Here is a 56,215-nt window from a genome sequence, read left to right on the forward strand (position 1 = left end):
ATACTTATGACTAGGAAGGGTAGCGAAGAGGCTAAACGCGGCGGACTGTAAATCCGCTCCTTCGGGTTCGGGGGTTCGAATCCCTCCCCTTCCATTCCTTTAGTTACGGGCATAGTTTAAAGGTAGAACTAAGGTCTCCAAAACCTTCAGTGTGGGTTCAATTCCTACTGCCCGTGTTTATAGAATTATGGCGGGTGTGGTGAAGTGGTTAACACACCAGATTGTGGCTCTGGCATGCGTGGGTTCGATCCCCATCACTCGCCTATTTTATATTATTGGGGTATAGCCAAGCGGTAAGGCAAGGGACTTTGACTCCCTCATGCGTTGGTTCGAATCCAGCTACCCCAGTTGCTATTTGCCGGCGTGGCGGAATTGGCAGACGCGCTGGACTCAAAATCCAGTGTCCGCAAGGACGTGCCGGTTCGACCCCGGCCGCCGGTATAGTAATAAAGACAAGGTTTATAAGCCTTGTCTTTTTTTGTCTGAGTTACTAGAAATTACTATTGTTTGTGCCTATAGTTTTATTTTCATGAAATTTTATTTTTTCTATAGGAAATTCAGATATATATTAATTAAATTTCATGTTATATATTTAGTTTCATTTAAATAAAAAATTTACTAATAAAGCTTTGTGGTCGGAAAAATTATTTTCGATAGTTTCGAAGTTAGAAATTTCAGTATGATTAGAGAGAAAAATATGGTCTAGTTTTCTGTTTGCTTCTTTGTAAGTAATTTCTTCATCACTTGCATCTATCATATATTTTAAGATTTCTTCAATTTTGTGAGATAAAGTGGTTCCCTTAATATTTTTTGTTTTATTTTCTATACTTTCGTTAAAGTCACCAGCTAAAATAAGATGGTCGTAAAGTTCATTCTGCTTAGAAGAAGCAAGTTGAATATAATGATTCCACATCTCTTTTTTATCAACTGGGTCTTTTTCATAGAGTGGAAAGTGTAGTGAAAATATTGCAAGCCTTTTACTATTTATTGTAAATAATCCTCCAGCTTGTCTACAAAAATAATCACTGTAAATAGGTTGTAATTCTTCAATGGTTTCGATGGATTCTTTTAAATAGAATAGTCTTGTATTAACTGGTTGTATCCCATCTTGAAGAGGACGTATGACTCCGTATCCTTTATCATTTAGTATTTCTTCAATTTTCTCTATGGTCACACTTTTATCAGTTTTAAAATTGTTATCTATAAGACGATTACCTACCTCTTGTAGTGCTATAAATGTGGGTTTGGGTCGATTTTCTGACAGTAAAAATTTTACAATGTTTTTAGGATTTTTGTCTGTATTATTTTTACTCTTATAAAAGTTGAGGTTTGCACTTAAAATAGTCAATGCAGTTTTTTTAGTCATAATGAACTCCTTTTTTTGTGAAATTTTTATGTAAGTTAAATTTATTATATTTTGTTAGACTCTATTTTTGATGAAAGATGTAAAGAATAAATTTAATTTTATATCAATCATTATCGTAGGCATTCTATAGTTTTTAGTCCGATTGTATACCATTCCAATTTTTTAACTGTTTGACTATAGTACTAATCTGTTTTTCTAAATCTAAAACATTTGTATCTTCTAGGAGCATTTCTTTAACAATTGAAATAGATTCAGATACTTTATGAGTAACATAATAGTTACCCATATTTTTCTTTCTGCTATTTTTATTTAAAAAATCATCTATTTTTTCATATTGACCTATTTGTTTATCAACATTATAAGTTTTTTTAAATATATTTCTTGATAGATAATTTTCAATTTCTTTACCTTGTGTTATCCAAACGATAGCTTGATTTTTATTAAATTCTTTCCTGATTCTTTGCTTAGTTTTATTTATCTTTTTATTTGGATTAGTCTTATCACTATCAATAACAATAATTGAATGAACATTAGCTTTAAATAACTGTATTAATTCATTTGAATCATCAAGTTTTCCAGTTAGATGCGAAAGCAACTTTCCGCCATAGAATAAAATCTGATAGTGAATATTTTCTTTTAAATTTCCGTTTGAATATAGTTCAATCCACTTATTTATATAAATTCTATCAGATGGTCCTTCAACCCAAATTACTGCATTGGATTGCAGTATATCACTAGCTCGTACACCTAAGTTCATTAAGATATTTTTATTTTCTATAAATGATAGTGCAGAATTAGTCATAATTCTATCATCTTCTTTTTTAATATGAGTTAAAGTTACGTTATCTCTACCACTAAACATATTTATTGGAACAGTAGAATGAGTTGTTAAAAAGATTTGAGAATTATATTTCTGAACCCATTGGTATAAAAACTCAAATAAATTTCTTTGAATTTCTGGATGTAAATTATTTTCTAATTCCTCAAATATAAAGATTGAATTTTCCAAAGATTGTTCAAAATTATAACTTGATTTTTCTCTTGTTTCTAGAAAGAGTTTTATTAATACTAACAAGACAGTTTTTAAACCACTGCCCGAACTTGAAATCGGAATTTTCCCATTTCCATTGACTAATAAAATTTCCCATTTAGAATTAGAATCATCAGTAGTTTCGATTTCCTGACACATTATTCTTTCAAAATAGTTTTCTGGCTTCATAATTTGATTTAGCGCATTTAGAATATCGTTTTCTACAACCTCATTAGGAAGATTAGCCACATTCAGGTATTGCCTTAATAAATTCGTAGCACCTGTCCCGTCTTCGGATACAATTCGATTACTATTTTGTATTTCGGGGACTAAATTTCTATCAGCAGATAATTTAATTAGTTTTAAATGTTTAATATGGTTAGATATATATATATCAGCTAAATCTATAAATTGTTCTATTTTCCTATTTTGAGCCAATGTTTCTATAGAGATTCCTTTAATATTTGATAATACAATTCGTTTGTCTCCGACCGTTTTGACAGGCTGAAATTCAAAAGACATGTACTTATCAATGTATCGTTTTCCATATTTAAAATTAGAACAGTAAGGATTTATACTATACGAACTTATAGAAAATACATTTTGGATTTCGTTTTCAGTTGGACAAAAGCCGAATTCCAATTTGGTATCAGTTGATATTTCCCGTCTATCTACATTCCCAAAAATTAGCATTTCTATTGATTGTAATAATGTCGATTTACCTATATTATTTTGCCCAACTAGGATATTGAGGTTTTCAATCTTATCAAATCCTATATAAGAATCTCCAATATGTTTATAATTCTTTATTTTCAACGATTTAAGACGGCTCATTAGTACTCCTTTGTTGTGTCTGTTGAATTCTAGCTTTATAACCTTGTTAGAATACATAGATATTATTTTTATGATTTGATATGTTTGAGCAAGCCAATAACATTGCTAACTAATATTATTATACCATTAAATAAACTGTTTATAAGTTATTTAAAGTGTCAGAGAACATCAAATTGAGACTTCTCTTCAGTTACCAAAAAGTTACTAAAATTTGAAAAAAGAGTCTATTTTATAAAATTTAAAAGCGTTAAAACATTGTTAAATCAAGGATTTAAGTTTCAAATAATGTAGGAATTGAACTCAAAATCCAGTGTCCGCAAGGACGTGCCGGTTCGACCCCGGCCGCCGGTATAGTAATGAAGACAAGGTTTTCGGACCTTTTTTTTGATTTAGTGAAGATTTTGATATTTTTTCTTTAAGTACAGATAACTGATGAATCATCTTTTTCTTCTTATTCTAATCATTTTTAGTGTATTTTTGGTATAATATTACTTATTCACAATTTATTTTGATTATGAAAGAGTTTGGTGATTAATGTCTCGGTCTGTTGAATTACTAAAAAAACGTTACTTAAAGAATATAAAAGAGAACTCAGATTTATTTATTGGGATTGAGTTAGAATATCCTATTGTAAACTTAGAGGGTAAAGCTACAGATGGTGAAGTTGTTAAGGATCTCTTTCGGTATTTACCATCAGTACTGGGCTTTACTATCGAAAAAGTTGATGATTTTGGTAATCCAATTCAGTTACTAGATCCGGTCAGTCAGGATACAATCTTATTTGAAGTTGCTTATACGACCGTTGAGTTTGCCTTTGGTAGGGCTAAATCCATCCAAGAGGTTGAAGAGCGTTTTAGAGATTACATGGATCTGATTCAGAAAAAGTTGGGTGAAACAAATCATGCCATAGTTGGTTCTGGAATCCATCCCTACTGGGAGAAGAATGAGAATCAACCAGTTGCTTCTGCACGCTATCAGATGTTGATGAACTATTTGAAGTTGAGCAGAACCGTTCCAAGAACGGATTTGCACGATTACCTGCAATATGGTGCTTTTATCTGTGGGAGCCAAGTTCAACTGGATGTTTCAAAGTCTAACTTTCTGCGGGTCATTAACGCTTTTACTCAGATTGAAGCAGCCAAAGCTTATTTGTTTGCCAATTCAGAGTTTTCAGGGGAAGATTGGAATACCAAGATTTCTAGGGATATTTTTTGGGAAGAGTCTATGCATGGGATTTATCCTGAAAATGTAGGTGTTAATGCCAGACTCTTCAAAGATGAGAATGATTTTTTTGATTATCTGGATCACTCTGCGATTTTTACTGCGGAACGGGATGGTGAAACCTATTATTTTTATCCAATTCGAGCAAAAGATTACTTAGGAACCCCGGAAATTCATGCCTTCGCTCTTGATGGGGAAGAGATTCTTCTTTATCCTCAGGAGGAGGATTTCCAAACTCATCGTAGTTACCAGTACCAAGACTTAACGACTCGAGGGACTATCGAGTTTCGTAGTGTGTGTACGCAACCTCTAAATAGAACCTTTGCTTCAGCAACTTTTCACTTGGGATTGTTGGTTCATTTAGACAAGCTTGAAGCTTACTTGCGAACTGCTCCATTTTTTACCACAGCTGGTCGTGATTACAAGTCTTTGAGACGACAATTTTCTAAAAAACAACTCACAGATGAGGAAGAAGCTGCGATTCGAGAATTTTCTAAAGAATTACTCCTTCTAGCCGAGGAAGGACTGGAGAAGAGAGGCAAGCAAGAAATGACCTATTTACAGCCTTTGAAAGAAGAATTGAGCCTATAATTTCCCTTATAAAGGGAGAATTTTCTGAAAAATCATGATATAATGGAAGAGACTATAGATAAAGGATAGAGATTCATGACATTAGTTTATCAATCAACGCGCGATGCGAATAATACAGTAACTGCCAGCCAAGCTATTTTGCAAGGTTTGGCGACGGACGGTGGTTTGTTTACACCGCTTACTTATCCAAAGGTCGATTTGGACTTTGACAAATTAAAAGATGCTTCTTACCAAGAAGTGGCTAAGTTAGTTTTGTCAGCATTTTTAGATGACTTTACAGCTGAGGAGTTGGATTACTGCATCAACAATGCCTACGATAGCAAGTTTGATACTCCAGCTATTGCACCTTTGGTGAAACTAGATGGGCAATACAACTTGGAACTCTTCCATGGTTCTACGATTGCCTTTAAGGATATGGCTTTGTCTATCTTACCATACTTTATGACGACAGCCGCTAAAAAGCATGGTTTGGAGAACAGAATCGTCATTTTGACAGCGACATCTGGTGATACTGGGAAAGCAGCTATGGCTGGATTTGCGGATGTTCCTGGAACTGAAATCATCGTCTTTTATCCAAAGGATGGTGTCAGCAAGGTACAAGAGTTGCAAATGACTACTCAGACTGGCGACAATACTCATGTTATCGCTATTGATGGAAACTTTGATGATGCGCAAACAAATGTGAAGCACATGTTCAACGATGTAGCTCTTCGTGAAAAGTTGGCTGCCAATAAACTGCAATTTTCATCAGCTAATTCTATGAACATCGGTCGTTTGGTACCACAGATTGTCTACTATGTTTATGCTTATGCTCAGTTGATCAAGTCTGGTGAGATTGTGGCTGGTGAAAAGGTCAATTTCACAGTACCAACTGGAAACTTCGGCAATATCTTGGCTGCCTTTTATGCTAAGCAAATTGGTCTGCCGATTGGTAAATTGATCTGTGCTTCAAATGACAATAATGTTTTGACCGACTTCTTCAAGACACGTGTTTACGACAAGAAACGTGAGTTTAAGGTAACAACTAGCCCATCCATGGATATTCTAGTGTCTTCAAACTTGGAGCGTTTGATTTTCCATCTTTTGGGGAATGATGCGGTTAAGACAGCTGAACTCATGAACGCCTTGAGTACACAAGGACAATATGAATTGACAGACTTTGATGCAGCGATTCTGGAACTCTTTGCAGCTGAATATGCGACTGAGGAAGAAACTGCGGCAGAAATTAAGCGTGTTTATGATGCAGATGCCTACATCGAGGATCCACATACGGCGGTTGCCTCAGCTGTTTATAGAAAATACCAAGCGGCTACTGGCGATGCGACTAAGACAGTGATTGCTTCAACAGCTAGTCCATACAAGTTCCCAGTGGTTGCAGTAGAAGCTGTAACAGGAAAAGCAGGCTTAACTGACTTTGAAGCCTTGGCTCAATTACATGACATTTCAGGAGTGGCAGTGCCACCAGCAGTTGACGGCCTTGAAACCGCGCCAGTTCGTCACAAGACAACAGTGGCAGCTGCTGACATGCAAGCAGCGGTTGAGGCTTATCTAGGACTTTAAGACAGAGGAAGTAAACTCGGTTGGGAAATCAACTGAGTTTCTTTTCATCAGGAGGAAGGATTGTTTAAGAAAAATAAAGACATTCTTAATATTGCATTGCCAGCTATGGGGGAAAACTTTTTGCAGATGCTCATGGGAATGGTGGACAGTTACTTGGTCGCTCACTTGGGCTTAATCGCTATTTCAGGTGTTTCAGTGGCTGGCAATATTATCACGATTTACCAGGCGATTTTTATTGCTCTAGGTGCTGCTATTTCCAGTGTTATTTCAAAAAGTATGGGGCAGAAAGACCAGTCGAAGCTAGCTTATCATGTGACTGAAGCGCTGAAGATTACCTTGCTGTTGAGTTTGCTTTTAGGGGCCTTGTCCATCTTTGCTGGTCAAGAGATGATAGAATTTTTGGGGACTGATCAGGCTGTGGCCGAAAGTGGTGGGCTCTACCTATCTTTGGTGGGTGGATCGATTGTTCTTTTGGGATTAATGACCAGTTTAGGAGCCTTGATTCGTGCAACGCATAATCCGCGTCTGCCCCTCTATGTTAGTCTTTTATCCAATGCCTTGAATATTCTCTTTTCAAGTCTAGCTATTTTTGTTCTTGACATGGGGATAGTTGGTGTTGCATGGGGGACTATTCTGTCTCGCTTGGTTGGTCTGGTGATTTTATGGTCGCAATTAAAACTGCCTTATGAGAAGCCATCTTTTGGTCTAGATAAGGATTTGTTGACTTTGGCTATACCGGCGGCAGGAGAACGTCTCATGATGAGAGCTGGAGATGTCGTCATCATTGCCTTAGTTGTTTCTTTTGGGACGGAGGCAGTAGCGGGAAATGCAATCGGGGAGGTTTTGACCCAGTTTAACTATATGCCTGCCTTTGGCGTCGCTACGGCAACAGTCATGCAGGTAGCTCGAGCAGTTGGAGAGGATAACTGGGAAAGAGTAGATGATTTGAGCAAGCAAACCTTTTGGCTTTCTCTACTTCTCATGTTGCCCTTAACTTTCAGTATCTATGCCTTAGGGATACCACTAACTCATCTCTATACGACGGATTATCTAGCTGTTGAGGCTAGTGTTCTAGTGACACTTTTCTCTCTACTAGGAACTCCTATGGCGATAGGGACAGTGATTTATACGGCAGTTTGGCAGGGACTGGGAAATGCTCGCCTCCCCTTTTATGCGACAAGTATCGGGATGTGGTGTATCCGCATAGGGACAGCCTATCTGATGGGCATTGTTCTTGGTTGGGGCTTACCTGGTATTTGGGCTGGAACGTTATTGGACAATGGTTTTCGATGGTTATTTCTACGTTATCGTTACCAGCGCTATATGATGTTGAAAGGATAGGAAATGCAAAAAACAGCTTTTATTTGGGATTTAGACGGGACCTTATTGGATTCTTACGAAGCGATTTTATCAGGGATTGAGGAGACATTTGCTCAGTTTTCTATTCCTTATGATAAGGAGGAAGTGAGAGAGTTTATCCTCAAATTTTCAGTGCAGGATTTGCTGGAGCAGGTGGCAGAAGAGAGAGATCTGGATGCGGAAGTGCTCAATCAGGTGCGTGCCCAGAGTTTAGCTGAGAAGAATGCCCAGGTAGTTTTGATGCCAGATGCGCGTGAAGTGTTGTCTTGGGCAGACCAAGCAGGGATTCAGCAGTTTGTTTATACCCATAAAGGAGACAATGCCTTTACCATTCTAAGAGACTTGGGGTTGGAATCCTATTTCACAGAGATTCTAACCAGTCAGAGTGGCTTTGAGCGGAAACCTAGTCCAGAAGCGGCTACCTATCTGCTAGACAAGTATCAGCTGAATCCTGAGAAGACTTATTATATAGGGGACCGGACTTTGGATGTGGAATTCGCCCAGAATAGTGGTATTCAAAGCATCAACTTTTTAGAGTCGTCTTATGAAGGGAATCAAAGGATTCAAGGATTGGCAGATATTCCTCATATTTTTGAGGATTAGGAACGAGAAGATTGTGTCAGTTGCGTGACAGAAACCTAACAAACTATTTCAAGTAATCGAGTTTGTTACAAGGAATAGACAGTTCTGTTAAATAGGCCCGAGAGGGCTTTTTTTCTGCTTTTTTTGTGTTATGATAGACAGGTACTCATTTGAAAGGAATATGAACGAATGAAGAAAAGAATTATTTTAGCCTCAACCGTAGCCTTGTCTTTTGCGCCAGCATTGGCAACTCAAGCGGAAGAAATTGCATGGACAGCACGTACCGTTGAGCAAATCCAAAATGACGTGACGAAAAACGAGAACAAAAACAGCTATACAGTTCAGTATGGTGATACCCTGAGCACGATTGCAGAAGCTTTGGGAGTTGATGTGACAGTTCTTGCTAATTTGAACAAGATTACTAATATGGACTTGATTTTCCCAGATACTGTCCTCACTACAACTGTCAATGAGGCAGACAAGGTGACGGAAGTTGAAATCCAAACTCCTCAAGCGGATTCTAGTGAAGAAGTGACGACTGCGACAGCTGATTTGACGACGAATCAAGTGACAGTCGATGAACAAACAGTTCAAGTAGAAGACCTATCTCAACCAATTGAGGAAGTACCAACTGCAACCGAGACGGAAAAACCAACAGAAGTAGCGCCAAGTTCAGAAGTTTCTGAGACAGTGACCACTACTGAAGAGACACCATCTACAGAAGCACCTGTGGCAGAAGAAACAGCAGAAACAACTCCAGCGGTAGCACCGGTGGCAGAAACAACTGAAACTACTAGTCCAGTTGAAGAAGCTCCTCAAGCAGAGACTTCAGCTACCGAAGCAACGGAAGCGCCGACTTCGGCGGAAACATCAGTAGCAGCTGCATCAGTAACAGAAACGCCTGCTGATACAAGAGGAACAAGTGCAACAGAATCAACAACAAATTCTGACACTACAACTTCGACTTATCAAGCAGAGCAAAGCCAAACTCCTTCAAGAACTTATTCAGCTCCAGCGGCTCCTGACTATGCAGGACTTGCTGTAGCTAATTCTGAAAATGCAGGTCTTCAACCACAGACGGCAGCCTTTAAAGAAGAAGTAGCCAACTTGTTTCGGATTACATCCTTTAGTGGCTACCGTCCTGGTGACAGTGGGGACCATGGTAAAGGTTTGGCCATCGATTTTATGGTTCCAGTGAGTTCAGCACTCGGAGATCAAATTGCAGAATATGCAGTCCAAAATATGGCTAGCCGTGGTATCAACTATATCATCTGGAAACAACGTTTTTACGCTCCATACGATAGTAAATACGGACCAGCCTACACGTGGAATCCAATGCCAGACCGTGGTAGCGTAACCGAAAACCACTATGACCACGTTCACGTATCTATGAATTAAGAATAATAAGAAGCTATACATTTAAAAGCGTAGCTTCTTTTTGTGTAAAATAGTATTAATAAGTGAAATAAAATCTAAAACATGTTAAAATGTAAGCGAATACAAAACTATACTAACGCTTTTAAGCATAGAGAGAAAGGATGAAGTGAATGACAAATCGATTAAAAACTCCATTTGAGAAAACAAGAGATGATTTTGAAGAGGAATTTTGTGGTGAAATTGTCGAATTCTTGATTTTTACCCTCCAAAATGTAACTGGGGCCGCTTCTTTAAAAGATGGTTGTAAAATGCCGTCCGTTCATTTTAAAGCTAGTGTCAATGTTGCAACCCAGGAATTCTCTGAACGTGAGGGACGTTTGGAATGGGTATTGACTCCTGAGGAATTTGAAGAAAAGAGATGGGGCTTTAGTTTTGAACCCTACAAAATTCATCATATCAAATGTCAAAAACGCCCCTTCATGGAGTTAGAGCCATATATGTCAGAAGTAGCTAATAACTGCTACCACTTGCTGGAATACCTAGATGACCAATCCTCAGACTCTAGGTTAGAGACCTTGATTGAAACCTATCAAAAACCGGTCATCATTCAAGACGATATTGGCGAATTCACCTTAAACAGAGCCTATTCTTGGTTTGAAGGATTTATCACTTACGAGGGTGGTAAGATTCATGCTATCTTTGCTGCGAGTGCAGATGAAAGTCTCCCTCCAAGTTCTTTTGATGATCTAAAGAAATTTATGGGAACTTTCCAAGTTCAAGATACTCGGATTAAAGACTATATTGTCAAAGAACTGTGGGAAACAGCTCAAGACTGGATAGATTCAGATGAAAATGATGTGGAGTTAACAGAAGAGTATTTTACCAACTCTCTTTCCTTGAATGAACTATCGATCAACGAAGACGGGGAATTGACCCTCTACTATGATGATAGCGAGGAAATTTTTGCAGGCCATGCCATCGAAGTTGTCATTGATAAAGAGGGAGAAATCCTTCGAGCAGATTTGGTAGGTTAGTGCTGGATTTTATCTAGAATATAGAAATAATAGCCTTTTGGGATTGAAACCAAGAGGCTATTTTTCGTGAGTAAGCAAAATGGTTGCGTTTTTAATCTTTCTGTAATATACTTGATAAGTCAATAGTTGATAAATCAAGTGTACGCAAGGAGGTAGAAATGAAAAAAATTAACGACTTACTGTACCAGCTCCATTTAACAGATCAGATGATCACTCAACTTTTTGAGAAACAATTGGGAATTAGTTTGACCCGCTATCAAATCTTGCAGTTTTTACTGCAGCAGTCACCCTGCAACCAGATTGCCGTTCAGGAGAAGTTGCAAATCGACCAGGCGGCCTTGACCCGTCATTTTAAGATACTAGAGTCAGAGGGCTATGTCAGTCGCAAGCGTAATCCGGCCAATCAGCGAGAAGTCTTAGTTGAATTAACCCAAGAAGCCAAGAATCAACTCTTAGTCAGTCCGCCTAAACATCATTTGCGAGTGAAGGAACAGATGGAGAGCATCTTATCGACAGCCGAGCAGAAAGAGCTAACAACTTTACTGACGAAACTAGTGTCAGGTCTAGAAAAAATAGAATTTTAAGGAGAAAACGATGTCAATTATTACCACAATTTTAGCAACCCTTGTTGCCCTCGAGCATTTTTACATTTTTTATCTGGAAAGTGTAGCTACGCAATCAGATACTACTAGTCGCGTGTTTAATGTGGATAAGGAAGAACTGGCTCGTCCTTCAGTGAGTTCATTATTTAAAAATCAAGGAATTTATAATGCTTTGATAGGGGTCTTTCTCTTGTACGGGATTTATTTCTCACAAAGTTTGGAAATTGTGACCATCTTTGTTTTATTTGTGCTTGGTGCAGCGACCTACGGTTCTCTAACAGCAGATAAGAAGATTATTCTGAAGCAAGGTGGGCCTGCTATTTTGACTCTGCTGAGTATGTTACTTTTGAAATAAGAAAACCAGCGTCCTGAACGACGCTGGTTTTTGTATGCTCTTATCCATTTCGACGTTTACGGGCTAGTAGGACTCTGTAAAAGAAGATATGATTGTTTTGGATATAGGGAAGGATTGAAAAACTAGCAATTCCAAAAGTGAGCCAGTTGAGGAAGTACCAAGGGAGTAGTTGTAGGTCGAGGACAAAGCGTTGAAATTTGTAACCCTTCATCAAGAAACGGCTGGTTTTAAGGATTTGACGGGGTTTAGCCTGTCCTAAATCCAGAGTGTCGCAGAGGAGGAATTCTACCTGCGAGTAGGCATAATGTTGCGGGATATAGAGGGCATTTCCTACAATCATCAAGATGAGGCTCGCGAAAAAGTAGAGTCCAAAGGCCAGAAGGAATTGCTCCGTTTCAACGGATGAGAGGTCTAGTTTTGGAAATTCTGGATGTAGGGCAACAAATCTACGAGCCAAGAGATTGCTATAAAAGAGGAAATAAACGCCTACTAAGTTTGGAATGCTCCATAAAAAGAGGTAGAAACGTTTGAGGAGCAGAGTTAGGAAGGTTTGCGAGAAGCGCTCTTCAGCAAAGAGGGTCAGGCTTGATTTTACTGAGAGTTCCGTATCAGGATCCTTGAGGAGTCGGAGTGTCGCAAAGGCAGCACCTGCTAGAAAAATCGTGCTCATAAAAGAAACCACTAGCGGGAAGAGATAGGCTTGGAGCACTTGTGCCAGCATGCTGAAAAAGGATTGCTCTAAAACATTTTCTTGGAGGCGAGCCAGGGGGTTGAGAAAGCCTGATAAGATGACCAGCATGCTAGGTAATAGATAGACGAGAAAGAGGCGGGGATTTTCAGCCTGAAATTGCCTAGTCTGCAGACGGATGTTTTTTAAATCAATTTTTGGGTATTTCATTCTCTCATTATACCATAGTTCGTGACAGTTCCTGGTTTTTTTGATAAAATCATACAGTATGCCTTTGGGCACAAAGTATGAACTGGGACTGTCTTTCCCAGCTTCGGAGGTAGAAAATGTCAGATTCACCAATCAAATACCGTTTGATTAAGAAAGAAAAACACACGGGAGCTCGTCTGGGAGAAATCATCACTCCGCATGGTACCTTCCCAACACCTATGTTTATGCCGGTTGGGACTCAAGCAACTGTCAAGACCCAGTCACCAGAGGAGTTGAAGGAGATGGGCTCAGGGATTATCCTGTCTAATACTTATCATCTCTGGCTTCGCCCAGGGGACGAACTCATTGCACGCGCAGGTGGTCTCCACAAGTTCATGAACTGGGACCAGCCAATCCTGACGGATAGTGGTGGTTTTCAAGTTTATTCCCTAGCAGATAGTCGAAATATCACAGAAGAAGGGGTAACCTTTAAAAACCATCTCAATGGTTCTAAGATGTTCCTATCGCCAGAAAAGGCTATTTCTATTCAGAACAATCTAGGCTCAGACATCATGATGTCTTTTGATGAATGTCCTCAGTTTTATCAACCTTATGACTACGTTAAGAAATCCATCGAGCGTACTAGTCGTTGGGCTGAGCGTGGTTTGAAGGCTCACCGTCGCCCACATGATCAAGGATTATTTGGGATTGTACAGGGGGCAGGATTTGAAGACCTTCGTCGTCAGTCAGCTCACGACCTTGTCAGCATGGACTTCCCTGGCTACTCTATCGGTGGTTTGGCAGTGGGAGAAACGCACGAAGAGATGAATGCAGTCTTGGATTTCACAACTCAACTCCTTCCTGAAAACAAACCTCGCTACCTGATGGGTGTGGGAGCGCCAGATAGCTTGATTGATGGGGTCATTCGTGGGGTGGATATGTTTGACTGTGTCTTGCCGACTCGTATCGCTCGTAACGGGACTTGTATGACCAGCCAAGGTCGTTTGGTTGTCAAGAATGCCCAGTTCGCTGAGGACTTTACGCCACTGGATCCTGAGTGTGATTGCTACACATGTAAGAACTATACACGCGCCTACCTTCGCCACCTGCTCAAGGCTGATGAAACCTTTGGTATCCGCTTGACTAGCTACCACAATCTCTACTTCTTGCTCAATCTGATGAAGCAGGTCCGTCAAGCCATCATGGATGATAATCTCTTGGAATTCCGCGAGTATTTTGTAGAAAAATATGGTTACAATAAGTCAGGGCGTAATTTCTAAAACGGAATTGATATAAGCTAAAAATCCTACGTTTTCTCGTAGGATTTTTCTTCTTTTTTTGATAGAATAGGGAGTATAATGGAATGAAAATTAGGTGGTGTTTTACTTCCTAATTTAATGGAGAATAGACTCGTATGCGTATTAAATGGTTTTCCTTGATTAGGATTACAGGTTTACTTTTGGTGCTTTTGTACCACTTCTTTCAGACCATCTTTCCTGGAGGCTTCTTTGGGGTAGATGTCTTTTTCACATTTTCAGGATTCTTGATTACCTCTCTCCTATTGGAAGAGTTTGGTAAGAAAAGCCAGATTGATTTGCTGGGCTTTTTTAAGAGACGGTTTTACCGTATCGTGCCACCTGTGGTTTTAATGGTTTTGGTGACCATGCCCTTTACCCTCTTAGTTCGTCAAGACTATGTTGCAGGTATTGGCGGTCAGATTGCTGGAGTTTTCGGCTTTGTGACCAACTTCTATGAAATGCTTACGGGGGGCAGTTACGAATCTCAGTTCATTCCCCACCTCTTTGTTCATAACTGGAGTTTGGCTGTTGAGGTTCACTACTACATCCTTTGGGGCTTGGCTGTCTGGTTCTTATCGAAACGATCAAAATCTAGTAGTCAGTTGAGAGGAACCGTCTTTCTCCTGTCTGCTGGAGTATTTATCCTTAGCTTCTTCTCTATGTTTATTGGTAGTCTCATGGCTAGTTCCTATTCGTCTGTCTACTTTTCAAGTTTGACTCATGTCTATCCCTTCTTTTTAGGAAGCATTTTGGCGACAGTTGTGGGTGTTCGTCAGACGAGCGATTTAGTAAAGCAATTTGATCGGACATGGGATCTTCGTCAAAATCTACTGGTGTTTGCTGCGGGGCTTTTGGTGTTAGTGCTCTTGACTTTCTTTGTCAAGTTCACCTACCTGTTTGCGTACTTATTTGGCTTCTTACTGGCAAGTTTAGCGGCAGTGACTATGATTTTTGCTGCGCGTGTCTTGCATGAGAAAACGCCTGAGATACAAGAACCTCGGATAATTACATTTTTAGCGGATACTAGCTACGCGGTTTATCTCTTCCACTGGCCTTTTTATATTATCTTTTCTCAGTTGATGAGTAATCTGCCTGCTGTTATTCTGACAATCATCTTTTCTTATTTCTTTGCTATCCTATCCTTCTATATTATTGAGCCATTGATTGCCGGTAAGACCAATCCTTTAATACGGAAAATTAGTCGATTACCTCATATTAAACCAATTAGTGCTAGTGGTGTTGGTGTTCTTTCCTTAATTACCTTGATTATCATAGCTGTGGCTCCCCAAGTTGGAGCTTTTGAGACAGACTTGATGGTCAATGGTTTCAAGCAAGCACAGACCAATATAGGACAAACAAAGACTCTTGCTGAGCAAGCAGAGGCTAGCCGACTTGGAATTTCTGAGGGAACGAGTCTGATTGGAGATTCGGTAGCCTTGCGTGCTAATACAGCCTTACAAGAGGCCCTTCCTGAAGCAAATATCAACGCTCAAGTTAGTCGGACGACCAAGCAAGCCAATGACATCATGCTCAATAACAGCCAGAACAAGGTACTTCTAAAAACAGTTGTCATTGCAACGGGTGTAAACGGACCAGAGAATTACAAAGATGACTTAGATACGATAGTTAAAAACCTCCCCAAAGGCCACCATCTGATTCTTGTAACTCCTTATGAAGGTGACAAGAGCAAGGAGACTTACAAATCAGTTGAGCAGTATGCGACTTATACGAGAGAATTAGCTGAAAAGAATCCATATGTGAGTATCGCTGACTGGAATAAGGTTGCTAAGGAGCACCCTGAAATCTGGGCTGGAACCGACCAAGTCCACTTTGGAAATGATAGCAACATGATTGAAGAAGGCGCTAAACTTTACGCAGAGACGATTGCAGCTGCTGTTAAGGCCGCTCAAGAACTACCTGTGAAATCAAAATAAAATCAAAGAGTTGGAGATATCCAGCTCTTTTAAAATATCTCCAGAAAAGAGGTCTATACCATTTACAAATGAAAAAGAAAGGTTTATAATGTAATTGACATAATAAATTCTAGAATCAATCTATCAAGGAGGTTATCATTATGCCTAATTATATTAAAGCGGATCAGTTTTTCTACCCACACGGAGTTCGTCGTGGCGGTTACTTAGAACTTGTGGATGGCAAGTTTGGAAAACATGTAGAACAGATTCCTGAAGGAGCTGAGGTGATTGACTATACAGGCTACAGCATTGCCCCAGGACTTGTAGATACCCACATTCATGGATTTGGCGGTGTCGATGTCATGGACAATAACATCGAAGGAACCCTTCATACCATGAGTGAAGGGCTCCTCAGCATGGGAGTAACGAGTTTCTTGCCAACTACTTTGACCTCATCTTATGAGCAATTGCTCGCGGTAACAGAAAATATCGGTGCCCGTTATCAGGAAGCAAGTGGAGCTAAGATTCGGGGAATCTATTTCGAAGGTCCGTATTTCACAGAGAAATACAAGGGAGCTCAAAACCCTGCCTACATGAAAGATCCTCGTATGGATGAGTTTCGTGCTTGGCAAAAAGCAGCAAATGGCTTGCTTAATAAAATTGCCCTTGCGCCAGAGCGTGAAGGTGTAGAAGACTTTGTTCGTACAGTTACGGGTGAAGGAGTGACCGTTGCTCTTGGGCACTCAAATGCGACTTTTGATGAAGCTAAAAAGGCAGTAGATGCTGGAGCGAGCGTTTGGGTACATGCCTACAATGGGATGCGTGGGTTGACTCACCGTGAGCTCGGTATGGTGGGAGCCATGTATGAATTGCCTCATACCTATGCAGAGTTGATCTGTGATGGTCATCACGTGGATCCAAAAGCCTGCGAAATCCTTATCAAACAAAAAGGAACAGAAAATATTGCTCTTATCACAGACTGTATGACAGCTGGTGGCTTGGAAGACGGCGACTACATGCTGGGAGAATTCCCGGTAGTGGTTGCCAATGGAACTGCTCGTCTCAAATCTACAGGTAACTTGGCAGGTTCTATTCTCAAACTCAAAGACGGTTTGAAGAATGTGGTTGAATGGGGAATTGCGAATCCACATGAAGCGGTCATGATGGCGAGCTTCAACCCAGCAAAATCTGTTCACATTGATGATGTCTGTGGCCAAATTCGTGAAGGCTACGACGCTGACTTTATCGTATTAGATAAAGATTTGGAATTAGTTGCAACCTACCTAGATGGTGTGAAACGTTATCAAGCATAATAAAGAGCAGAGGCTGTGAATCAGCCTTTGCTTTTCTATTCAGAGGTATCTTCAGAAAGCTAGAGGATTGTTCTATAATGAAGCAAAATCCTTTCATTGTTCTAGAAAATTCGTTATAATATACGGTACAAAGGAAGTAGTAAGAATGTATCGTGTTATAGAAATGTATGGGGATTTTGAACCGTGGTGGTTCATAGAAGGTTGGGAAGAAGATGTCATCATGAGTCAATCTTTTGACAAGTATTATGATGCTCTAAAATATTATAAGTTATGTTGGTTTGAGCTGGAAAAGAAGAATCCTCTTTATAAGAGTCGGAGCGATTTGATGACTATTTTTTGGGATCCTGCTGACCAACGCTGGTGTGATGAGTGCGATGAGTATTTGCAGCAGTACCATTCTTTGGCTCTTTTACAGGATGGGCAAGTCATCCCTGATGAAAAGCTACGTCCAGGTTATGAAAAACAAACAGGTCAAGAAAAACACCGTTCTTGCCGCATGAAATGGAGATAAAAAGTAACTTTTTAAGTTGCTTTTTTATTTTTTTGCGAATAGTTAGATAAGGAGGGCGGTATGGTACAAGAAATTGCACAAAAAATTATTGCTACTGCTAAGAAAAAAGGAGCTCAGGATATCTATTTCATTCCCAAGGAAGCTACTTATGAACTTCATATGCGAATTGGTGATGAGCGGTGTCTAGTTGACTCCTATGAGTTTGATGTTTTAGCTGCTGTGATTAGTCATTTTAAGTTTGTGGCGGGGATGAACGTAGGAGAAAAACGCCGTAGTCAACTGGGCTCTTGTGACTACCAGTATGGAGAGAAGGTGTCTTCTCTGCGCTTGTCAACCGTAGGAGATTATCGGGGACATGAGAGTTTGGTCATTCGTTTGTTGCACGATGAGGAGCAGGAGCTACATTTCTGGTTTCAGGATATGAACGAACTGGGCAAGCAGTACAGGCAAAGAGGACTCTATCTATTTGCAGGTCCAGTCGGAAGTGGCAAGACGACGCTGATGCACGAATTGGCAAAATCCCTTTTTAAGGGACAACAAGTCATGTCCATTGAAGATCCTGTCGAGATCAAGCAGGAAGACATGCTCCAATTGCAGTTGAATGAGGCGATTGGCCTGAGCTATGAAAATCTGATCAAACTGTCTCTCCGGCATCGTCCTGACCTCTTGATTATCGGTGAAATTCGTGATAGTGAGACGGCGCGTGCAGTGGTCAGAGCCAGTTTGACAGGTGCGACGGTCTTTTCAACCATTCATGCCAAGAGTATCCGAGGTGTTTATGGACGCCTTCTGGAGTTGGGTGTGACGGAGGAGGAACTAGCAGTTGTCCTGCAAGGCGTCTGCTACCAGAGATTAATCGGGGGAGGAGGAATCGTTGACTTTGCAAACAAAGACTATCAAGATCATCAGCCAACTAGCTGGAATGCGCAGATTGACCAGCTTCTTAAAGATGGACATATCACAAGTCTTCAGGCTGAAACGGAAAAAATTAGCTACAGCTAAGCAGAAGAAAATCATCACCTTGTTTAACAACCTCTTCTCCAGTGGCTTTCATTTGGTGGAAATTATTTCTTTCTTGGGGAGAAGTGCCTTGCTGGAAAAGGACTATGTGGCCCAGATGCACCAAGGCTTGTCTCAGGGGAAATCCTTTTCAGAGATGATGGACAGCTTGGGTTTTTCAAGTGCTATTGTGACCCAATTATCCCTAGCTGAGGTGCACGGGAATCTTCACCTGAGTTTGGGAAAGATAGAAGAATATCTGGACAATCTGGCCAAGGTCAAGAAAAAGTTAATCGAAGTGGCGACCTATCCTTTGATTTTGCTGGGATTTCTTCTGCTAATCATGCTGGGGTTGAGAAACTATTTGCTCCCCCAACTGGACAGTAGCAATATCGCCACCCAAATCATCGGCAATCTGCCACAAATTTTTCTGGGACTAGTGCTGGTTTGCTCTCTATCTTTACTTTTAGCTCTCACTTTCTATAAAAGAAGTTCCAAGATGCGGGTCTTCTCGATGTTGGCACGGGTTCCCTTTCTAGGTATCTTTGTCCAGACTTATCTGACGGCCTATTATGCGCGTGAATGGGGCAATATGATTTCGCAGGGGATGGAGCTGACGCAGATTTTTCAGATCATGCAGGAACAGGGCTCCCAGCTCTTTAAAGAAATCGGTCAAGATCTGGCTCAAGCCCTGCAAAATGGCCGCGAATTTTCTCAAACCATAGCGACCTATCCTTTCTTTAAAAAGGAGTTGAGTCTCATCATCGAGTATGGAGAAGTCAAGTCCAAGCTGGGGAGTGAGTTGGAAATCTATGCTGAGAAGACTTGGGAAGCCTTTTTTACTCGAGTCAACCGCACCATGAATTTGGTGCAGCCACTGGTCTTTATCTTTGTGGCCCTGATTATCGTTTTACTTTATGCGGCAATGCTCCTGCCCATGTATCAAAATATGGAGGTAAATTTTTAAAATGAAAAAACTTATGACAAATTTGAAAAAAGCCAAGGCGAAAGCCTTTACTCTCGTGGAAATGTTGGTCGTCCTTTTAATCATCAGCGTTCTTCTCTTGCTCTTTGTGCCTAATTTGACCAAGCAAAAGGATGCAGTGAATGACAAAGGGAAAGCTGCTGTTGTTAAGGTGGTGGAAAGTCAGGCAGAACTCTATCGTTTGGATAAAAATGATGACGCCAGCCTCAGCAAATTACAAGCGGACGGTCGTATCACAGCAGAGCAAGCCAAGGCTTATAATGACTACTATTCAAAAGCACAAAAAGAAGCACGAAAAGTCAATGATTAAGGCCTTTACTATGCTGGAAAGTCTCTTGGTTTTGGGACTTGTGAGTATCATTGCTTTGGCTTTATCAGGTTCTGTTCAGTCCAGTTTTGCAGCGGTGGAGGAGCATATTTTCTTTATGGAGTTTGAAGAACTATACCGTGAAACTCAAAAGCATAGTGTAGCTAGTCAACAAAAGACCAGTCTAAACTTAGATGGTCAGACGATTAGTAATGGCAGTCAAAAATTGACCGTTCCTAAAGGGATTCAAGCACCATCAGGACAGACGATTCACTTTGACCGAGCTGGTGGAAATAGATCTCTGGCTAAGGTTGAATTTCAGACCAGAAAAGGAGCAATCAGCTATCGATTATATTTAGGAAATGGAAAAATTAAACGCATTAAGGAAACTAAAAATTAAGGCAGTGATCTTACTAGAAGCAGTAGTAGCGCTAGCCATATTTGCCAGTATTGCAACCCTCCTCTTGGGACAAATTCAGAAAAATAGACAAGAAGAGGCAGAAATATTGCAAAAGGAGGAAGTCTTACGTGTGGCTAAGATGGCTCTGCAAACAGGTCAAAATCAGGTAAAGGTAAATGGAGTTGAGATCCAGGTGTTTGCTAGTGAAAAGGGATTGGAGGTCTACTATGGTTCAGAGAAGTTGCTCGACTTTAAAGAGCAGTAAGGTAAGAGCTTTCACTCTTTTGGAATCTCTGATTGCCCTTATCGTCATTAGCGGAGGTTTGCTCCTTTTTCAAGCTATGAGTCAGCTCCTCATTTCAGAAGTTCGTTACCAGCAACAAAGCGAGCAAAAGGAGTGGCTCTTGTTTGTGGATCAACTGGAGGCAGAGTTAGAGCGTTCGCAGTTTGAAAAGGTGGAAGGCAATCGCCTCTATGTGAAGCAAGATGGCAAGGATATCGCTATGGGGAAGTCCAAATCAGATGATTTTCGGAAAACCGATAGCAGTGGCCGAGGTTACCAGCCAATGGTTTATGGCCTCAAATCAGCACAAATCACAGAGGACAATCAACTGGTTCGCTTTCGCTTCCAATTTCAAAAAGGCTTAGAAAGGGAATTCATCTATCGTGTGGAAAAATCAAAAAGTTAAGGCAGGTGTTCTCTTATATGCAGTTACTATGGCAGCCATCTTTAGTCTATTGCTACAGTTTTATTTGAATCGACAAGTTGCCCATCACAAAGACTTTGCCTTAAATAAAGAAAAGTTGGCTGCTTTTGCCATGGCCAAGCGAAGTAAAGATAAGGCTGAGCAAGAAAGTGGTGAACGAGTCTTTAACTTAGGAAAAGTCACGTATCACACTACGAAAATAGGTTTTGCAACAAGTATTCGTATGAATAAGGGCAACTATGAATTTCTCTTTCCTTCGATGAAACCCAAGGAAAAGAAAACGGATAAAAAGCAACAGGTAGCGACTGATTCAAGCCAAGAACCAAATCAGAAAGTAACAGAAGATAAGGCAGATAAGAAAGGCAATTCCTAGGCAATTCAACTACTTTGTGCTAAACTAAAAGCATGAAACATGATTTTAATCACAAAGCAGAAACCTTTGATTCGCCCCAAAATATCTTTCTTGCAAACTTGGTTTGTCAAACAGTTGAAAAACAGCTTGATCTTCTATCAGACAAGGAAATACTGGATTTCGGTGGTGGGACAGGTCTATTAGCCTTGCCCCTAGCCAAGCAGGCCAAGTCTGTCACACTGGTAGACATCTCGGAGAAAATGCTGGAGCAAGCTCGTTTAAAAGCGGACCAGCAAGATATTAAGAATATCCAGTTTTTGGAGCAGGATTTACTGGTGAATCCCTTGGAGCAGCAATTTGACCTGATTGTTGTCAGTCGAGTTCTTCATCACATACCTGATCTAGATGCGACTCTTGCCATGTTTCACCATCACCTTAGGGAGAATGGACAAGTCCTCATTGCTGATTTTGTCAAGACAGATACCAACCACCACGGCTTTGAATTGGCTGAACTGGAAAACAAGCTCTCTAATTTTGGTTTTTCGAGCATTGACAGTCAGATTCTTTATAGTGCAGAAGATCTCTTCCTAGGAAATTATGCAGAGCTCTTTTTAACAACAGCCCAAAAATCACTTGCTGACTAAAGCAGTGATTTTTTCTCTTCAGATGGAAAAAAGGAGGGAAATTTGATAAGATAGGAATATGGATTTTGAAAAAATAGAACAAGCTTATACGTATTTACTAGAGAATGTCCAAGTCATCCAGAGTGATCTGGTGACCAACTTTTATGATGCCTTGGTAGAGCAAAATAGTATCTACCTGGATGGTGAGACCAAGCTAGAGCAGGTAAAGGAGAACAATCAAGCTCTTAAACGCTTAGCGCTTCGCAAGGAAGAGTGGCTCAAGACCTACCAGTTTCTTTTGATGAAGGCAGGACAAACGGAGCCTTTACAGGCCAATCACCAGTTTACGCCAGATGCCATTGCCCTCCTCTTGGTACTTATTGTGGAAGAGTTGTTTGAACAAGAGGAAATTAGCATCCTCGAAATAGGTTCTGGAATGGGAATTCTGGGTGCTACTTTCTTGATATCTCTTGCTAAAAAAGTAGATTACTTGGGAATTGAAGTGGATGACTTGCTGATTGATTTGGCGGCTAGCATGGCAGATGTGATTGGTTTGCAGGCAGGATTTGTCCAAGGTGATGCCGTTCGTCCGCAAATGCTTAAAGAAAGCGATGTGGTCATTAGCGACTTGCCTGTCGGCTATTACCCAGACGATGCCATCGCTTCACGCTATCAAGTGGCTTCTAGCCAAGAACATACCTATGCCCATCATTTGCTGATGGAGCAAGGCCTCAAGTACCTCAAGTCAGACGGATACGCTATTTTTCTAGCTCCGAGCGACTTGTTGACCAGTCCTCAAAGTGATTTGTTAAAAGGCTGGCTCAAAGACGAAGTGAGTCTGGCTGCTATCATCGCTCTGCCAGAGGATATTTTCTCAACGGTCAGTCAGGCTAAGAGTATTTTCGTTTTACAGAAGAAAACCGAACAGGAACTGCAACCTTTTGTCTATCCGCTAGAAAGTTTGCAAGATCCAGCTGCATTAATGAAATTCAAAGAAAATTTTCAAAAATGGAGCAAAGGTACTGAAATGTAAGGTAAATTTTGTTATAATAGTTGAAAACGCTTAAAAGAGGTATCATGTTATGACTAAAACAATTGCAATCAATGCAGGAAGCTCGAGTTTGAAATGGCAACTTTACCAAATGCCAGAAGAAATAGTATTAGCGAAAGGCTTGATTGAACGTATTGGCTTGAAGGACTCTATCTCAACTGTAAAATTCGACGGCCGTTCTGAACAACAAATTCTTGATATTGAAGATCACACACAAGCTGTTAAAATTTTATTAGATGATCTAATTCGTTTTGACATCATCAAAGGTTATGATGAAATAACTGGTGTTGGGCACCGAGTTGTGGCTGGTGGTGAATATTTCAAAGAGTCAACCTTGGTAGAGGGAGATGTTTTGGAAAAGGTTGAAGAGTTGGGACTTTTGGCTCCTCTTCACAATCCAGCCAACGCGGCAGGAATTCGTGCCTTCAAGGAATTGCTTCCAGATATTACCAGCGTTGTTGTTTTTGATACATCATTCCATACAACCATGCCAGAGAAAGCCTATCGCTATCCTCTTCCAAACAAATACTACACTGAAAATAAAGTTCGTAAGTATGGAGCCCACGGGACAAGTCATCAGTTTGTAGCAGGAGAAGCAGCTAAAATTTTAGGTCGCCCCCTAGAAGAGTTGAAATTGATTACTTGTCATATTGGAAATGGTGGTTCTATTACAGCTGTCAAAGGCGGTCAGTCTGTTGATACATCTATGGGCTTTACTCCACTTGGTGGTATTATGATGGGGACTCGTACAGGTGATATTGATCCGGCAATTATCCCCTATTTAATGCAACATACAGATGACTTCAATACACCAGAGGATATCAGTCGTATTCTCAATCGTGAGTCAGGACTTTTGGGTGTTTCTGAGAGATCAAGCGATATGCGTGATATTCACGAAGCTATGCATGCGGGTGATGAGAAAGCGCAACTGGCAAATGAGATTTTTGTGGATCGTATCCAAAAGTATATTGGTCAGTATTTGGCAGTTTTGAACGGTGCAGATGCCATTATCTTTACAGCCGGAATTGGAGAAAATTCTGTAACGATTCGTCAGATGGTTATTGAAGGCATTTCTTGGTTTGGCTGTGATGTGGATCCTGAAAAGAATGTCTTTGGCGCTACAGGAGATATTTCGACTGATGCTGCTAAAGTTCGTGTCTTGGTTATCCCAACTGATGAAGAATTGGTTATCGCTCGTGATGTTGAACGCTTGAAAAAGTAAGATGAACTGAATAAAATTACAAGATAAGATACAATAAAAAGGAGTTGGGAGATAAATTTTCCCAACTTTTTGTTGTTAAAACAGTCTAAAACCTTGTCATTATTGGCTTTTTTGAAATTTATGGTATAATAGTAGTAATTTAAAGTGGGAGTTAGATTTTTTGATTTTAAAAGGATTGAAGAATTAAGAAATTGTATTTTTTAAGAAACTAACCAAAAACTAACCAAGGAATGTATATTTTTAGTCAATGAATATAGAATAAAGTGGATCAGGAAACTGGTCTATTTTATTTTGTATTTATAGATATAAAAAGTTGAATCGTCTATCTAAAAGTGATACAATAGATATACAAGATAAAAAAAGGAGAATTGCTATGTCACAAATTGCTGTAAGAGTAGATGATAAATTAAAAAAAGAAGCGACTGAAGTTTTTAGTGAATTGGGTTTGGATATGACAACTGCTGTGAAGTTATTTTTGAAGCAAAGTGTGTTGACTAAAAGTATACCTTTTAAGCTTGGTCTGTATGAAAGAGAGTATAGTCAAGAAGAAGTAGAACAGGCAAAAAAAGATATTCAAAGATTAGTGAAAGAAAAGTCAAAACTGGTTAAACTTGATTTTAGTAAACAAGAGGATATTGATAAATTCTTTGATGAATAATGATTAGATATTAGGAGGAAGAATGGAAAAAATAGAAGAATATTCAATATTGATTGCAAGAATTGAGTATGCTGATGGAACAGGTTCAAAGTCACGTCCTGCGATGGTAATTGAGTTTAATGATGAAGTTATTAAAACTTATCGCTTGACTACAAAATATGAAAATAAATCAGATAGAATTAAGTCAAAGTATTTTGAAATTATTGATTGGTTTAAAGCAGGTTTAGAAAAGCCTTCTTGGATTGATACTGTTCAAGCATATGAACTAGATAGGAAGAAAATCAAAATTCAAATTATAGGGAATTTGACAGATAGAGATATAGTTCGTTTGAAAGATTTTTTATCTTATGTTGATTAGGAGATAGAATATGGAAATTAAGGAAATAAGTTATCAGGATAGACTTCCAAAAACGATGAATTCTAAATTTAATTACTTTGTGAAAGATTTTTTGAATGAGTATTCTGATCAGTTGAATAAGTTAGATTTTAACGAAACTCTGACGATTAACAAAGAATATGAAGGAGATTTAGAAGTTTATTTTGTTGAATTCATGTTTTGTAAAAAGGGAAAAGGCGGATTTTTCTCTTTAGATAGAACAGATAATAAGTTGTTTGTGTCTTGTAATGATGAACTTTGGGGAACTGTGATTTTAGAGTAAAAAGCGAAGGAAAATCAAACATTCCTGGATATTTGATTCGCTTTTTGGGTCAAAATAGGCAACCAGGTATTTAAAATTTGTTCGGAAATAGAAAAAATAACACTATCTTAGATAATGTTATTTTTTTTGTTTTCTTTGAAAAATTTGGTGGCTATTTCTTGCACGTAGACCTCGTAAGTGCTTGGTATATCTGCGTTTTTGAGATAGTCGTGGTAGTTGAATTGTTCGTCTATCGGATATTCGCTGTTAATCAAGCTCATAAAATCAAGGATTCGTCCCTTTTCAGCTCTGGTTTCGATGCGTTGTGAGAAGGTATCGATATGAGCAAGGGAGTTATGGGAATCATCATTCAATAAATGGTGTTTTTCGTGTAGTAGTATATTGATTTTTTCTATATCTGTAGTGTCAGAACGTAGAAAGATGAAGTGTTCATTGTTTAGAAAAAGATAACGACCTTTTGTTTCTAAATAGTCTAACAAGACGACCTTGCAGTTTAGGTCTTCGATTTCTTCTATGACTTTTATCAGTTCCATACTATTTCTTATTTGCAAAGTATTCTTTTAGGAAGTCTTTGATAATCATTCTATCGTTATCTGTGATGGGTGTGCCATCATAGGCAACTGAGTTATCAATAGCGTTGTCTATGTCAACCTCTAAGTCAATATCAGTAAAATCTGTTTTACCTAAAAGATAATCAGTAGATACATTGAAGTAGTCTGCTAGTTTTTCCATTGTTTCGAGATTCATTTTCTTTTTACCACTTTCAAATTGTTGATAAGCTGGTTGAGAAATATTTAGGAATGTAGCAATATCTTTTTGAGTCAGTTTTCCTTCTTTTCGTAGCTTTTTTAGTCTTTCAATAATCATAATTTATTCCTTTCAAAAATTTTTTAAAAAATTTTAAAAAAGTGTTGACAAAATAAGCTATAGGTTATATAATAGATACATAAGCAATAGCTTATAAAAAATTAAGTAAAAAACTTTACTTAATAATAACATTTTATAGGAATTTAAAAATCCTGAATACAACTTAAAAGACAAATTTTAATTTTCAGTATTGAATGTTGTTTCAAGAAAGTAGAACTTGTAAATTTAAGTAGTAAGATTTTTGATTCAATATAAAAGTTAAGTGAACTTTGAAAATTTAATAAAAAACGTGTCAGACAACGACAAGCATTGACTAAACACGCATATAAAAATTTAGCAATTTAATTATACGTGAATTTTAGGAAAATGTCAAGTTGAGTCTAAACGTGGGTGTTTTGTCCTTTCGCCTTAGTAGATAAGAAAAGGGAACTGACGGCTGAGAACAGTCAATGATACTTCTTAGAAGGTAGCTAGAGTGAGATAGTGAGGTCTATGTGTTGTATGGTCGGTGTGTGAGAGTAAAATCTTGCTAATGCCTTTGGGTAAGAAAGAGGGGATATTGAGTTATCCTTAAATTTGTGACCTTGGCGCAGGTAGTAAGCTGAGAAGCTGAAAGTATGCGAAGATAGGAGCATACATTTTTTTATATTGCTATATTCTATTAAAAAAAACGTAAAAAGGCTTTGAAAATAAGCCTTTTTATTTTTGCAAAAATTAACAATAGTTAGATTTTTATAAAACGGGTTTTGTCCTGATAAAGATTGAAAGTATTGTTAGTTTTCACAAGGGAATATAAGAAGTATTCTTTTATGTAAACTAACAATATGAGTAGAGAATAGAAAAGAGGAAAGATGGATATTTGGATCTACTTAGTAAGAGTTGGAATGCTATTGTCTATGCTTATTTTGTTGATGTTTTTGATTTATTGGATGTTTAGTCATTTGATAATTCTGTTTGTATTTGTATTGTTTGTGGTTTTCTTTTCGATTATCACATGTAAGTAGGAAGTAGAAAGGAAAAGGATTTATGTTGAATGTGTCAACGGCTCTTCGTTTGTATCGAGAAATGTATAATAAGTCGAAAGAGGACTTAGCGAAGTATTTAGAGATTCAACCGAAAGCGTATGCTCGATATGAAAGTGGAGAACGTGAACCTAGTCTTGAGAAACTGTATAAATTGGCTTATCTTTATAACTGCAAGGTTGATGATTTTATCAATGTTGAAGAAAACTTTAGTGTTGATCGAGATGAGGTTTTGTCAACTAAAGATTTAGACAATTTAGGCTGTCATCATCAGTTTTCTCATGGTTTGATTGTTATGATGACTGAGGGTAAACCTTATGATGAAATGATTCGTTTTATAGGGAATGATAGGACGAAGTATGCACGAAAATCTGAAGTCAAACAATTTCTACGTGAGTTAATTGAAAAGATTGGTTAGGGAGAGGTGAGTAAAATCAAAGATGTTCTTTTGAAAGGAGAAAGAGATGTAAAAACGTATTCTGAAGAATGGATACTGGGAGAATACAATAGAATTTATAGACGATTTTGTTGGAATTTGAAAATCTATGCTCATGTAAAAAATGGTGCTGATGTTTATGTCTCTTCAAAAAAATGTTGTGAAGATTTGTATAATCGTTTGTATGCTGTTGGTCAAGTTACTCGTAGCTATTGTAGTAAGATTGAATCAAAAATTGAAAAAACGTATCATCGTTTTTTAGAAGATGGAGTGATTGTTGAAGATTAAAGAGTCAGTTTTACTGGCTTTTTTATTTTTGAAAGGAGAAGAAATGGTTTTGGTTATTTGTGAAAGGTCACGTTCACCATCTAATGAATGAGATCGAAAAAGAAAAAACATTATCTAAAATAAAAAAAGAAAAAGGAGAAAAAATTAATGTTTAAAACTAATGAATTTAAGGCTTTTGGTTCAATCCGTAAAACGAAAAAGGCTGGTGTTTGTGGAGTTATCCTTGCCTTTGCTATGATGGCTATTTTTGCTCAAGGAAATGCATCTGCTGACGAAGTGAAAACATCATCACCTGCAACTACACAAGTTGCAAAATCAGCTACTGAAGTTGTAAAACAAGAAACTCAAAAACCAGAAACTAAAGCAGAAGCAACAGTAAAACCTGTTGCCTCTCCTGACCTTGATTCTGCTGTTAAAAAAGCGCAAGAAGTAGGTATCAAAACGACTGAAACTGAGAAAGTAGGTTACGATACCGAGGAACAAGCTAAGGCAGATGAAAAAGCGCAAGTTGATGAAATTGACAAGAAGATTGCTGAAAAAGAGCTGAATATCAAGGAAATTGAAACAGCTAAAGGTCAAAACAAGGAAATCCAATTTGGAAATAAATCTGCTATGGAAAAAGCTGGCCTGAAATATACTGGTGATTATCCAAAGGATAAGAAATCTGTTGAAGGCTACAACGCAGGTGCCAAAAAAGAAAACGAAGTGAACGAAGCTAAGTTTAAGAAAGATAAATTGGCAGTTGAAGCAATTAAGGCTAAAAACAAAGCAATTATGGAAGCTAAAGGCTTGAAGTTCACAGGAAATTTTGCTCAGGACAAGAAAGCTGTTGATGAATGGAATAAAGCGAATGCAGGTAAAGTTATTTCAACTATTCAGACTGGTTTAACTGCAACGTCAAGCACCACATTTGAAGCTATTTCAGGTGCTTCTAAAGCTGTTGCTCCTGACTACACAGCAAACGTTATTCAAGGGTATGCACGGAATACTAATCTAGATGCCAACTTTAATAACGTGTTCCTTCTTGATGATAAGAGTGGAACAGCTAAAATCAAGGTAAAAAATACTTCTCACGGTGATGTTACTTTAACATTCAGTGGTATTACTCCGTCAGCGGAGTCAGGATTCATTCGTAGTTATGTAGCGCTTTGGGCTTCTGAAGATGGTGGTATTGGTTACGGTGTCTTTATTTCCGCTGGTGCTGGTGCAGCTAACGGCGGAGGTGGTGTTGACGGTCAAGGTGGCGGTGGCGCTTCTGGTGCTTACCGCAGTGATCGTCAAGGCTGGGTCAAAATGGTTACTGTAGGAGTAGAAACAGATGCCAGCGATGTGAGCGAAGTGACTATCAATGACGTAGATTCCAACCAAGTTATTGATGTCTCTAATTTGGATGGAGCGAAAATCACTACTGGCGCTAACATTTCGCAAAGTGGGAACTCATTTACAGCTAATGATTCTGCTCAGTCACAAAGTACATCAGGTGTCTTGGATAGTAATGGTATTGGTTGGAGCTTTGAAAAAGGACAAAAAATTAACTTTACCTTCATTCATTCAAACACTTCTGACACTTCGTATTCTATCGTAGGTGGTGTATTTGGACGTGCTTCGCAAAAAGAAGTAAAAGAAAAGCCAATCTCTATTCAAGAATACACTGAGCCAAAATACCTTCCTAAACCGTATGTTTCAATCAAGCCTTATGTTCCTGTTCCTGAAGAAAAACAGTTGGAAGTTGAATATCATAAGGCTTACGTTAAGGAAAAACCTGTAACTCCAGAAATTCCTAAAACTCCAGAATCACCAAAACCACAAGAACCTAACAAACCAACTCTTCCAAACACTGGAACCGCAGCCAGCATGCTTCCATTGGTTGGGATTGTTTCAGGCATGCTTGGTTTAGTTGGCTTGAAGCGTAAAAATGAGGCAGAATAAAATAGTTTAATGTGTTGTAAAAAGGTGGTAGAGTAACAGGAACTACTACCTTTTTATTTTTGAAAAAATTGTAAGTAGAAAAGGAAATTTTAAAAGTGAAAATTGAAAAATTTAAGTTTAATCCTGAAGCAATCGGGAAAGCAAATTATGTTCGTTCTGAAAAAGCCCCAGCCATTATTGAGGGCAAGCCATTTGATGGGACACGTCATATTGTAATGAATGCAAAACATGGTATGTTTTCTATTATTACTTCAAAGGATATGACCGTTTATAAACCGAATGAAGAAGTTGAAGCTATTGAGCCTATCTTTATGGAAGATTATGTTGAAGGTACAAATTTTTCTGCTTCAACTAATGTATTGGCCAAAGGACTTAAACGTGTAGGAGGTAATAAATAATGGCTAAAAATGGACTTGAACTTGGGAATCGTGTAGAAATTTTTTCGAAAAAGTATCGTATCTTGAATGATTTGTTGCTGGACCCAAAAGGGGTCTTGGGGACTTGTAAATTCATTAAAAACGAAGGTGCTCAATTTGTGAATGTTGATCTTGAAACTGGTGAGGGTGATTATGATGGAGTTGAAGTGCTTGTCTATTCAGAAGGACAAGAAGATACTGTATTCTTGAAGGTAACTGAACAGTCAGCAGAAGAAATTGATGCTTTGAATCTTGGCTATCAGGAAGCCATTGATTTTGATACTTTACTCATTGCTTATCATGGTATGCGCAAGGCTGACCGTAATCAAGTTGAGCCTAACAAGCATCGTTTTGTTTTTGTTGTTGATAAACTTAAAAAAGTAGGTGGTCAATCTAAACAAAATCAGAAGCAAGAACAGCATCAGGAACACAAGGGATAATTTTTAAAGGAGAGAAGATATGAGTTTACTTCCTGCTTATCGTGGAATTAAGATTAAGCCTTATATGGTGAATTTAAGGTATTATATCTTTTCTTTTTTCTTTTTGTTGTTTAGTCCCTTGCTAGCTTTTTTTGTCTATTCAAATTTTGAGAAAATCAAGAATGTAGATGTTTTCTCTATTGTTGTTTCGGTAGTTTTGCTGATACTGATAATTGGTGTAAGTGTCTATTTGACTTGGTTATCACAAGAAAGAGTTTTTTCTTTCAAGTGCTAGAAAGACTTTCTAAACTAGCTTACTTTTTAAAGGAAAATGGATATACATATATTAAAAAGATTAAGACTAATTCAGGAACTAGGGATAAAATTGTATTTCCTGTTGTTTATATGAAGCAGAATCGTTATGATTTGGAGATTGCTTTTAAAATGGCTGGAAATAAGTTTCAGGATAAGTTTAAGAAGATTGGTAGTGATTTAGAGACTACTTTCTTCATGGATTTTATGGAAGTTCAGGACGATATTAAGTTTAAGACCTATAAGATGGCTTATTCTGCTTTCTTGAATCGAATTAAGGTAACTGATGTGGAGTATTCTGATAAGGGTATTCAACTGATGAAAAATCTGTATTGGAATCCTATTGATGATCCTCATTTACTTGTTTGTGGTGGTACTGGTGGTGGTAAAACGGTATTACTGAGAACATTGATTCGTGCTATGGCTAAAGTTGGAGTAGTAGATATTTGTGATCCAAAACAAGCGGACTTTGTGACTATGGCAGAACAGAAAGCTTTTGAAGGTCGTATTTCTTATGAGGTTAATGATATTGTCGAAATGATTGAAAGGGCTGTTGGTATCATGTTTGCTCGCTATGCTTATATGCGACAAAAACGTGAAGAAAATAGCGATAAGGACTTACGTAAGTTTTATGAGTATGGTCTCGAACCTTATTACTTGGTTTGTGATGAATACAATGCTTTGTGTGCCATGCTTGACTTTCAAACGAGACAGCGCTTGGATAATGCGATGGGTCAGTTCTTACTACTTGGAAGGCAAGCTGGCTGCTTTGCAGTTATAGCTATGCAGAAGCCTTCAAGAGAAGATTTAGGTTCAAAACTACAAGCGAATATCAATTTCCGAATTTCTGTTGGTCGATTGGATGAGGTTGGATATGATTTAGCCTTCGGCGAAGTCAATAGGAATAAGGAATTTAAGTACGTTAAGTACCTGGGCGGTAAGCGAGTTTATGGTCGTGGGTACGCTAGCGTATATGGAGAAGTCGCAAGGGAATTCTATTCACCTTTGTTAGAAAAGGGGTTCTCTTTTACTGATGAATATGAGAAGATTGAGCGACGACAAAATCCTTTCAATCCTTTGGAAAATCCTGATGCTCAATTATCAGAAGAAGAAAAAGAAAATATTCAAGCTGAAATGGAAGCGCAAGAGGAATTGCAAAAAGGGGAAGTTAAGAAGGCTAGTCCTGAGTTGGTTCAGGAGTTGATGGCTAGTAAACGACAGAAGGGAGAAAACAATTTTGGTGATCTTGTGAAGGCGAGTGATTTCTCAAGGACTATTGGTGTTAGTTTTTCATCTGTTCAAAATTTATTGAATAAATTGGAAGAAAAAGATGTCATAACTGTTAGTCGAGAAGATGGTTTTTTGTATTTAGATAAAAGACAGATGGCCTTGGTCAAAGATTTGTTTGAGTTAAAGAAAGCTAGTACTCAGAAATGGACTGAAATACTAGAAGACTATCCTTTTGAAGAATATTGATTGAGGAGAATTATTCTCCTCTTTTTTTGTTTAGATAAGAGTTGGTTGAATAGAGCCTACTAGTAGCTAGTAGCAGAAGCGAGGAAGCGAAGCGACGAGCGCCTGCGGTCACTAGCGGTCACTAGTAGGCTCTATTCAACTAATTAACCCACCTATTCTAATAGGTGGGTAACAAGAGTTACAAAATGCACTTCGCACTTACAGCCACGTGGCTTCAAGGTGTGTCTTTTTTGCAATTTCTTGTATCCCTTTTAGTAAAAATAAGGAGTTTTATAGGAGAAATGGACGGAAGAGAGTTAAAAGACTTTAGAAAAGAACAAAAAATGACTAGGAAAGAGTTATCAATTAAGACTGGTATTCCTGTTTCAACTTTAAAGGCTTACGAGAATGGGTACAGAACTTTGAAAAAAACAGATTTTTTAGAAATAAAAAATCAATTTAGTTTGAAAAGATGTGATGCTAGTCTTACAAGATATATGGTGGATTATTTCAGGTTTACACTTCATAATGAAATTGATGTTTATTTTGTTGCGAAAGAATTTTTTGGATTTGATATAATGCCTAAACCTGAAACGACCTCATTTATGAAATATGAGCTGTTGTATCGGTATGGGGATATTTGGTTTTTGGGATTTAATTCTTCGTACAGTGAGAATGGAGAAGATAAAAACAGAATCACGGTTCAATTAAGCGGTCAAGGCTGCAGACAGTTAGAAGTCTATCTTGAAAATGAAAATATAACTTGGATTGATTTTATAGAAAAAATTCAGAAGCGTTATGGAAATGATTTTAGTGTTACTAGGATAGATATTGCAGTTGATGAAATGGTTCAGGAAGATTCAAAAGATAACTTTGATTTATCATCTCTAGTAACTAGATATTATAATCAAGAAATTGTTTCGCCATATCTAAGAAACTTTTCATTTGTTGGTGGAGGTGGATTTGATTTTGAGAATCCCTTAGAAATAGAAAATAGGCAAGGTTTGTCAATTTATCTTGGTAGTCGTCAGTCTGAAATGTATTTTAACTTTTATGAAAAAAGATATGAGATAGCAAAGAAAGAAGGGATAAGCGTATCAGATAGCGTAAGGTTATTTGGGATATGGAATCGGTATGAGGTTCGATTTTCGCAAGGCAAGGCAAGGTCATTTATTACAGAAGTTTTAGAAGGTGCTGAGATTGCTGAGTTGACAAGGTCGATATTTCAAGGTGCGATTCAGATTTATGATGGTACTGATGAACATGGTTTTAGAATGTATGATAGCAAGTGGCAAAGTCTTTTTGGAAATGACGAAGCAATCAGACTTTCAGTTAGTCCTGAGCCTTATTCTGTAGAAAGAACGATAAGATGGCTTGTTGAGAGGGTTTCTAATTCGTTAGTGTATGTTTCTGAGATTGATCGATTGTTCATGCAAGAGAATATGAAAAAAATAATGAGTTCAGGAGAAATTACGCCAAGACAACGAAAAGAACTAGAATTTCTTCAAAGTCAGTTAGGGAGTCTTACATGATTGAATATAAAGATATTGAAAAGATTGTCTATTTGATTCCTGAAAGAAATTTTTATGATGGAGTAATTGATAGTAAGGTTGCTAGAGAGTATCAAGCCTATATTGAGTTTCAATCACAAAAGTATAATCAAACAAAGAGAAAGTGTGATTGGGATGAACTGAAACGTTTAAATATAGAATAATGAAACGTATTTAGCAAATGAAGTAGATGTAAAAAGAAAACTATTGTGGTTTGGGTTGCTAAGAAGGAGTAAAGAAGAGATGGAAGAAGAATGTTTGAAGTTGATTGAACGATTTCATTTAGAGAGGTGGTTTTAAAAATGTCAGTGAAATCAAAAGGTGGGGTTTGTGATGTATGCTGACAAAAATAGGAAAACTAGCGCAGTCTGTTTGACTGTTTTTGTTAGCCCTCTAAACGTGAAACGTTTAGACAGATTGAGGACTTGCGATGAATTTTAAAGAAGTGTAAGGGTTAAAACATGATAAGAATAGTAAAGACGATTGTTAAAATTGTAGGATATGTGATTTTAAACTCTATTTTAGGATTGGCGTTATCTTTGTTTTTTTATGTCCTGATAGGGAATGTAAAAATCTCGATTCTATTATTTATATTGTTTTTTATAGGGAGGTTGATTTTTTGAATGAAAAGAAGAAATGCTATTTCTAGTTTATCTGCTAAAAAGGTACTAAAAGGAAAAGAAGAAAAAAAGTTGGATTTTGTTATTGATTTAATTATTGCAGGATTTCTATTCTATATTATTCGTATCATTGTTGTTGGTTTAAAAAATATCTTTTAGAAAGATGGGTTTAGAATAATGGAGAAATTTCATGAAAAGTTAAAAGTGTTGAGGAAGGAAAAAGGACTTACACAAAAAAAGTCTTTCTAATATGTTAAACATATCTCAAGGAGCTTATGCACAGTGGGAAAACGGAAAGCGTGAGCCTAACTTTGAGAAATTAAGTATGTTAGCTTGTATATTTGATGTTTCTATTGATTTTTTTGTTAAGTAAAAATTTAGAAATATCAAAAGAAACCTATTTAAAGTTAAAAGAAGAAAAAAAGAATTTATTTTCAGTCAGACTAAAAGAATTACGTTTACAGCATGGATTTAGTCAAGAAGAATTAGCAGAAAAAATTGGTATAAAAAGAAATTCTTATAGTGATTGGGAAAATGGTAAGTGTAAACCTAACTATGAAAAATTAGAAAAAATAGCTGATTTTTTTGGTGTTTCGTTGGATTGGTTGTTTGGGAGAGAATAGATGAAAGTTAAGAAACGTTCTCCTTCTTTTTGTTAAGGGTAAGTTATAAAAAAATAGAAAAATGAATGAAGAGGTAAATGAAATGGCATTACAAGGAAAAGATAAGCAAGTTATTGAATTGTCGAATGAACTTGCTAAAAAATTGAAGGAAAAAGATTTTTCGCAATCTTGGTCACTTGCAGGGGAGTTGAATGGGCTTCTTAAGAATGAAGAAGAGTTGACTTTATCTTATCAAGTAATTCAGTGTATTAAAAACGATTTGGCGAGTTATTATGATATGAATAAGGCATACAATAAAGTTGCAAATCGTGCTTTTGCGATTGGAAGCAATTTGGAGCGTAGTGCTTCAATTTAGTTAAAATGGTGAAGGAAGTCAAGTTTGGCTTCCTTTTTTATTTGGAAGGAGAAAAAATGAGTATTAAAGTCGTCTATGATAAGTTTTCTGATGTGTGTGAGCATTACAATTTTGGAAAAAAGTTGCTTGATGAACCTGCAAAGATTATTGAACGCTTAGATGAACACTTTGACGGTGTAGAGTTTGGACAGTTTGATGGTAACAATCCTGACAATGTGTATATCAATTCGTTTACAGAAGTTGATACAAAAGAAGCGCTGATTGATTTTGCTGGTATTCTGAATCATGGAGAATATGAGCAGTTAGTCAATGAAGATCGTTTGTCTGCGTATGTAGAAGAACATGAAGAAGAAATTGCTAGTCGTTTAGGAGATTCCTATGTGTTTCTCGGTCACGAAGGCGATAGCTGGTACTTTTTGCAATAGAAAATGGCTGATACTGAATATGGCTTCAAAAGTGTTGATTAAGAATCCAAAGAATGGAAGGCAGGCTTGGTTTAGCTTGCCTTTATATTTTGGAAAGTTATCTCAAATTGGTTTGACTGGCTCTTATGATGAAACTATTGAAATTGTTGATTATGAGGGTTCAGCATTTATTGGTTACGGTCTATTTACTGTTGCTGATTTGGAACAGTTGAATAAACAAGTGGAAAGTGGTTAAAGGAAGGAAGAAAATTGAGGTAATCTATTTGAAATGATAAGAAAATTTAAAAAAAGAGAAAAAAATCAAGAAAGATTAAAGAAGCTTTCTGATAAGAAGGTATACACTCCTAAGAAAATCAATCAAAAGGGTGCGAATCTAATTTTTGGCTCTTTATTGATTGGTTTTGTAGTTTTTGTGGGTGCTGCTGGAGTTTTATCAATTAAGAATGTATCTAAAGTGAAGGAATTTGAAAAGAATCAGATTGCTAAAGTAGATAATAAGGAAATTGATAGACGCCTGGAGCAATTTTTGGATAGCTATGTAAGCTATTATTTTACTTACAAGGCAGGTGAGAAGGATAGTGAAGAAAACGCAAAGCGTTTGAATGAATTCTATGGAACACCGCCTAGTGTCAAAAACCAAGGGCAATCAAAACAAGATATGTCTATTGTGAGTGGTCGTTTGTTGATGGCGAAAGATGGAGTTGCAGTTTATGCGGTGACTTATGATACAAAGGTTGATAATAAGGTTCAACGTGTATCAATCGAGTTTTCAATCCCATACGTTGAAAAAGACGGTCGCTATTATGTTGATGGTTTGCCTTGGTTTGCTCCTGTTACAGATTTTAAGAGTCAGGATGTTGACAAAGAAAAGCAATTGGTTTTGACGGCAAATGATGGTCTGAGTGAAAATGACAGAAAAGATTTGGTTGCTTTTGTTGAATTGTTCTTCAAGAATTATACAAGCAGTCAATCGAATCTTGACTTGATCTCAAAAAATATCAAAACAATTGGTGGAGCAACTGTTAAAAGCATTGATTATACCTATTTTGTAAAAGGCAGTGATAAGACACTGGCTTATGTGCAAGTTACCTTTGATATTTTGGGTACAAGTCATAGCGAGAATTTTTCTTTCGAGTTAAGGAAAGATAAAGATAGTTATTTTGTAGATAAAATGGAGCATCAGATTCCATTTGATTATGCGAAAGATAAAACAAAAGAAAATTAAGGAGAATGAGATAAATGAGTTTTTTTCAGTATTTAGTTGATAAGTTGGGGGTTCCTTTGATTGGATTGTTTGTATTTAGTAAAGCCATTCGAGCTTGGAGGGAAGGAAAGACTTGGGGGATTTTGGTGTCTATTTTGACGGGTGCTTTAATTTTATGGTTCTTGTTAAGTCCAGAAACTGTATTGAAAGCCCCTGCGACTTTATTTAATAAATTGTTAGAAGTTTTCAAGTAAGCCTATGGAAAAAGAAGAGAAACAATTATTTTCGTATAAGCGTGGTTTTGACCAGCCTATATTTGTAAAAGAATTATCGGATAATTTTAGTTTACCTTTTGCGGTTGAGATGTCGACTTTATTGTATTTTGTCTTTTTTACTCCGATTTTCTTTTTTATTTTGATGTCAGTAGGTTTTCTTGAGTGGGGTTGGTGCTTAGTTGTTGGTTCTGCCTTAGGTTGGCAATTGGGGAAAATTCTGACTAATAATAAAATTGATGGTAAAACGATAGTGATTTATCTTCGTGATTACATTTTTTATTTCTGGCATCACGGAAGATACGGTAAAAAGTATTATATAAATAAAGGTAAACGATACGTAAAAATAGAAAGGATTTATCGTGGAAATTACGAGTAATTACTGGGACTTTGCGGATAGTTTGATATTACGTAAAAATGGTGGTGTTTTTGCAGTCTTTGAAGTTCCTAGTGAGGTTTTAGTTACGATAGACAAGAGGGGACGTGAGCGGTTTAAACAAACTGCTTTTTCAGCTTTTAGTAAACTATCGGTTTATGGTGATTTTGAATTGCATACGATTCCTATTCCAATAGATTTGTATGAGCGATTTGAACTCTTGCGCCAAGATATTGACCAAGATAGCGGTACAGCGCCTTTAGCAAATTTGATGATGGATAGTCTGCAAGAAAAGATTGAAGATGAGATTGAGTTTTTGTTTGAGTACAAGCATTATATCTCTGTTCCATTGAAATCAAACAATATCAGTCCAGATCTAGTTTCGACTTTAAAAGACAGCATGTCTTTCTATAAAAAAGAAACGTTGAAGTTGTTGGGGCTGGGTGAATTACCTCCTTTAAATTGGTATGAGGATTGGCAATTAAAAAAGAATGCTTTAAAAAGTGCCTTGCATCAATTGAGAGTTCGTGAAGTTGAAAAAACGGAGTTGGAGTTTTTAGCTCGTTTACAATTCTTACGAGGTCAATTTTATGACAAGGAAACAGAAGTAGATGCAATTAAGAATTGTATCGATAATATCGATGATACAAATATTTATTTTGAAGATCACAAAGTGTTGCGATTGGAGAATAAAGATGATGATAATTTGGTCGCTTGTTTCCCAATTGTAGACTATCCTAAAAATGTATCTTCGATTCATCTACAAGAAGAACTGCAGCTGCTAGATTTTCCTGTAGAGAGTATCTATAAAGTTGCATTCTCGGCAGATAAGGGTGTTTCTTCTTCTAAAAAGAAAGCAAGAAACAAACGTAAAAATTTGGGGAATGTGGTTGCTGAAATTGAGGAAGATGGTGATATTCAACGTTTGGAAGTGTTGGAAGCTCATCAAATGTTAGTTGACTATCAAGAAAAGGTTGAAAGTAAAGAAAAAATGGTTGAATTTCTCCATTTCTTGGTTGTGACTGGTGATGATGAAGATGAGATTGAGGAAAGATATGATATTTTAAGTAAGCTTATAGCTGACTTGGGAGGTTCTCTTGCAAGAGGCTATGCTGATAGATTGTATCTTTTCTACAAAGGTCGCTTCACAGAGTTGTTGGATAAAAAACGTGAAAGTTATGTGCAATATACTTCTTTGGAAGGTTTTTGTCAGAATATGTTTTTTGTCACGAAAGAGGTGGGAAACAAGGTTGGTTTCCCTATTGCACGAATAGACAATGAAATTGCGAGTTGGGGTGGTGACTTTATGGCAGCCTTACAAGCAAGTAATCGTCTAGTCTTTTCAAACTTGCTTCAGGCGAATAAAATGGGGATTAAGGATAAGATTACCAATAATCCTCATGTTGCTATTACTGGAGCGACTGGAAATGGAAAATCGTATCTAACAAAATTGTTGTTTACCTTGAATAGTTTCTTGAAAATCAAGTCTGTTTATATTGACCCTAAAGCGGAAATGCGAAGTCAGTATATGAAGATTTTGAAGGAGTATGAGGAACAGAATATTTATGAAGAAGTTCAGGAGTATATCAAATCAATTCACTTTGTAACGTTGGATATGAAGGAAGATAGAAATATTGGAGTGCTAGATCCATTTGCTTATATTGATGAAAAGACAACGTTGACAGAAATTGCTTCGGTCTTAATTTCTACCGTTTTAGACAAAGAGGATTCTAAGAAATTGAAATCTTACTTGTTGGAAAATATTGATAAGGTTTGGGATAGGAAACAAAATGGAGAAACGGTTGGAATGTTACATCTGTTTAAGACTTTTGAAGAAGAGAAAGACAAAGATGTAGTAAGGATTGGCCGTTATTTGTCAAAAATGGGCGAAAATACCTTGTTAAAATTGTGCTTCTCTGATGGCTCTAACAAGTCTTTGCAGTCGGACAATAAGATTACGATTTTTGAGATTGCAGGCTTGGATATGCCTAAGACTTCTAAGTATGAGGATATGACAGATACTCAATTACGAAGTCTTGCAGTCATGTACGGTTTAACGTTTTTCTGTGCTGATTTTGGAGAAAGAGATAGAACACAAGAAACCTTGCTGTATGTAGATGAGGCTTGGCAAATTTTGTTGACCCCTAGCGGTCGTCAATTGCTGGCGAGAATCAAGCGTACAGGTCGTTCGTTTAATAATTTCTTAGTGTTGGTAACTCAGTCTGTAAAAGATGTTTCAACTGAAGATGATGGTACTGGTTTTGGTACAGTCTTTGCCTTTTCAGAAGATAGTGAGACTTCTTCGATTTTGGAACATCTTAAAATCAAAGAAGATGATTTATCTAAGGCATGGGTTGAAAATCAGACGATGGGTCAATGTATCTTCTCTGACGTTTTTGGTCGAAGAGAAAGAATTACAGTGGATGGTACCATATATGATTCGATAACTCCATTGTATGCGACGGTCACAACGAATCTGAAGTCTGCAAGTTAGCAAAGGAGAAAAGATGAAGAAGAAACTAGCTCTGTTTGTTTTTTTACTCTCTATTTTCTTTCCTTTGCTGGCTTTTGCGGATATAGGAACAGTTTCGCTTCCGAATGGTACGCTGTCTGAAACTCCAGCTTTTGTAAGGGATAAATCTTCTTCGACAAGCTCATCTAGTTCTAGTGATGGTTTAACGCTTCCCAATAGCGGTAATACAGGTGCAAGTTCTAGTATTGTTAAGCCTAGTCCATCTGAAAATAAAGATCCTTTAGAAAAAATTGCTGATGATACATTGAGAAGAAGTTCAGATGTTGTCGGTGCGAATGCGAATCAAGGTGTTGCTGATAGTGTTAAGGAAACTCAAAGGAAGCAAGAAGAAGAAAAGAAAAAGAAGGAAGAGGAAGAAAAAGCCAATACAAAATTAAGTTATGCCAATTTCAAGACAAAAATGAAACGCTTGACCAGCTATGTCTATTTTGACAAAGGTTTGTTTGGTCTTGGTGAGGTTGGGAATTATTGGATAAATAAAGTCGTTCAAGCTATTTTCTGGTTCTCTAAATTCTTGTTTGGAATCATCGTAAGTCTAGTATCTGCGGTTGAAAAAATGACGGATGTATCGCCATTCTTGAACAAGGTTGTAGAAATGGCAAGTGCTGTCTTCTCTGTCTTGTTTGGTGCAACGACAAAATATATCGCAGGTGTTTTTATGGCTGTCTATATCTTGTCTGTGTGGGTTAAAGGCGGACAAGTTTTCAAAACGGCTTTGAAACTAGGCTTGGTCTTTGCGGTTGTTGGTGGTTTTTTCACCAAAATTTCAATCAATGGCAGTCCTGAGCGCTATCTTCCTATTCATCTATATAATGTCACGGATGAAATTACAAGAGAATTTCAGACGGAGATTGTGAAAAAGGTGGGGACTGTAGATACTTCGATGGCTGAAAGCTATTTTAACTCAACGATTATCCCTGCATACAAGAATATGAACTCCAAAAAAGATAGTGAGGGAAATTATTATCTTTCAGAGGAAGATTTTCAAGATTTGACTAACTATCAGGAAGGTAAAGGAAATTTCAAGTTATCAGATAAAGAAATCAAAGCCCTGACCAAAAAGAATGACAAAAACGAAACAGAAGATGTCAAAGGTCAAAATTTGGTTGATGAATGGTCTGATAAGTTCACTTATGCTTTTACCTCGATTTTTGATGTTGTTGTAGTCGGTGTTGTGTATCTTTCAATGGGTCTAGGTCGAGTAGTGATTTTGCTTTCCTATGCAGTATTGTTATTGATTTTACCATTTGCTTTAATTTTGAGCCTGTTCCCACAATTTAGTCATTATTTTGGTGGCATTTCTAAAAAAGGCATCTCCTTCTTGTTGATTTCGTCTGCTATCAGTCTGGCAAGTGTTATTGTTCCGATTATTTATGGAAACATGTCAAGTTTCATAGAAGATTTTGGCGGAGGACCTGGTCTTGTAGCAACGTTTTTGAAATGTATTGTGATTTGGTGGCTATTTAAGAATAGACACAACCTGCTATCCTTTATGAATGGAAAGGGGAATCCTCTTTCTAGTTTGACAAGAGGTCGATTAGGTCGTCTAGGAAATGGGATGAACTTGCAAAGGGCAAAAACATTTGCGACGAAGGTTGGAGATAGAGTTCCTAATCGAGTAAAATCCTTGGCGAGAATTACTAAAAATAATGCTCAAAGATGGGTTGGTGACAAGGCAAAACCGTTGAAAAATTGGAATGAGAACCGCTTGGAAAAAAGAAGCAATCTAGCCAAAATGGAAATCCCCCAAAATGATGACTATATGGCGCGTAAGATAAAACGTGCTAAAAAAGTTGAATGGAGGAAAGCCCATAGACGAGAAATGCTTGATCGAGCCAAGATGAAAGTTGAGAAATTCAAAGATTATGGAGAAAAGGATGAAAACAAACAAAGAGTAAATGAAAAAAATTACAAGACTTTACAAAATAGAGTCCGTGAAAGCATGCATAGAAAGCAGGAAATAAAGGGCTATACACCAAAGGCAAGAACATTTGAAAATGGTGTATGGAAAGCAACGGCTGATTTGCCAACTTTGAAACGCTTGGAACGCAAAGAAAGAATCCGCAAACTACAGAAGAAAAAAGGTAGACTTGGTTTGCAAGAAAGGTTAGCTACGTAGATGAAAAAGACTAGACGAACCTTTGCCCTGCTTAGCTTCTTTTTACCGATACTTTCTTTTTTGTTTTTGATGCTTCTTCTTGGTGGGCTGATTACAAGTTCTGCTGGTGGTTCATCAGGAAGTACGACTGGAAAAAGAACACGTCTAACAGCGCAGGAAGTAGCTCAGAAAGCCAATATCTCTGTCGAAAGGGCAGAAGATGTCATTAAGATTCTAAACTGGCAACTATCAAGAGAAAAGTTTACTTTGGAAGGTGCTAGTGGTTCTCTGGCGAATGCAGAAAGAGAAAGTGACTTTGATCCAAAACTAACGAATCCGTCAGGTGGAGTTGCTGGATATTTTCAATGGTCAGGCTGGGACGGAAATACTATCAATGGTGATAGATGGGCGAATGCAAGTTCACGTACTTTAGATAGTATGGTAGAACTAGAATTAATGTCTTATGAGTTGAATCATGGCTATAAAAAAGTTAAGGACTACATGCAAAAAGCGATTGATCCTTTTGAAAGCGCCAAGTATTGGTCAGAACATTATGAGGGTGTATTGCTTTCAGACGGTCAGACTAAGCTAGAAAAACTGGAAAAGGACAGTAAGAGGTGGTATGAAGTCTTTAAGGGAACGATTGAATCGGATGGCTCGTCTAGTGGCAATGCGATAGCTGGTAGCTTAGATATTGCTCCTGGAGCTGTTGCGATGGAGATACCGAACGGCTACTCCATTGACAAGGAAATCACTAAGGAAGGCTATATCACTCAATCCTATCCTTATGGTGAATGTACGTGGTATGTCTTTAATCGAGCTAAAGAATTTGGAATACAGTTTGATCCATATATGGGTAATGGTCAAGATTGGGCGCATAAGTCAGGATATGAAGTCACGAATACTCCGACAAAGCACTCAGCGGTTAGTTTTCAAGGAAGGCAAGCTGGGGGTCATGCTACTTATGGTCACGTAGCTTTCGTCGAAGATGTCAAAGATGATGGATCAATATTGATTTCTGAATGTAACTTTGTCAAAAGTGGTCAGGGCACTGGAATCACAGATTATCGTGTATTTAGTGCTGAGGAAGCGAAGAATTTTTATTATGTAATTGGAAAATAGAAAATGAGGAAAAAGAAATGAATAAGAAATTTGTAACATTGTTGTCTGTAGCTATCTTGAGCTCGGCAACGACGACTTTTGCGGATACACTTTCACTTGGTGGTGATAGTAAGGTCACAAATGATACGACAAGTATTGTAGCAACTCCGCCGACAGAAACAAAACCGACGGAGGAAAAAACAAAGGAAGACAAGTCATCAACGGTTGTGATTGGTGGTGAAAGTGAGAAGCCTATTGATGACAAAACAGGTGGTATTGTCGTAACACCTACGAAAAAAGAAAAGCCATCAGAAGCCCCTGCAGAGACACCAGCGCCTAAAGTGAATGATAATTTGGATTTGGGTGGTGATTCTGAGAAACAGCAGGATAAGGACAATAAAGGCATTGTGGTTGATTCACCTACTCCATCAGAACAGCCGAAGGAAGAAACACCAAAAGAAGATAAGAAGCCTTCTGTAGAAGATGCTCCTGAAATCAAGGAGCAGAAACAAAAGGCAGAAGAAATTGTTGGGGTGAAGGAAAAAGATACTCCGCAGCCTTTGAATGTGACCAAAGAAGAAATTAAGGAGACTCCGATTGAAACCAATACAGGTCATACAGTTGTATCTACCAATCAAGGAAAGGTAGTCGTTGAAACAAGTGAAGGTGACTATCAAGAAAAAGAACCCTACGAAATTGGCGCTGTGAAACAGCAAGACGGTACAATCGCTTTGAAGGATAAAGAAGGACAGTTAAAAGTTCTTCCGAATACTGGAACGGCAAGTACAGTCTTTGCGACTATTTGGGGTTTGATTGGATTCATTGCGACAGTTTTGGGTCGACGTAAATTGAATTAAGGGAGATAGTATGAAAGAGTTTTTTAGAATTTTGAAAGAATCTGATAAATTGGGATATAAACTATCTGCGATTTGTGGAGTAAATTGGCTGGTTGGTCAGTTGTTTAGGTGGCAATCTTTAGTGTTTGAAATGATAGCGTGTGCCATTTTGATTAAAAAAATATCAGCAATACTTGAAATTAGTCCAAATTATTTAGGCTTTTTAATGATTATTTTTATCTTATCTGTTCCTTTTTCAAAGTTGCGTTTTGGTGTTGATAGATTCATTTATTCATTTTTTGAAAGCATTGTGGTAGGCTTGATTTTTTCAATCGCAGTGGATTTTCCATTTCAAGAGAATGAATTTTCATTATGGATTTTAATGGCTCTTTTTAGCATTGGTATTTATCAGTTTATGAAGTGGTTTCAAGCAAAACTATTTCAGCGATATTTATTTAAAAATGTCTTGAATAAGGAATATCTCGGTATTAAGAAGGCGACTGATCCTTTTCCTCCTGAAATCAATTTCTATGTCGATGCAGGTGAAAGTGATGCAAACCAGCGAATGGTTATGATTAATAAACGTGCAGTAAAAGAGGCTTATCAAGAAATTGTGGAATTAAGTTTTTTGAATGTTGAAAGATTTACTGGGGTTTCTTATTATAGAGAACCATTGAGTGGTTTTGAATCTTCTTTGAAAAAGGAATTTTCAGATGTAGATACAGTGTCCCATTTGGTGTTTAGAGTATATCCTTTTGGAAAAGAATTAGATTTTTATTTCAAATTAATCCGATTAGATTTAAGTCGAAGAAAGGCTTTTACAGTGAAAGGTGTTAGTGTAAAAGTGGTAAATACTTAAGGTAGGGGCAACCCTGCCTTTTTTTTGCTGTTTTAAGGAGTAGAAAATGGATCAAGTAGAATTGTTGAAAATGTATGCTGTAAGATTAGCTCAGAGATTAGGAGATAATCAAAAGTGTTTAGAATTTACAGCTAGTCGTGATACTGATTATGGGATTGAAACGATGACGGCTGAGGTTAGTAAATATGGGAAAATTGTCAAGGTTATTTACTCTTATGAAGGATGTCATGCCAATGAAAAATTACCAAAAAGAATTTATGCTAGTGTGTCTGTGTCAGTTGAGGAAGGCTACTCTTTTGATTTTACTAGAGGAGTAGCTTTTACTTATTTTCCTGATATAGAAAAATTATTAGAACAGTTATAACATAATTGAAAATATGATAAGATAGAAAGGAGAAAAAATGATAGGAGACTATTCAATTATGGATTGGGTAACACTTAGTGGAATTGTTGCAACGATAGCTTCATTAATTGGTATTGCTATTAAGTTAGCTAGAGATAATAGTGGTCTTAAAGCTGAAATAAAAGCATTATCAAAAGAACGTGAAATGGAACACGATAGCTTATCTAAGGAGCATAGTGGCTTGTCTAAGGAGCATAGTGGCTTGTCTAAAGAACATGATGGTTTATCTAAAGAGCATGCTTCTATAAAAAAAGATACAGAATATATTTCTGATGAAATGAAATATGAAAAAATGGCTAGGGAAAATCTGTATAAAAACAGCACAAAGGCTAAAGAAATTTTGGAAACAATGGATTTGATGAAAGAAGTTGTATTGCAAAATTCAAGGTTGACGGAAGAAGTTACGAGATTGAAAGTTGAGAATCAAGAACTATCTAAGCCTAAACAAAACAATGAACTAGACAAGGTGTTGCGTATTTTAGGAAGGATAGAAGGACAGTTGGCTTCACTCGAGGATTATCGTGGTACAGAAGAAGTACAAGTAGTTTTGAAACGTGTTGAAAGTGAATTGTTGGAACTGAGTAACTAGCATAGAAAGAATGGCAAGTCAGGAATGGCTTGCTATTTTTTATCGTTTTATGAGAAAAAATGAACATAAAGAAACCAGGATAGGATATAAAATTCGTATTTTAGGTCAAAAGGTTCAACCAGGCATTCAAAATTTGTTCGGGAATAGGAGAATGAAAATGGAAAAATCATATAATAATTATCCTGATATTTGTGTATCAAAGAAGGATTTAAAAGCAAATTATTTCCCTTCGATTAGTATTAAAACAATTGAAAGGAGATTAGACGAAAGTCAAAAGACGAAAGAATTTAAAGATATATCTTTTAGGACAGGACAAAAAGTATTGATTAATGTGAGAGGATTTTATCTATTCCTTCTGCATAGAGAGAGAGTTAGATATATTTGATTGGAAAAAATGATATACTATAGTTATTGACTAGAGATATACTCATTTTTAAAAGGAGTATAAAATGTTTTTTAGAGAATTGGAGAATGGAAAATATAGATATTATGAAAAATATTTTGATTTAGAAGAGAATAAGTGGAAACAAGTTTCTATAACTTTAACTTCTAAGACAAGGCAAGCTCAGAAACAAGCAAGGATCTTGCTGGATGAGAAAATAGAAAAAAAGAGGGAGAAAATAGAAAAGAAGAAGGAAGTAGTTAGGGATATTACCGTTAAACAAGCTTACGAAGAATATTTGAAAATTCGTGAAACAGAATTAAAAAGAAGTACGTTTAAGTCTCAGAAATATACTATTATAGGTGAAGTTAGAAAGTTAGAGAATTACTTATTAGTAGATGTTACAAGTCATATAGTTCAGAATATATTGTTGGAGCTGGAATGTTCTGCGGTTCATAGAAAAAATAAGAAAGTTTTATTGAATCTGTTTTTTAAGTATTGTTTAGATGTTGGTTATATAATTGAGAATCCTGTTGAAAAGGTTGTTTTACCAAAAAGAAAAAAGAATGTAAGAGAGATTAGGAGAAAACAAAATAAGTATTTAACAAGGGTTCAAATGTTTCAGTATTTGAATTTTTTAGAAAAGGAGGAAAAGAATCAACGAGTGCGTTTAATTGTTGAATTCATGTATTTGACAGGCTTGCGGTTTGGAGAAGTCTTGGCTTTGACTATAGACGATATTGATTTTGAGAATAAAACGTTAGAAGTGAAGCATACATTACATACAAGCGGAAGTAAGGCTGAGATATTCTTAGATAGTCCTAAGAGCTTAGCTTCTTATCGAGTTGTTGGTATTAGTGATCGAGTAGTAAGTATTATAAAAGAGTATCTTCTTTTAGAAAGTGAAGGAAGATTCATATTTACGAAAAATGGAACTCCTTTTATGATTACAGGTTTTAATAACTTTTTAAAAAGTAGTTTTAAAAGAAGTAAAATTGAAAAAGAAGAAGATTTTGTATTAACTACTCATGTTTTTAGGCATTCACATATTAGTTTACTTGCAGAATTGGAAGTTCCAATCAAGGCGATTATGGAACGAGTAGGTCATACGAACGAGAAAATGACTTTGGGAGTTTATACTCATGTTACTGAGAAAATGAAGTCAAATATAACCGAAAAATTGGATAAATTGGATTTAAAAGACTAACCAAAAAGTAACCAAGTAATGGCTGGAAGTGGTTAAAACTGTCTATAATGTTTGAGGTAAGAATTTTTGAAAATAGTCTTTCTGTCTATAATTGACGGTATTTGTCTAGCTTTTATTGAGGGAAATTGTTATAATAGTAGTAATTTAATAGATGGAGTGGAGTTTTGAAGAAAAGCTTTCGTGTAAAAAGAGAGAAAGATTTTAAGGCTATTTTCACGGATGGAACAAGTTTTGCTAATCGTAAATTTGTTGTCTACCAATTGGAAAATCAGAAAAGTCATTTTCGAGTAGGGTTGTCCGTCAGTAAGAAATTAGGGAATGCAGTTACTAGAAATCAAATTAAAAGACGGATTCGACACATTTTGCTAAGTGTAAGGGAGCAGTTAGCTGATAACGTTGATTTTGTCGTGATTGCTCGAAAAGGGGTTGAAGGCTTGGATTATGCAGAAATGGAGAAAAATCTACTCCACGTATTAAAGTTATCAAAGATTTACCGGGAAGGAATTAGGAGTGAAAAAGAAACTACAGTTGACTAGTTTGCTGGGCTTGTCCTTATTTGTCATGACAGCCTGTGGGACAAGCGATGTTGCAGCAGATTCTACAGATATATGGAGTAAATTTGTCTATTTTTTTGCTGAAATCATCCGCTTCTTGTCCTTTGACGTTAGTATCGGAGTGGGGATTATCCTCTTTACGATCCTGATTCGTACGATTCTATTGCCAGTCTTTCAGACTCAGATGGTGGCCTCTAGAAAAATGCAAGAGGCTCAACCACGCATCAAGGCTCTGCAAGAACAATATCCAGGTCGTGATATGGAAAGTAGAACCAAGCTGGATCAGGAGATGCGGAAGGTCTATAAAGAATTAGGGGTCAAACACTCTTCTTCTCTCTGGCCGATTTTGATTCAAATGCCGGTTCTCTTGGCTCTCTTCCAAGCCTTGACTCGAGTAGACTTTTTGAAAACAGGGCATTTTTTGTGGGTGAACCTTGGGGGAGTAGACACAAGCTTTATCCTTCCGATTTTGGCAGCAGTCTTTACCTTCTTAAGCAGTTGGTTATCGAATAAGGCTTTGCCTGAAAGAAGTGGAGCTATGACAGGGATGATGTACGGGATGCCTGTACTGATCTTTATCTTTGCCATCTCTTCACCTAGTGGCGTAGCCTTGTACTGGGCAGTATCCAATGCTTATCAAGTTTTGCAAACCTACTTCTTAAATAATCCTTTTAAGATTATTGCAGCGCGTGAGGCGGAAGTACAAGCTAAAAAAGATTTGGAAAATAGAAAAAGAAAAGCCAAGAAAAAGGCTCAGAAAACGAAATAATAAGGAGGAATCTGATAATGGTATTATTTACAGGTTCAACTGTTGAAGAAGCAATCCAGAAAGGATTGAAAGAGTTAGGTATTCCGAGAATGAAGACTCACATCAAGGTCGTGTCCAAAGAGAAGAAAGGTTTTTTAGGCTTATTTGGGAAAAAACCAGCTCAAGTTGATATTGAGGCGATTAGTGAGACGACTGTGATTAAGGCCAATCAACAAGCTGTGAAAGGTGTTCCGAAAGAGATCAATGAACAAAACGAACCTGTTAAGACAGTAACAGAGGCGACAGTTGATCTTGGTCATGTTGTTGAGGCGATCAAAAAAATAGAAGAGGAAGGTCAGGGTGTTTCTGATGAAATCAAGGCTGAAATCTTGAAAAATGAGAAACATGCTAGCACGATTTTAGAAGAAACAGGTCACATCGCGATTTTAAATGAATTGCAGACAGGAGATGCTGGAGTGGAAGACCCAGCAGAGTGTGAAGAATTTGTATCTATGTCAGAATCGGTAGAAAGCCAGTCTTTGGAAGATCTGGGTTTGAAGGTGGAGCCGAGTTATGACATCGAACAAGTAGCAACTCAAGTGGCTAACTATGTTCAAACCATTGTGGACGATATGGATGTTGAAGGGACGATTTCAAGCGACTACAATCGTCGTACGATTAATCTTCAAATCGATACCAATGAGCCTGGTCGTATTATCGGCTATCATGGGAAAGTATTGAAAGCACTTCAGCTTTTGGCGCAAAACTACCTCTACAATCGTTATTCAAGAACTTTTTATATTACAATCAACGTCAATGATTACGTTGAACACCGTGCAGAAGTTTTGCAAACCTACGCTCAAAAATTGGCGATTCGCGTTTTAGAGGAGGGTCGTAGCCAACAAACAGATCCAATGTCGAATAGCGAACGCAAGATTATCCATCGCATTATTTCACGCATGGATGGAGTGACCAGCTATTCTGAGGGCGATGAGCCAAATCGCTATGTAGTTGTAGATACAGAATAAACAAAATCAGGCTTGACCTGATTTTTTGCTAGAAAAGGGAGAAGAGACCGATGATGGAAACTATCAAAAACTATCTATCTTATGCAGGTATCCAGTACCGTAATCCAGATAAGGCTGGAGATGAGCGAGAAAAGATGCTGGAATTGCGCCACAAAGGGCAGGAGGCTCGCAAGGCTTTTACGAACTTAGCCAAGGCCTTCCAAGAAAAGCATCCAGAATGGCAACTGCAACAGACTAGTCAGTGGATGAACCAAGCGCAGCGCTTACGACCACATTTCTGGGTCTATCTACAAAGAGAGGGGGAGGTGACAGAACCCATGTTGGCGCTGCGTTTGTATGGAAATCCCTCAGACTCTGGTATTTCCTTAGAAGTCAGTTTCATCGAGCGTAAGAAAGACGAACAGACCTTAGACAAGCAAGCCAAGGTTTTAGAGCTTCCAGCGGTAGAAGGAATGTATTATCTAGTATATACCGACGACCAGAGTCAAAAGGTAGAAGCCACAGAAGAAGATCGTCTGCTCTTACGCGAGAAGGTGCAATGTCAGGAAATTCGTAAAGTTTTGGTCAAGTCAGATATTTCCTTCATTGAAAATCAGTCAGTAGAATCGATATTGGAGAAGCTAGAAGACGCTTATACTCGATTGTTGCCTTATTACGAGATGACGAGAGGATAAATATACTAGAGGAGCTCAAATTGTTTTATTGCTATTCCATGCATTTTTTCATATAATAGTAAAATAGAATGTGTGAACTACTAATCGTCTCAAAGAGAAAGGAAATTCTATGTCAAATCTATCTGTTAATGCAATTCGTTTTCTAGGTATTGACGCCATCAACAAAGCAAACTCAGGTCACCCAGGGGTGGTTATGGGAGCGGCTCCAATGGCCTATAGCCTCTTTACAAAACAACTTCGTATCAATCCTGCTCAACCAAACTGGATCAACCGCGACCGTTTTATTCTTTCAGCAGGTCACGGCTCTATGCTTCTTTATGCCCTTCTTCACCTTTCTGGTTTTGAAGATGTTAGCATGGATGAAGTCAAGAACTTCCGCCAATGGGGTTCAAAAACACCAGGTCACCCAGAGTTTGGTCACACAGCAGGGGTTGACGCTACAACTGGTCCTCTAGGACAAGGGATTTCTACTGCTACTGGTTTTGCCCAAGCAGAACGTTTCTTAGCAGCCAAATATAACCGCGAAGGCTATAATATCTTTGACCACTATACTTACGTTATCTGTGGAGACGGAGACTTGATGGAAGGTGTCTCAAGTGAGGCAGCCTCATACGCAGGTTTGCAAAAACTTGACAAGTTGGTGGTTCTTTATGATTCAAATGACATCAACTTGGATGGTGAGACAAAGGATTCCTTTACAGAAAGTGTTCGTGACCGTTACAATGCCTACGGTTGGCATACAGCCTTGATTGAAGATGGAACAGACTTGGAAGCAATCCATGCTGCTATCGAAACAGCTAAAGCTTCAGGCAAACCGTCTTTGATTGAAGTGAAGACTGTTATTGGATACGGTTCTCCAAACAAACAAGGAACTAATGCGGTACACGGTGCCCCTCTTGGAGCAGATGAAACTGCAGCAACTCGCCAAGCTCTTGGTTGGGATTATGAACCATTTGAAATCCCAGCTGAAGTTTATGCTGATTTCAAAGAAAATGTTGCAAACCGTGGCGCATCAGCTTATCAAGCTTGGACAAAACTAGTTGCTGATTATAAAGAAGCTCATCCAGAACTGGCTGCAGAAGTAGAAGCTATCATTGACGGACGCGACCCAGTTGAGGTAACTCCAGCAGACTTCCCAACATTAGAAAATGGCTTCTCTCAAGCAACTCGTAATTCAAGCCAAGATGCCTTGAATGTTGTAGCAGCTAAGTTGCCAACCTTCCTAGGTGGATCAGCTGACCTTGCTCACTCAAACATGACTTATATCAAGACCGACGGACTTCAAGACGATGCCAATCGCTTGAACCGCAACATTCAGTTTGGTGTTCGTGAATTTGCAATGGGAACGATTTTGAACGGGATGGCCCTTCATGGTGGACTTCGTGTATACGGTGGTACTTTCTTTGTCTTCTCTGACTATGTGAAAGCAGCTGTCCGTTTGTCAGCATTGCAAGGACTTCCTGTGACTTATGTCTTCACCCATGACTCGATCGCTGTCGGAGAAGATGGTCCAACTCACGAACCAGTTGAACACTTAGCAGGTCTTCGTGCTATGCCAAATCTGAATGTTTTCCGCCCAGCAGATGCGCGTGAAACTCAAGCAGCTTGGTACCTAGCTGTGAAAAGTGAGAAAACCCCAACTGCCCTTGTCTTGACACGTCAAAACTTGACTGTCGAAGAAGGAACAGACTTTGATAAGGTTGCAAAAGGTGCCTATGTTGTCTATGAAAACGCAGCAGACTTTGATACCATCTTGATCGCAACAGGTTCAGAGGTCAATCTCGCTGTCGCAGCTGCCAAAGAATTGGCTAGTCAAGGCGCAAAAGTCCGTGTAGTCAGCATGCCATCTACAGATGTCTTTGACGCACAAGACGCAGCTTACAAGGAAGAAATTCTTCCAAATGCAGTTCGTCGTCGTGTTGCAGTCGAAATGGGAGCAACTCAAAACTGGTACAAATATGTTGGTCTTGATGGTGCAGTTCTAGGTATTGATACCTTCGGAGCATCTGCCCCAGCACCAAAAGTATTGGCAGAACATGGCTTTACTGTCGAAAATCTTGTAAAAGTCGTTCAAAACTTGAAATAATCGCAGAAATCAGAGTGAAAACTCTGATTTTTTTATTGCCATAAAACAAGGCACAACCTTGTAAAAGTAGTTGAAATTTGATATAGTAGTCCTATGTAAAATACAAAGGAGAAAACAATGGATCCAAATATTACTTTCTTAATCATGCTTGTAGGGATGATGGCCTTGATGTTCTTTATGCAACGTTCTCAAAAGAAACAAGCTCAAAAGCGTATGGAAAGCTTGAACAAGCTTCAAAAAGGCTATGAAGTCATTACAATTGGTGGACTCTACGGAACAGTGGATGAAGTAGATACTGAGAAACGAACAATCGTACTAGACGTAGATGGTGTTTATTTGACTTTTGAATTAGCTGCTATCAAGACAGTGTTGCCACTCAAAGAAGCTGTGACACCAGAAGGAGCAGTTATCGACGAAAGTGGAGCAATTGAAGAATAAAACGGGATCCTATCACTCCCGTTTTTCTATGAGATGAGAGGAAAAGGGATGAAAAAAATAGTATTTGTTTGCCTAGGAAATATTTGCCGCAGCCCCATGGCAGAGTTTGTGATGAAGTCCATGACGAGTGACTACCAAGTTGAGAGTCGAGCAACGTCATCTTGGGAACATGGCAATCCGATTCATAAGGGAACGCAAGGAATTTTCCAGCAATATCGGATCCCGTATGACAAAGACAAAACATCACTCCAGATTCGTAGAGAAGATTTTGAGTCATTTGATTACATTATCGGGATGGATGCTTCAAACGTTTCAGATCTGCATCAAATGTGTCCTCAGGAATTGCAGCATAAGATCTACCCTTTTGCATCTGAAAGTGTTCCAGATCCTTGGTATACAGGAGATTTTGAGGAAACCTATGCTCGCATCACAAGTGGCTGTAAAAGCTGGCTAGATCGATTAGAAAATGAGAGTGACAATGGAAAAGCTTAAAGAAATCTTCGAAAAATATCGAGTTTATCTAACTCGCCCACGTGTAGAGATTGCAACAGTCCTTCTAATCGCTATCTGTGCCATCTCGGTATTTCTACTAAATACACCCAAAAAGGGTGTCCTGACACTTGATGGTGGTGCACTTGTTTATGATGGTACCCTGGTACGAGGGAAAATGAATGGTCAAGGAACCATGACCTTTGAAAATGGGGACCAATACACAGGTGAGTTCAACAATGGGGCCTTCAATGGTAAAGGAACCTTCCAGTCCAAATCTGGCTGGAAATACGAAGGTGATTTTGTAAATGGCCAGGCTGAAGGTCAAGGAAAGTTGACGACAGAGCAAGAAGTTATCTATGAAGGAAGCTTTAAACAAGGAGTTTTCCAACAAAAACAGTAGTCTCCAGATGAGGAGGCTATTTTTAAAAGCAAGAAAGAAAGCGCTTTCTGTGATTAAGTTCGGTAAATAACTATCAACTAGAAAAAACTTTGTGAAATAAAAAAATATTTTTCATAATTTCACAATCATCCAGATAAAACTCTATTGCACAGGTAGGTTGAGAAAAAATTCACAAACTTAGAAAATTTCTTTGTGAAATGCTTATGAAACTGTTTACAAAGTATAAAAAAAGAGTTATAATGAACTTGTGAAAAAATTAACAAAGGATAACATCCTTAAAGGCTATGGAGGATAATATGGCTGATAAAAAAACAGTAACACCAGAGGAAAAACAACTTGCTGCTGAAAAGCATGTCGACGGTCTCGTGAAAAAAGCCTTGGTTGCGCTTGATGAAATGCGTAAGTTGAACCAAGAGCAAGTTGACTACATCGTAGCAAAAGCGTCTGTTGCAGCACTTGATGCACATGGTATCCTTGCACAACATGCAGTTGAAGAAACTGGTCGTGGAGTATTTGAAGATAAGGCTACAAAAAACCTTTTTGCCTGTGAACACGTTGTCAATAACATGCGTGGTGTTAAAACTGTCGGTGTTATTGAAGATGACCCTGTTACTGGCTTGACTAAAATTGCAGAGCCTGTCGGAGTAGTCTGTGGTGTCACTCCAACAACGAACCCAACATCAACAGCTATTTTCAAATCATTGATTGCTTTGAAAACACGTAATCCAATCGTTTTCGCCTTCCACCCATCAGCTCAAGAATCTTCTGCTCACGCAGCACAAATCGTTCGTGATGCAGCTATCGCGGCTGGAGCACCTGAAAACTGTGTTCAATGGATTACAGAACCATCTATGGAAGCAACTGGAGCGCTTATGAACCACGAAGGTGTTGCAACTATCCTTGCAACTGGTGGTAATGCCATGGTTAAGGCGGCTTACTCATGTGGGAAACCAGCTCTTGGGGTAGGTGCCGGAAACGTTCCTGCTTATGTAGAAAAATCTGCCGACCTCCGTCAAGCTGCTCATGACATCGTTATGTCTAAATCATTTGATAATGGTATGGTCTGTGCATCAGAACAAGCTGTTATCATTGATAAAGAAGTGTATGACGAATTTGTTGAAGAATTTAAATCATACCATACTTACTTTGTAAACAAAAAAGAAAAAGCCCTTCTTGAAGAATTCTGTTTCGGTGTGAAAGCCAACAGCAAGAACTGTGCAGGCGCTAAACTAAATGCAAACATCGTTGGGAAACCAGCTGCATGGATTGCAGAACAAGCAGGATTCAGCGTTCCAGAAGGAACAAACATCTTGGCTGCAGAATGTGCGGAAGTAGGACCAAAAGAACCATTGACTCGTGAAAAATTGTCACCAGTCATCGCTGTCCTAAAAGCTGAAGATACAGAAGACGGTCTTAAAAAAGCTCGCCAAAT

General features: G+C 37.9%; 64 protein-coding genes, 5 tRNA genes and 1 pseudogene (1 of these 70 cut by a window edge). 65 read left to right on the plus strand and 5 right to left on the minus strand.

Going from position 1 to position 56,215, the window contains the following annotated elements:
- The first annotated feature begins 13 nt into the window (after positions 1-13).
- From HMPREF9965_RS11445 to HMPREF9965_RS11465, 5 genes are all read left to right on the plus strand, one after another.
- Positions 14-94: transfer RNA gene (locus HMPREF9965_RS11445), tRNA-Tyr, on the plus strand.
- A gap of 11 nt (positions 95-105) precedes the next feature.
- Positions 106-176, plus strand: a tRNA-Trp gene (locus HMPREF9965_RS11450).
- Positions 177-190: 14 nt separating this feature from the next.
- A tRNA-His gene (locus HMPREF9965_RS11455) sits at positions 191-263 on the plus strand.
- Between the two features lie 13 nt (positions 264-276).
- A tRNA-Gln gene (locus HMPREF9965_RS11460) sits at positions 277-348 on the plus strand.
- A gap of 9 nt (positions 349-357) precedes the next feature.
- Positions 358-441: transfer RNA gene (locus tag HMPREF9965_RS11465), tRNA-Leu, on the plus strand.
- Positions 442-598: 157 nt separating this feature from the next.
- Here HMPREF9965_RS11465 and HMPREF9965_RS11470 read toward each other — a convergent pair.
- Positions 599-1,366, minus strand: coding sequence for an endonuclease/exonuclease/phosphatase family protein (locus HMPREF9965_RS11470; RefSeq protein ID WP_000163167.1), 768 nt, complete (start codon positions 1,364-1,366; stop codon positions 599-601).
- 133 nt (positions 1,367-1,499) lie between these two features.
- Complete coding sequence (locus HMPREF9965_RS11475) at positions 1,500-3,230, minus strand: ATP-dependent nuclease (protein ID WP_000088671.1); 1,731 nt, start codon at positions 3,228-3,230, stop codon at positions 1,500-1,502.
- Between the two features lie 534 nt (positions 3,231-3,764).
- Between HMPREF9965_RS11475 and HMPREF9965_RS11480 the strand changes: the two genes are divergently transcribed.
- The 8 genes from HMPREF9965_RS11480 (at position 3,765) to HMPREF9965_RS11515 (ending at position 11,911) form a co-directional block, all read left to right on the plus strand.
- Entirely contained in the window at positions 3,765-5,042 is a 1,278-nt protein-coding gene (locus HMPREF9965_RS11480; protein ID WP_000091657.1) for a hypothetical protein, read from the plus strand.
- 75 nt (positions 5,043-5,117) lie between these two features.
- Positions 5,118-6,602: a threonine synthase gene (gene thrC / locus HMPREF9965_RS11485; protein ID WP_000177126.1), complete on the plus strand. Its 1,485-nt coding sequence runs from the start codon at positions 5,118-5,120 to the stop codon at positions 6,600-6,602.
- A gap of 60 nt (positions 6,603-6,662) precedes the next feature.
- Complete coding sequence (locus HMPREF9965_RS11490) at positions 6,663-7,943, plus strand: MATE family efflux transporter (RefSeq protein ID WP_000473995.1); 1,281 nt, start codon at positions 6,663-6,665, stop codon at positions 7,941-7,943.
- A 3-nt stretch (positions 7,944-7,946) separates the two neighbouring features.
- Positions 7,947-8,564: an HAD family hydrolase gene (locus HMPREF9965_RS11495; RefSeq protein WP_001172819.1), complete on the plus strand. Its 618-nt coding sequence runs from the start codon at positions 7,947-7,949 to the stop codon at positions 8,562-8,564.
- Positions 8,565-8,732: 168 nt separating this feature from the next.
- Entirely contained in the window at positions 8,733-9,941 is a 1,209-nt protein-coding gene (locus HMPREF9965_RS11500) for a LysM peptidoglycan-binding domain-containing protein (RefSeq protein ID WP_000745990.1), read from the plus strand.
- 149 nt (positions 9,942-10,090) lie between these two features.
- The gene (locus tag HMPREF9965_RS11505; RefSeq protein ID WP_000184912.1) at positions 10,091-10,954 is read left to right on the plus strand and encodes a DUF2262 domain-containing protein; all 864 of its coding nucleotides are present in this window, start codon (positions 10,091-10,093) and stop codon (positions 10,952-10,954) included.
- Positions 10,955-11,112: 158 nt separating this feature from the next.
- Entirely contained in the window at positions 11,113-11,538 is a 426-nt protein-coding gene (locus HMPREF9965_RS11510; RefSeq protein WP_000723482.1) for a MarR family winged helix-turn-helix transcriptional regulator, read from the plus strand.
- Between the two features lie 10 nt (positions 11,539-11,548).
- Positions 11,549-11,911 (plus strand): DUF1304 domain-containing protein, encoded by a 363-nt coding sequence (locus HMPREF9965_RS11515; RefSeq protein ID WP_000022890.1) that lies wholly within the window; start codon positions 11,549-11,551, stop codon positions 11,909-11,911.
- 40 nt (positions 11,912-11,951) lie between these two features.
- Here the strand turns inward: HMPREF9965_RS11515 and HMPREF9965_RS11520 are convergent, their stop codons facing one another.
- The gene (locus HMPREF9965_RS11520) at positions 11,952-12,809 is read right to left on the minus strand and encodes a DUF975 family protein (protein WP_000876901.1); all 858 of its coding nucleotides are present in this window, start codon (positions 12,807-12,809) and stop codon (positions 11,952-11,954) included.
- A 116-nt stretch (positions 12,810-12,925) separates the two neighbouring features.
- Here HMPREF9965_RS11520 and tgt point away from each other — a divergent pair, with 116 nt between their 5' ends.
- The 17 genes from tgt to HMPREF9965_RS11605 all read left to right on the plus strand — a co-directional run bounded on the left by tgt (position 12,926) and on the right by HMPREF9965_RS11605 (position 25,786).
- On the plus strand, positions 12,926-14,068 hold the full coding sequence (gene tgt / locus HMPREF9965_RS11525; protein ID WP_001285237.1) for a tRNA guanosine(34) transglycosylase Tgt: 1,143 nt from the start codon (positions 12,926-12,928) through the stop codon (positions 14,066-14,068).
- Between the two features lie 134 nt (positions 14,069-14,202).
- Positions 14,203-16,020, plus strand: a complete 1,818-nt coding sequence (locus tag HMPREF9965_RS11530; protein WP_001220897.1) for an acyltransferase family protein — start codon at positions 14,203-14,205, stop codon at positions 16,018-16,020.
- Positions 16,021-16,160: 140 nt separating this feature from the next.
- On the plus strand, positions 16,161-17,312 hold the full coding sequence (gene nagA, locus HMPREF9965_RS11535) for an N-acetylglucosamine-6-phosphate deacetylase (protein ID WP_001134438.1): 1,152 nt from the start codon (positions 16,161-16,163) through the stop codon (positions 17,310-17,312).
- 145 nt (positions 17,313-17,457) lie between these two features.
- Entirely contained in the window at positions 17,458-17,823 is a 366-nt protein-coding gene (locus tag HMPREF9965_RS11540; protein ID WP_000286394.1) for a DUF1033 family protein, read from the plus strand.
- Positions 17,824-17,883: 60 nt separating this feature from the next.
- Positions 17,884-18,825 (plus strand): competence type IV pilus ATPase ComGA, encoded by a 942-nt coding sequence (gene comGA / locus HMPREF9965_RS11545; RefSeq protein ID WP_000249595.1) that lies wholly within the window; start codon positions 17,884-17,886, stop codon positions 18,823-18,825.
- Positions 18,773-19,789, plus strand: coding sequence for a competence type IV pilus assembly protein ComGB (gene comGB / locus HMPREF9965_RS11550; RefSeq protein ID WP_080566894.1), 1,017 nt, complete (start codon positions 18,773-18,775; stop codon positions 19,787-19,789). Before comGA ends, comGB begins: the two co-directional genes overlap by 53 nt.
- Before the next feature lies 1 nt (position 19,790).
- Entirely contained in the window at positions 19,791-20,117 is a 327-nt protein-coding gene (comGC, locus tag HMPREF9965_RS11555; protein ID WP_000735796.1) for a competence type IV pilus major pilin ComGC, read from the plus strand.
- Positions 20,110-20,514, plus strand: coding sequence for a competence type IV pilus minor pilin ComGD (comGD, locus tag HMPREF9965_RS11560; protein ID WP_000588009.1), 405 nt, complete (start codon positions 20,110-20,112; stop codon positions 20,512-20,514). Before comGC ends, comGD begins: the two co-directional genes overlap by 8 nt.
- Complete coding sequence (gene comGE, locus HMPREF9965_RS11565) at positions 20,477-20,779, plus strand: competence type IV pilus minor pilin ComGE (protein WP_080566896.1); 303 nt, start codon at positions 20,477-20,479, stop codon at positions 20,777-20,779. Before comGD ends, comGE begins: the two co-directional genes overlap by 38 nt.
- A complete protein-coding gene (gene comGF, locus HMPREF9965_RS11570; RefSeq protein WP_004244206.1) occupies positions 20,742-21,203 on the plus strand; it encodes a competence type IV pilus minor pilin ComGF in 462 nt (153 codons plus the stop codon). Before comGE ends, comGF begins: the two co-directional genes overlap by 38 nt.
- Positions 21,181-21,594, plus strand: a complete 414-nt coding sequence (gene comGG / locus HMPREF9965_RS11575; RefSeq protein ID WP_000265809.1) for a competence type IV pilus minor pilin ComGG — start codon at positions 21,181-21,183, stop codon at positions 21,592-21,594. The genes comGF and comGG overlap by 23 nt, the downstream gene beginning before the upstream one ends.
- A 32-nt stretch (positions 21,595-21,626) precedes the next feature.
- Positions 21,627-22,217, plus strand: a complete 591-nt coding sequence (locus HMPREF9965_RS11580) for a class I SAM-dependent methyltransferase (protein ID WP_000679794.1) — start codon at positions 21,627-21,629, stop codon at positions 22,215-22,217.
- A gap of 58 nt (positions 22,218-22,275) precedes the next feature.
- Positions 22,276-23,229, plus strand: a complete 954-nt coding sequence (locus HMPREF9965_RS11585; protein ID WP_000345149.1) for a class I SAM-dependent methyltransferase — start codon at positions 22,276-22,278, stop codon at positions 23,227-23,229.
- A 49-nt stretch (positions 23,230-23,278) separates the two neighbouring features.
- The gene (locus HMPREF9965_RS11590; RefSeq protein ID WP_000167781.1) at positions 23,279-24,469 is read left to right on the plus strand and encodes an acetate kinase; all 1,191 of its coding nucleotides are present in this window, start codon (positions 23,279-23,281) and stop codon (positions 24,467-24,469) included.
- Positions 24,470-24,842: 373 nt separating this feature from the next.
- A complete protein-coding gene (locus HMPREF9965_RS11595) occupies positions 24,843-25,127 on the plus strand; it encodes a type II toxin-antitoxin system RelB/DinJ family antitoxin (RefSeq protein WP_000077981.1) in 285 nt (94 codons plus the stop codon).
- A 22-nt stretch (positions 25,128-25,149) separates the two neighbouring features.
- Entirely contained in the window at positions 25,150-25,485 is a 336-nt protein-coding gene (locus HMPREF9965_RS11600) for a type II toxin-antitoxin system PemK/MazF family toxin (protein WP_000411017.1), read from the plus strand.
- Positions 25,486-25,495: 10 nt separating this feature from the next.
- The gene (locus HMPREF9965_RS11605; RefSeq protein WP_000403073.1) at positions 25,496-25,786 is read left to right on the plus strand and encodes a hypothetical protein; all 291 of its coding nucleotides are present in this window, start codon (positions 25,496-25,498) and stop codon (positions 25,784-25,786) included.
- Between the two features lie 107 nt (positions 25,787-25,893).
- Here HMPREF9965_RS11605 and HMPREF9965_RS11610 read toward each other — a convergent pair whose 3' ends face one another.
- Positions 25,894-26,319, minus strand: coding sequence for an ImmA/IrrE family metallo-endopeptidase (locus HMPREF9965_RS11610; RefSeq protein WP_000420194.1), 426 nt, complete (start codon positions 26,317-26,319; stop codon positions 25,894-25,896).
- Between the two features lies 1 nt (position 26,320).
- Entirely contained in the window at positions 26,321-26,653 is a 333-nt protein-coding gene (locus HMPREF9965_RS11615; protein ID WP_004244198.1) for a helix-turn-helix domain-containing protein, read from the minus strand.
- Between the two features lie 1,026 nt (positions 26,654-27,679).
- Here HMPREF9965_RS11615 and HMPREF9965_RS11620 point away from each other — a divergent pair.
- The 35 genes and pseudogenes from HMPREF9965_RS11620 to adhE all read left to right on the plus strand — a co-directional run.
- The gene (locus HMPREF9965_RS11620; protein ID WP_000935822.1) at positions 27,680-28,093 is read left to right on the plus strand and encodes a helix-turn-helix transcriptional regulator; all 414 of its coding nucleotides are present in this window, start codon (positions 27,680-27,682) and stop codon (positions 28,091-28,093) included.
- Positions 28,094-28,099: 6 nt separating this feature from the next.
- Positions 28,100-28,399, plus strand: coding sequence for a hypothetical protein (locus HMPREF9965_RS13420; protein ID WP_000034813.1), 300 nt, complete (start codon positions 28,100-28,102; stop codon positions 28,397-28,399).
- Positions 28,400-28,546: 147 nt separating this feature from the next.
- Positions 28,547-30,328: an LPXTG cell wall anchor domain-containing protein gene (locus HMPREF9965_RS11630; protein WP_004244179.1), complete on the plus strand. Its 1,782-nt coding sequence runs from the start codon at positions 28,547-28,549 to the stop codon at positions 30,326-30,328.
- 95 nt (positions 30,329-30,423) lie between these two features.
- Positions 30,424-30,726: a hypothetical protein gene (locus HMPREF9965_RS11635; RefSeq protein ID WP_000687638.1), complete on the plus strand. Its 303-nt coding sequence runs from the start codon at positions 30,424-30,426 to the stop codon at positions 30,724-30,726.
- On the plus strand, positions 30,726-31,184 hold the full coding sequence (locus HMPREF9965_RS11640; RefSeq protein WP_001097073.1) for a hypothetical protein: 459 nt from the start codon (positions 30,726-30,728) through the stop codon (positions 31,182-31,184). The genes HMPREF9965_RS11635 and HMPREF9965_RS11640 overlap by 1 nt, the downstream gene beginning before the upstream one ends.
- Before the next feature lie 19 nt (positions 31,185-31,203).
- Positions 31,204-32,951 (plus strand): annotated as a pseudogene (locus tag HMPREF9965_RS11645) (FtsK/SpoIIIE domain-containing protein).
- A 281-nt stretch (positions 32,952-33,232) separates the two neighbouring features.
- Positions 33,233-34,462 (plus strand): replication initiation factor domain-containing protein, encoded by a 1,230-nt coding sequence (locus HMPREF9965_RS11650; RefSeq protein ID WP_004244188.1) that lies wholly within the window; start codon positions 33,233-33,235, stop codon positions 34,460-34,462.
- On the plus strand, positions 34,459-34,644 hold the full coding sequence (locus HMPREF9965_RS13425; protein ID WP_004244159.1) for a hypothetical protein: 186 nt from the start codon (positions 34,459-34,461) through the stop codon (positions 34,642-34,644). The genes HMPREF9965_RS11650 and HMPREF9965_RS13425 overlap by 4 nt, the downstream gene beginning before the upstream one ends.
- A gap of 459 nt (positions 34,645-35,103) precedes the next feature.
- Positions 35,104-35,259 carry a hypothetical protein gene (locus tag HMPREF9965_RS13235; RefSeq protein ID WP_004244162.1) on the plus strand — a complete coding sequence of 52 codons (156 nt, stop codon included), beginning with the start codon at positions 35,104-35,106 and terminating at the stop codon, positions 35,257-35,259.
- 91 nt (positions 35,260-35,350) lie between these two features.
- Complete coding sequence (locus HMPREF9965_RS13460; RefSeq protein WP_080566897.1) at positions 35,351-35,473, plus strand: helix-turn-helix domain-containing protein; 123 nt, start codon at positions 35,351-35,353, stop codon at positions 35,471-35,473.
- The gene (locus HMPREF9965_RS11660; RefSeq protein WP_004244169.1) at positions 35,445-35,723 is read left to right on the plus strand and encodes a helix-turn-helix domain-containing protein; all 279 of its coding nucleotides are present in this window, start codon (positions 35,445-35,447) and stop codon (positions 35,721-35,723) included. Before HMPREF9965_RS13460 ends, HMPREF9965_RS11660 begins: the two co-directional genes overlap by 29 nt.
- A gap of 82 nt (positions 35,724-35,805) precedes the next feature.
- Positions 35,806-36,078 carry a hypothetical protein gene (locus HMPREF9965_RS11665; RefSeq protein WP_001207843.1) on the plus strand — a complete coding sequence of 91 codons (273 nt, stop codon included), beginning with the start codon at positions 35,806-35,808 and terminating at the stop codon, positions 36,076-36,078.
- A 56-nt stretch (positions 36,079-36,134) separates the two neighbouring features.
- Positions 36,135-36,503 (plus strand): hypothetical protein, encoded by a 369-nt coding sequence (locus tag HMPREF9965_RS11670; RefSeq protein ID WP_025170876.1) that lies wholly within the window; start codon positions 36,135-36,137, stop codon positions 36,501-36,503.
- A 19-nt stretch (positions 36,504-36,522) separates the two neighbouring features.
- Positions 36,523-36,738, plus strand: coding sequence for a hypothetical protein (locus HMPREF9965_RS11675; protein WP_000157342.1), 216 nt, complete (start codon positions 36,523-36,525; stop codon positions 36,736-36,738).
- A 33-nt stretch (positions 36,739-36,771) separates the two neighbouring features.
- Positions 36,772-37,728: a conjugal transfer protein gene (locus HMPREF9965_RS11680; protein ID WP_000619598.1), complete on the plus strand. Its 957-nt coding sequence runs from the start codon at positions 36,772-36,774 to the stop codon at positions 37,726-37,728.
- Positions 37,729-37,742: 14 nt separating this feature from the next.
- A complete protein-coding gene (locus HMPREF9965_RS11685; RefSeq protein ID WP_000007734.1) occupies positions 37,743-37,961 on the plus strand; it encodes a TcpD family membrane protein in 219 nt (72 codons plus the stop codon).
- Positions 37,962-37,965: 4 nt separating this feature from the next.
- Entirely contained in the window at positions 37,966-38,358 is a 393-nt protein-coding gene (locus tag HMPREF9965_RS11690; protein ID WP_000409922.1) for a TcpE family conjugal transfer membrane protein, read from the plus strand.
- Positions 38,342-40,849: an ATP-binding protein gene (locus tag HMPREF9965_RS11695; protein ID WP_000406900.1), complete on the plus strand. Its 2,508-nt coding sequence runs from the start codon at positions 38,342-38,344 to the stop codon at positions 40,847-40,849. Before HMPREF9965_RS11690 ends, HMPREF9965_RS11695 begins: the two co-directional genes overlap by 17 nt.
- Before the next feature lie 13 nt (positions 40,850-40,862).
- Positions 40,863-43,007, plus strand: a complete 2,145-nt coding sequence (locus HMPREF9965_RS11700; protein WP_000727607.1) for a hypothetical protein — start codon at positions 40,863-40,865, stop codon at positions 43,005-43,007.
- Positions 43,008-44,108 carry a phage tail tip lysozyme gene (locus HMPREF9965_RS11705; RefSeq protein WP_000753656.1) on the plus strand — a complete coding sequence of 367 codons (1,101 nt, stop codon included), beginning with the start codon at positions 43,008-43,010 and terminating at the stop codon, positions 44,106-44,108.
- Positions 44,109-44,125: 17 nt separating this feature from the next.
- On the plus strand, positions 44,126-44,944 hold the full coding sequence (locus HMPREF9965_RS11710) for an LPXTG cell wall anchor domain-containing protein (protein ID WP_001034600.1): 819 nt from the start codon (positions 44,126-44,128) through the stop codon (positions 44,942-44,944).
- A gap of 10 nt (positions 44,945-44,954) precedes the next feature.
- The gene (locus HMPREF9965_RS11715) at positions 44,955-45,782 is read left to right on the plus strand and encodes a hypothetical protein (protein ID WP_000657488.1); all 828 of its coding nucleotides are present in this window, start codon (positions 44,955-44,957) and stop codon (positions 45,780-45,782) included.
- Positions 45,783-45,828: 46 nt separating this feature from the next.
- On the plus strand, positions 45,829-46,146 hold the full coding sequence (locus HMPREF9965_RS11720; protein WP_000373067.1) for a hypothetical protein: 318 nt from the start codon (positions 45,829-45,831) through the stop codon (positions 46,144-46,146).
- 58 nt (positions 46,147-46,204) lie between these two features.
- Positions 46,205-46,774, plus strand: a complete 570-nt coding sequence (locus HMPREF9965_RS11725; protein ID WP_004244209.1) for a hypothetical protein — start codon at positions 46,205-46,207, stop codon at positions 46,772-46,774.
- 10 nt (positions 46,775-46,784) lie between these two features.
- Positions 46,785-47,159: a hypothetical protein gene (locus tag HMPREF9965_RS13430; protein WP_000168132.1), complete on the plus strand. Its 375-nt coding sequence runs from the start codon at positions 46,785-46,787 to the stop codon at positions 47,157-47,159.
- A gap of 64 nt (positions 47,160-47,223) precedes the next feature.
- Entirely contained in the window at positions 47,224-48,363 is a 1,140-nt protein-coding gene (locus HMPREF9965_RS11735) for a tyrosine-type recombinase/integrase (RefSeq protein ID WP_000466066.1), read from the plus strand.
- Positions 48,364-48,527: 164 nt separating this feature from the next.
- Positions 48,528-48,899 carry a ribonuclease P protein component gene (gene rnpA / locus HMPREF9965_RS11740; protein ID WP_000748124.1) on the plus strand — a complete coding sequence of 124 codons (372 nt, stop codon included), beginning with the start codon at positions 48,528-48,530 and terminating at the stop codon, positions 48,897-48,899.
- Positions 48,874-49,686 carry a YidC/Oxa1 family membrane protein insertase gene (locus HMPREF9965_RS11745; RefSeq protein ID WP_000728102.1) on the plus strand — a complete coding sequence of 271 codons (813 nt, stop codon included), beginning with the start codon at positions 48,874-48,876 and terminating at the stop codon, positions 49,684-49,686. Before rnpA ends, HMPREF9965_RS11745 begins: the two co-directional genes overlap by 26 nt.
- A gap of 17 nt (positions 49,687-49,703) precedes the next feature.
- Positions 49,704-50,693: an RNA-binding cell elongation regulator Jag/EloR gene (gene jag / locus HMPREF9965_RS11750; protein ID WP_000242597.1), complete on the plus strand. Its 990-nt coding sequence runs from the start codon at positions 49,704-49,706 to the stop codon at positions 50,691-50,693.
- A gap of 50 nt (positions 50,694-50,743) precedes the next feature.
- Entirely contained in the window at positions 50,744-51,367 is a 624-nt protein-coding gene (locus tag HMPREF9965_RS11755) for a hypothetical protein (protein ID WP_004244175.1), read from the plus strand.
- 109 nt (positions 51,368-51,476) lie between these two features.
- Complete coding sequence (tkt, locus tag HMPREF9965_RS11760; RefSeq protein ID WP_000067904.1) at positions 51,477-53,453, plus strand: transketolase; 1,977 nt, start codon at positions 51,477-51,479, stop codon at positions 53,451-53,453.
- Between the two features lie 117 nt (positions 53,454-53,570).
- Entirely contained in the window at positions 53,571-53,891 is a 321-nt protein-coding gene (gene yajC, locus HMPREF9965_RS11765) for a preprotein translocase subunit YajC (protein WP_000371436.1), read from the plus strand.
- A gap of 48 nt (positions 53,892-53,939) precedes the next feature.
- A complete protein-coding gene (locus HMPREF9965_RS11770) occupies positions 53,940-54,383 on the plus strand; it encodes a low molecular weight protein-tyrosine-phosphatase (protein ID WP_004244202.1) in 444 nt (147 codons plus the stop codon).
- On the plus strand, positions 54,370-54,783 hold the full coding sequence (locus HMPREF9965_RS11775; RefSeq protein ID WP_000413120.1) for an MORN repeat-containing protein: 414 nt from the start codon (positions 54,370-54,372) through the stop codon (positions 54,781-54,783). Before HMPREF9965_RS11770 ends, HMPREF9965_RS11775 begins: the two co-directional genes overlap by 14 nt.
- Before the next feature lie 296 nt (positions 54,784-55,079).
- Positions 55,080-56,215, plus strand: partial view of a bifunctional acetaldehyde-CoA/alcohol dehydrogenase gene (gene adhE / locus HMPREF9965_RS11780; protein ID WP_000764002.1) — the beginning only. It continues 1,516 nt past the right edge of the window; 1,136 of the gene's 2,652 nt are visible here — the first part of the coding sequence; it begins with the start codon at positions 55,080-55,082; the stop codon falls past the right edge of the window.

The sequence above is a fragment of the Streptococcus mitis bv. 2 str. SK95 genome, from assembly GCF_000222705.1.
Taxonomy (GTDB): Bacteria; Bacillota; Bacilli; order Lactobacillales; family Streptococcaceae; genus Streptococcus; species Streptococcus mitis_AY.

Bases quoted from the DNA above. Each gene is read 5' to 3' on its own strand.
- HMPREF9965_RS11520 (WP_000876901.1), bottom strand. From the start codon at position 12,809: ATGAAATACCCAAAAATTGATTTAAAAAACATCCGTCTGCAGACTAGG.
- HMPREF9965_RS11595 (WP_000077981.1), top strand. From the start codon at position 24,843: ATGTCACAAATTGCTGTAAGAGTAGATGATAAATTAAAAAAAGAAGCG.
- HMPREF9965_RS11675 (WP_000157342.1), top strand. From the start codon at position 36,523: ATGGCTTCAAAAGTGTTGATTAAGAATCCAAAGAATGGAAGGCAGGCT.
- HMPREF9965_RS11685 (WP_000007734.1), top strand. From the start codon at position 37,743: ATGAGTTTTTTTCAGTATTTAGTTGATAAGTTGGGGGTTCCTTTGATT.
- HMPREF9965_RS11475 (WP_000088671.1), bottom strand. From the start codon at position 3,230: ATGAGCCGTCTTAAATCGTTGAAAATAAAGAATTATAAACATATTGGA.
- HMPREF9965_RS11585 (WP_000345149.1), top strand. From the start codon at position 22,276: ATGGATTTTGAAAAAATAGAACAAGCTTATACGTATTTACTAGAGAAT.
- HMPREF9965_RS13235 (WP_004244162.1), top strand. From the start codon at position 35,104: ATGAAAAGAAGAAATGCTATTTCTAGTTTATCTGCTAAAAAGGTACTA.
- HMPREF9965_RS11515 (WP_000022890.1), top strand. From the start codon at position 11,549: ATGTCAATTATTACCACAATTTTAGCAACCCTTGTTGCCCTCGAGCAT.
- thrC (WP_000177126.1), top strand. From the start codon at position 5,118: ATGACATTAGTTTATCAATCAACGCGCGATGCGAATAATACAGTAACT.
- HMPREF9965_RS11715 (WP_000657488.1), top strand. From the start codon at position 44,955: ATGAAAGAGTTTTTTAGAATTTTGAAAGAATCTGATAAATTGGGATAT.
- HMPREF9965_RS11620 (WP_000935822.1), top strand. From the start codon at position 27,680: ATGTTGAATGTGTCAACGGCTCTTCGTTTGTATCGAGAAATGTATAAT.
- HMPREF9965_RS13460 (WP_080566897.1), top strand. From the start codon at position 35,351: ATGTTAAACATATCTCAAGGAGCTTATGCACAGTGGGAAAACGGAAAG.
- HMPREF9965_RS11725 (WP_004244209.1), top strand. From the start codon at position 46,205: ATGGATTGGGTAACACTTAGTGGAATTGTTGCAACGATAGCTTCATTA.
- HMPREF9965_RS11610 (WP_000420194.1), bottom strand. From the start codon at position 26,319: ATGGAACTGATAAAAGTCATAGAAGAAATCGAAGACCTAAACTGCAAG.
- HMPREF9965_RS11660 (WP_004244169.1), top strand. From the start codon at position 35,445: ATGTTTCTATTGATTTTTTTGTTAAGTAAAAATTTAGAAATATCAAAA.
- HMPREF9965_RS11600 (WP_000411017.1), top strand. From the start codon at position 25,150: ATGGAAAAAATAGAAGAATATTCAATATTGATTGCAAGAATTGAGTAT.
- yajC (WP_000371436.1), top strand. From the start codon at position 53,571: ATGGATCCAAATATTACTTTCTTAATCATGCTTGTAGGGATGATGGCC.
- HMPREF9965_RS13430 (WP_000168132.1), top strand. From the start codon at position 46,785: ATGGCAAGTCAGGAATGGCTTGCTATTTTTTATCGTTTTATGAGAAAA.
- HMPREF9965_RS11710 (WP_001034600.1), top strand. From the start codon at position 44,126: ATGAATAAGAAATTTGTAACATTGTTGTCTGTAGCTATCTTGAGCTCG.
- HMPREF9965_RS11495 (WP_001172819.1), top strand. From the start codon at position 7,947: ATGCAAAAAACAGCTTTTATTTGGGATTTAGACGGGACCTTATTGGAT.
- HMPREF9965_RS11720 (WP_000373067.1), top strand. From the start codon at position 45,829: ATGGATCAAGTAGAATTGTTGAAAATGTATGCTGTAAGATTAGCTCAG.
- comGB (WP_080566894.1), top strand. From the start codon at position 18,773: ATGGACATATCACAAGTCTTCAGGCTGAAACGGAAAAAATTAGCTACA.
- HMPREF9965_RS11735 (WP_000466066.1), top strand. From the start codon at position 47,224: ATGTTTTTTAGAGAATTGGAGAATGGAAAATATAGATATTATGAAAAA.
- HMPREF9965_RS11605 (WP_000403073.1), top strand. From the start codon at position 25,496: ATGGAAATTAAGGAAATAAGTTATCAGGATAGACTTCCAAAAACGATG.
- HMPREF9965_RS11770 (WP_004244202.1), top strand. From the start codon at position 53,940: ATGAAAAAAATAGTATTTGTTTGCCTAGGAAATATTTGCCGCAGCCCC.
- HMPREF9965_RS11590 (WP_000167781.1), top strand. From the start codon at position 23,279: ATGACTAAAACAATTGCAATCAATGCAGGAAGCTCGAGTTTGAAATGG.
- HMPREF9965_RS11705 (WP_000753656.1), top strand. From the start codon at position 43,008: ATGAAAAAGACTAGACGAACCTTTGCCCTGCTTAGCTTCTTTTTACCG.
- comGC (WP_000735796.1), top strand. From the start codon at position 19,791: ATGAAAAAACTTATGACAAATTTGAAAAAAGCCAAGGCGAAAGCCTTT.
- HMPREF9965_RS11680 (WP_000619598.1), top strand. From the start codon at position 36,772: ATGATAAGAAAATTTAAAAAAAGAGAAAAAAATCAAGAAAGATTAAAG.
- jag (WP_000242597.1), top strand. From the start codon at position 49,704: ATGGTATTATTTACAGGTTCAACTGTTGAAGAAGCAATCCAGAAAGGA.
- comGE (WP_080566896.1), top strand. From the start codon at position 20,477: ATGGAAAAATTAAACGCATTAAGGAAACTAAAAATTAAGGCAGTGATC.
- HMPREF9965_RS11580 (WP_000679794.1), top strand. From the start codon at position 21,627: ATGAAACATGATTTTAATCACAAAGCAGAAACCTTTGATTCGCCCCAA.
- comGD (WP_000588009.1), top strand. From the start codon at position 20,110: ATGATTAAGGCCTTTACTATGCTGGAAAGTCTCTTGGTTTTGGGACTT.
- HMPREF9965_RS13425 (WP_004244159.1), top strand. From the start codon at position 34,459: ATGATTGAATATAAAGATATTGAAAAGATTGTCTATTTGATTCCTGAA.
- tkt (WP_000067904.1), top strand. From the start codon at position 51,477: ATGTCAAATCTATCTGTTAATGCAATTCGTTTTCTAGGTATTGACGCC.
- HMPREF9965_RS11630 (WP_004244179.1), top strand. From the start codon at position 28,547: ATGTTTAAAACTAATGAATTTAAGGCTTTTGGTTCAATCCGTAAAACG.
- comGF (WP_004244206.1), top strand. From the start codon at position 20,742: ATGGTTCAGAGAAGTTGCTCGACTTTAAAGAGCAGTAAGGTAAGAGCT.
- HMPREF9965_RS11775 (WP_000413120.1), top strand. From the start codon at position 54,370: ATGGAAAAGCTTAAAGAAATCTTCGAAAAATATCGAGTTTATCTAACT.
- HMPREF9965_RS11470 (WP_000163167.1), bottom strand. From the start codon at position 1,366: ATGACTAAAAAAACTGCATTGACTATTTTAAGTGCAAACCTCAACTTT.
- HMPREF9965_RS11700 (WP_000727607.1), top strand. From the start codon at position 40,863: ATGAAGAAGAAACTAGCTCTGTTTGTTTTTTTACTCTCTATTTTCTTT.
- HMPREF9965_RS11690 (WP_000409922.1), top strand. From the start codon at position 37,966: ATGGAAAAAGAAGAGAAACAATTATTTTCGTATAAGCGTGGTTTTGAC.
- HMPREF9965_RS11510 (WP_000723482.1), top strand. From the start codon at position 11,113: ATGAAAAAAATTAACGACTTACTGTACCAGCTCCATTTAACAGATCAG.
- tgt (WP_001285237.1), top strand. From the start codon at position 12,926: ATGTCAGATTCACCAATCAAATACCGTTTGATTAAGAAAGAAAAACAC.
- HMPREF9965_RS11665 (WP_001207843.1), top strand. From the start codon at position 35,806: ATGGCATTACAAGGAAAAGATAAGCAAGTTATTGAATTGTCGAATGAA.
- HMPREF9965_RS11530 (WP_001220897.1), top strand. From the start codon at position 14,203: ATGCGTATTAAATGGTTTTCCTTGATTAGGATTACAGGTTTACTTTTG.
- comGA (WP_000249595.1), top strand. From the start codon at position 17,884: ATGGTACAAGAAATTGCACAAAAAATTATTGCTACTGCTAAGAAAAAA.
- HMPREF9965_RS11615 (WP_004244198.1), bottom strand. From the start codon at position 26,653: ATGATTATTGAAAGACTAAAAAAGCTACGAAAAGAAGGAAAACTGACT.
- HMPREF9965_RS11670 (WP_025170876.1), top strand. From the start codon at position 36,135: ATGAGTATTAAAGTCGTCTATGATAAGTTTTCTGATGTGTGTGAGCAT.
- HMPREF9965_RS11500 (WP_000745990.1), top strand. From the start codon at position 8,733: ATGAAGAAAAGAATTATTTTAGCCTCAACCGTAGCCTTGTCTTTTGCG.
- HMPREF9965_RS11755 (WP_004244175.1), top strand. From the start codon at position 50,744: ATGATGGAAACTATCAAAAACTATCTATCTTATGCAGGTATCCAGTAC.
- HMPREF9965_RS11640 (WP_001097073.1), top strand. From the start codon at position 30,726: ATGGCTAAAAATGGACTTGAACTTGGGAATCGTGTAGAAATTTTTTCG.
- HMPREF9965_RS11540 (WP_000286394.1), top strand. From the start codon at position 17,458: ATGTATCGTGTTATAGAAATGTATGGGGATTTTGAACCGTGGTGGTTC.
- HMPREF9965_RS11650 (WP_004244188.1), top strand. From the start codon at position 33,233: ATGGACGGAAGAGAGTTAAAAGACTTTAGAAAAGAACAAAAAATGACT.
- HMPREF9965_RS11505 (WP_000184912.1), top strand. From the start codon at position 10,091: ATGACAAATCGATTAAAAACTCCATTTGAGAAAACAAGAGATGATTTT.
- nagA (WP_001134438.1), top strand. From the start codon at position 16,161: ATGCCTAATTATATTAAAGCGGATCAGTTTTTCTACCCACACGGAGTT.
- HMPREF9965_RS11480 (WP_000091657.1), top strand. From the start codon at position 3,765: ATGTCTCGGTCTGTTGAATTACTAAAAAAACGTTACTTAAAGAATATA.